The sequence below is a fragment of the Pseudomonas sp. NFACC05-1 genome (assembly GCF_900100135.1).
Lineage (GTDB): Bacteria > Pseudomonadota > Gammaproteobacteria > Pseudomonadales > Pseudomonadaceae > Aquipseudomonas > Aquipseudomonas fluorescens_Q.
The window spans coordinates 1-57,671 of record NZ_FMTR01000017.1 but is presented as its reverse complement, the minus strand read 5'-3'; the positions used below and the strand labels follow the sequence as shown (position 1 = coordinate 57,671).

The following is a 57,671-nucleotide window of genomic DNA, read 5'->3' as shown; positions in this document are numbered from 1 at the left end:
TCTCGCTGCTGACCCTGGCAAGCAGTACGACGTGGCAATCACGCTGACCGCTGCCGCAACCGGCGCCGGCACCGTTGTTCTGCGTTTGCAGTACATCGACGGCAACTAATCATCGAGGCGGCCAGGGAAGGCAATCAATTTACCGGGGCCTAGTGCCCCGGTCTTTTTATCTGGAGGTTGGAGATGAGCATGGCCACCGGTGTTTCGATTTGTTCCAACGCCCTGTTGATGTTGGGTGCGCAGACCATCAACGATTTCAACGACCAGTTGAACCTGGACCGGGCCAAGCTCTGCGCCAACCTGTATCCCACCGTGCGCGACGACATGCTGCGCCAGCACCCGTGGAACTGCTGCATCAAGCGGGCTGTTCTGGCGCCTGACGCTGCTGCGCCTGCGTTCGGTTATGAGCATGCCTTTGAGCTGCCTGCCGACTTCATGCGCGTTCTGGAGGTGGGCACCGCTGGCCAACAGATCGATTACCTGGTCGAGGGCCGTAGCATCCAGGCCAACACCACCGTGCTGGAGCTGCGCTACGTGTTCCGCAACGAGGTGGAAAGCACTTGGGATTCGAGCCTGGTCAAGCTTGTCACGCTGGCTATGGCCGCCGTGCTGGCTTATCCCGTGACCCAGTCCGCAGCCTTGCAGCAGTCGCTGGGGCAAGAACTCGAACAGGAGAAGCGCCGGGCCCGCGCCGTCGATGGCCAGGAAGATCCGCCGCAAATGCTGGGCGATGAGCGCCTGCTTGCCTCCCGCTTTGGGAGTTATTGGTAATGGCTCGCCTGACGCTCGTTCAAACCAACTTCACCGCCGGCGAGGTTTCCCCGCGCATGCTGGGCCGGGTAGACCTGGCCCGCTACCAGAACGGCGCCGAGATCATAGAGAACGCCTGGCCTGTCATTCACGGTGGCGCAATCCGCCGGGATGGCACTCTGTTCGTTGCGGCGGCAAAGTTCGCTGACAAGAAGTGCCGATTGATCCCCTACGTGTTCAACACCGAGCAGGCCTACATGTGCGAGTTCGGCGATTTCTACGTGAGGATCTACTACCCGAACGGCACCTACACCGGTGTTGAGCTGGCCAGCCCCTACAGCCACACCGTGCTTGATCGGGTGGACTATGTGCAGGGTGCGGACACCATGTTCATCTTCAACAATGGCGTCCCTGTGCATCGCCTGCGCCGGCTTGCGGATACCGAGTGGAGCCTTGCCCCTGCGCCATTCGTAACCAAGCCCTTCGATGAGAAGGGCATCGACTTCACCACCTCGCTCACGCTCAGCGATCCAACGGTCGGCACTGGACGCACGGCCACCTCGGCCGTTTCTGCATTCCTGGCATCCGACGTTGATCGCGAAATCTGGTCCGGTGGCGGTGTGGCGAAGATCACCGCCTTCACCAGCGCCACGGTGGTGACTGTTGAAGTCCTCAACGCCTTCACCGCAGCCGTGCGCCCTACCTGGTCGCTCAAGGGCTCGCCACAGACCACAAACACCCTAAGCGCTGCCACTCCCGTGGGCGGCGTTGTCACCATGACGCTGGGGGCTGCTGGCTGGCGTTCTAACGACGTGGGCAAGTTCGTCAAGATCAACAGCGGCCTTCTGGAGATCAGCGTTTACACCAGTCCCACAGTGGTTTCCGGGATCATTCGTTCAGCACCAACGTCTGCCGTTGCATCGCCGGCCAACGCCTGGTCGCTTGAGGCATCTGTCTGGAACGACATCGACGGCTACCCGGGCGCCGGCACGCTGTATGAACAGCGGCTTGCCCTGGGCGGCTCTGTGAACTACCCACAGACTATTTGGGAGTCGCGCACTGGCGAGTACCTGAACTTCGAACTGGGGACCAAGGACGATGACGCCTTGTCCTACAACCTGTCCTCTGACCAGATCAACCCGATTCTTCACATGGGACAGATCAATGCCCTGGTCCCGCTGACCTATGGCGGTGAGTTCACCGTCAGTGGTGGTGTGGAGAAGGCCATCACTCCAACCAACATCCGGGCAAAGAACCCTTCGGTCTATGGCTGCAACCGCGTGCGTCCGGTGCGGATTGGCAATGAGCTGTATTTTGTCCAGCGCGCCAACCGCAAGCTCCGGGCCATGGCCTACAAGTACGACTCCGACACGTTCGGTTCGCCTGACATGTCGATCCTGTCCGAGCACGCCACCAAGTCCGGCATCGTTGATATGGCCTACCAGCAGGAACCTGAATCGATCCTGTACCTGGTGCGTGCGGATGGCGTCATGGCGACCATGACCGTTGACCGCGACCAGGATGTCATCGGCTGGGCGCGCCAGATCACTGATGGCGCCTTTGAGTCCTGCGCATCCATCCCGATCCCTGACGGCGATCAGGTTTGGTGCATTGTGCGCCGCACGGTCAACGGCCAGAACGTTCGCTACATCGAGCGGTTCAACCAAGGCATACGGGTGGATAGCGGCGTATTCGCCATCGACGAGGCCAAGCCCGTGACCTGGGGCGGCCTGGCCCACCTTGAAGGCAAGACCGTGGACATCGTCGCTGACGGCATTGTCATGCAGCAGCAGACGGTGGTGGGCGGGCAGGTGACGCTGCCACGTCCCGCCAGGTACGTGCAGATCGGCCTCAACTTCGTTACGAAGATCAAGACATTGACGCCAGAAGTTCAGGGCAGCACCGGCAGCGTGCAGGGAAACAGCATGCGCATTGGGGAGATAACCCTGCGCTTCCTGGAGACCACCGGCTGCAAGGTCAACGGCCAGATCATTGCGTTCCGCTCGACCGGTGCCGGAACTCTGGACCAGCCCCCCGAACTGTTCACCGGCGTTCATCGCATGGAGAACCTGGGGTGGGAGCGAGGGCAGGCGTCGATAACCATCACCCAAGAGCAGCCTTTGCCCTTCCAGCTTCTGAGCGTCATCAAGAAAGCCACGTTCAACGATTGAGGTAACCCGCCATGATTCGGCCCGCCAAACACTCCGATGTACCTCGACTAGTTGAGCTTGCCACCCTGCTGCATGCGACAAGCGACTATTCGAAGATGTCCTTCTGCCCCAATAAAACCGGGGCTTTTCTGCATGAGCTGATCAACGGGGCGGGGGTTATTTTCGTTGCAGAGGTGGGCGGTGAGGTAGTTGGCGGCATGGCTGGCGGCATCATCGACCAGTGGTTCAGCCATGACCTTATCGCCTATGACTATTCGCTCTTCATAGAGCCTGCCAAGCGTAGCGGGATCACGGCCATCCGCTTGATCCAGACCTTCAAGGAGTGGGCCAAGATCAAGGGCGCCAAGCAAATCCACATGGGTATCGGCACCGGCGTAAACATTGAGGGAACAACCCGCCTTTATGAATCTCAGGGCCTGCGCAACATCGGCCCCCTCTTGATGATGGAGATCTAATCATGGCAGTTGGAGCAGCAGGATATGCGGCCTATTCGGCATACGCATACGCCGCAATAGCCGCAGCCACCGTGTATTCGGTGTACTCAACCCAGCAACAAGGCAAGCAGGCCCAGCTTAACGCTGATGCACAAAGCGATCAGGCCAAGGCTGATGCCGACACTGCAGCAAGTGCTGCCGTGGTGCAGGCCGACCGGATTCGGCGACTTGCACGCACTCAGGCAAGCGAGGCCAACGCCGCGCTAGCCGCCTCTGGCGTCGAGGTGGGTGCCGGCACTGCGATCAACATCAACGAAGAGATCATCGGCAATGCCGAGGAAGACGCGGCGCTGACGATCTTCAACGGTCGCAACCAGCAGACCAGGCTCTACAACGATGCAAGCAACTACTCGCTAGCCGGCAAGCAGGCCAGGTCAGCCGCCAACTCACAATCGATCGGCACCGTTCTTTCCGCCGGCGCCCAGACTGGCATGTCCTGGAAGGCATCGGCGGCAGGCCGCAACGGAACCGTCACGCAGGCCGGGGGGAACACCTGATGGCACAGATACCACTGGGCAACTTTGGGCAGGTCAACGTCCAACAGGAAACCCCACAGAACCGTGTCATTCAGGTTGATAGCCGAGCGCAGGGACAGGCAGCCCAGCAGGCTGCGTCAACTGTTCAGAACGTTGCGCTTGGCTACTTGGACCAGGTCAACAAGGAGAATCAAGCCCTGTCCCGGGTGAAGGCCAGCAACGCACTGATCGACCGGGAATCGCAGATCAAGACCATTGCCGCTGACCTCGACGAGCAGATGCGCACCGGCCAACTGAGCTATGAGAAATCGGAGGAGGCCTACCAGGCTGCCGTCGCGAAGCTGCCGGCACTCGAAACGCCAGGGCTTGACCAGGCTCAGCAAGGCGAAATAGGCAACTCCCTCAAGCGCTTACAGTTGGGCGGCCTGGATAAGGTCCGTGAAGCATCCGGCAAGGGTCGTATCCTGGCCGCGCAAAGCGACCTGACATCGCGCATGGACATGCTAGGCAAGGACGCTGCGCTGCCTGGTGCAAACGTTGACCAGATCAACGCCCGCATGGATGCCGAAGACATCGACGTGGCCGGGCGCCTGGCGTTCGGTGAGGCCTGGGCCAGCAAGAAGCAAGAGTTCAAGGATGACAACTGGACAACCCACGCAACTCAGCGGGTTATCGAGTCCAAGGAAAGCATCGGCAGCCTGCAAAAGCTTGAGCACGATCTCACCGCCGAGGATGGGTTCTACGCCAGGAAACTGGACCCTGAGAAGCGCAATCAGTTGCTCAACACCGTCAGTGGCCGCATCTTCCAGGTCAAAGAGCAGCAGCAGCGCCAGGCCGAAATGCGGGAAATGAAGGCTGAGCGGATCCTCAGTCAAATGGACCGCCAGGCCTCGACTGGCGTTCCGCCAACGCCAGCGGACCAGCAGCGGTGGAAGTCGGCCTTGTCCGGCACCTCCCTGGCTGGCGAGTTCAACGCCCGCATGGGTGAAATGGTCGAGTCGCAAAAGCTGCTGCGCCAGCCCATCGCCGTGCAACAGCAGTACGTGGACCAGATGCGCCTGGACATGGCAAAGAACGGCGCCAGCGTCACCCAGCAGGCCAACGTGGCCCGTCTGCAATCTGCCATCGACAACAACATCAAGCTCTTGCGCGACAATCCGCTGACCTTTAACGCCATGCGCACCGGCCAGGACGTGGCGCCCCTGGACGTCAGCGGCATCACCACGCCAGAGGGCCAGGCCAGGCTGGGAGAGCAGATCGCCGAGCGCTTCGACGTGGTGAAAGCCGTGCGCAAGGCATACGGCCCCGAGGTGGCCCGCGTCCCGTTTAAGCCGGAAGAGACCGCCATGTTGTCATCGGTGATGGCCCAGGCCGACGATGGAACCAAGCTGCAGTTGCTGGGGGCTATTGCCGCTTCTTCGCCATCCGGGGCCGATTATGCCGCTGCCATCAAGCCGCTGATAGCCGATCAGCCGATCACGGTGCTGGCCGGCATGGCCCAGTTCCGTGGGCTCAAGGGGCAGGACGGTACCGACGTTCCCAAGATGCTGCTCGCCGGCGGCAAGGTGCTGGCGGACAAGTCGGTGCCGCTGCCGAAAGACACCATCTTTCGCGAGGCCTTCGAAGAGCATGTGGGCACGTCGCTTGCCCCGGGCACGCCGCAACGGGAACAGGCCTATTTGGCCTTCAAATCCCTGTATGCAGGCACCGCAGCGGCAAAGGGGCTTGCTTATGGCGAAGGCGAGGATCTGGACGGCGATACCGCCCAAGCGGCCATCGACATGGCAACCGGCGGCGTAAGCGAGCGGGGCGGGGCAAAGGTCATCAAGCCCTATGGCATGGCCGATGATGATTTTGACAAGGTCGTGGACCTGGAGCTGCAAGGCATGGCCGAACGGACCAAGTTCCCGATCAGCCAGCTTGAGGACATGCCTCTGTCGCCAGTGCCGGGCCGTGAGGGTTCGTATTACCTGATGAATGCAGGCCGGGTGCAGATCGACCCGACGACCAAGCAACCTATGGTGGTGAAAGTCAAATGAGCTGGCTTGATGGATTGGTCGAAGAAAACGAGGCGTTAAGCCAGGATCAGCGCTTTGAGCGCACAGAGGAAAGACCTGAGCCGGGCGTCTTCACTGGCGCCCTGGATACGCTGGGCCCCAACTTGTTGCGCGGTGGGCTTGAGGCCGGCGGCGCCATTGAGTCCGGGTTCAGCTCGTTGTGGCAGGGCGGCCTCGATCTGGCCGCCAGCGCGTTGCTGCCCGAGCCGAAGTTTGGCGGATCTCCTGATGTGACCAGCGCCGAGCGGTCCAGCCAGGAAACCCTGGGGCAGGGCACGGCCCAAGCAGTGATGGACCTGCGCCCTGATCCTGCTGAGGTTGGCGTTGTCGGCCAGATCCTGGGCGAGGCTGCCGCTGTCTTGCCGCGCACTGTGGTCGGTGCCGCAATGGGTGGTCCCGTGGGAGCGGCGGTGGCCGCTGGCGCGCCTGCTGGCTACTCCGGCAAGCAGGTGGGAATGGCTGAAGGCCTGGACGAAGAGACGGCGACCTACAAGGGCGCCATTGATGCGGCAACCGTGGGCATCGGTGCTGCCTTGCCCGCCGCTCGTTTCGTCAAGCCACTGCTTGGAGACGCCGCGATTGCTGTGGGAGCGAACGTTGGGCTTGGCATGGCCGGGCGTGGCGCTACTGCCAAGCTGCTGGAGAGCAACGGCTACGCCGCTCAGGCTGCGCAGTACCAGGCCATGGACGGAACCGCCATCGCCACCGACGCCATCCTGGGCGCGGCATTCTTCGGCATCGGGCGCGCAGGTCTGCGCCGGCCCACCACCCGGCAGGTTGACGCAGCGCTCAGCGAACGCACATTCCAGCACGCCGACATCGACACCGCCCCAGGAGCCCCAATCAACCCACGGTCGGCGGTAGCGCATCAAGACGCCATTCGTACGGCCATCAGCCAGTTGAGCCGTGGTGAGCCTGTGGTGCTGCCTGAGAGTATTCATTCTGCTGAGTTCCTGAGAACCGCCGAGGATTCCTCGGTAGTTGCCCCAAGCCGTGACGTGGCGCTGGCCACCGCCCGCCAGGACTTGGAGCCCACCTTGCGCCTGGAACTGGAGCAGGAAGCCGCTGGGATTCTGCCCAACGTGCGCGACGTTAAGGCCGAGCTGTCCTCTGTAGCCCGCAGCCTGGAAGGGCTGGACGATACGTTCCGTGCTCGAGCAAAAGAGTTCCAGCAGCAGGGCCAGAGCCGAAAGGCTGCCGAGCGTTCTGCCCGGGAATCGATCGATGCCGAACGCCAAGCCTTGACCGACCGACAGGCAGCCCTGGGGGAAAGTCTCAACGGCAACCGATCTGCAGAGTTGGCCCGTGCCGACCTGAATGCCCTGGATCGCGGCGAGGTTCCGCAGCGCTTCCAGGATCGAATCAGCCAGCGCGCTGACGCCATCGTCCAGGGCTTTGAGAAGAAGCCGCTTGCCGCCGGCGTGGCCGAGGGAAACACCCGCTTGAGCATGGCCCAGGTGGCGCAACAGGAAATCCGTCGAATCCTGGACGATATCGAGCGCGCCGAGCCGACGTTGCAGGCCAAGCCGCTGGATATTGGCACCGCAAAGGAAGTGGAAAAACCGGAAGCTGCCAGCGTGGCCGCTGCATCAAAAGGGCAGAAAAGCGGATCAGAGCCCGCCAAACCTGCATCAGAACCTGCCGATGCTGCATCAATATCGGACAAACCTGCATCAGATCCTGAAGTTCAGGTTGCCGATGAGATCCTGGCCAGGGTCGAGGACATGCGTATTTCCACCGGGGCGATGGATGCAGACGGCAACCCTATCACCGTGTCTGCCCGAGAAATGATGGCCAGCGCTGACGCCGATATCGCCAAGGCTCAGGAGGAATCCCGAGGCTTCGCCGCCGCCGCCGCCTGCTTCCTGCAGCGCGGTTTCTAAATAGTCGGGAAACCGTCTATTCCCGACCCATAGGCTTGCTCCCATCCCAACAGGAGCAAGCCCATGCGCCCCGAATGCATCCAGGCCGTCACCCAGGCCATTGGCCGCCCCCTTACCCAACCAGAAATCCAGGGCATCGAGAACCGCGTGCGCCGCAACATGAAGCAATTGGCGCAGACCGACCCCGCCTGGCAGTCAAAGACCGCTGCCGACCGGCTCAATGAAGCCGCCACCAAGTCCGCCAAGGATCTGGTGGATGAGGCCAACCTCAAGAAAAAACGCGTGGCACTGACCATCCTGGCCCACGACCGCATCGCCAGCTATATGCAGCGGTTCCCGGATCAGCCGCTTGAAGGCCTCGACCGGCTGCTGGCGTTTTCCAGCGACGGCAAGAGCGGCATTCAGTCCATCGAGTCAGCCACTCGCGCCATCCGTGACGACGCGCTCAGCCGCATGCTGGAAGTCATCGACCAGACCAAGGGCAAGTTCCTTGGCCTGTTCCAGGACGAAGCCGGCAACCTGGCATTGGTGCGCGAGCTGCACGGCCAGGATTCTGGTAGCGCCGCAGCAAAGGCCGCAGCCAAGGCCTTCAAGGATACCGCCGAGCAGCTTCGCCAGCGCTTCAACCGCGCCGGCGGCGATGTCGGGTTCCTGGATGATTGGTCCATGCCACGCGATCACTCGCAAATCAAGGTCGCCAAGGACCAGGCCAAGTGGGTTGGCGACCATGTGCAGTGGGCCAACCGTGGCAAGTACCTCAAGGAAGACGGCACGCCAATGAATGATGCCGAGCTGACCGACTTCTTGAATCATGCGTGGCAGACCCTGGCCACCGGTGGCATCAACAAGCTTGAGCCCGGCCAGGCCGCCGGCAACGGCATGCGCGCCAATCGCGGGAGCGAGTCCCGCCAGATCCACTACAAGGACGCGGAAAGCTTCATCGCCGCACAGAAGGCCTACGGCGAGCGCAACCTGCTGGAACTGCTGATTGGTCACATTGACCGGGCGTCCCGCGACATTGCCCTGGTTGAGGCCCTGGGCCCGAACCCGTCCAACCAAATGCGGTACTTCCTGGATGAAGGCCAGAAGGTAACGGACATGGCCGACCCGAAGAAGGCCGACAAAACCGCCAAGCAGCGCCGCAAAATTGAGCACCTGTTCGAAGAAGTGGCCGGCACGCGCGAGCCACCAGCATCGGCGGCCATCGCCAACGGATTCGAGACATATCGTGCCTTGAACGTTGCTAGCCGGCTGGGCTCTGCCGTCCTGACGTCCGTTACCGACCAGGGAACCCTGGGCCTTACTGCATCCATGAACGGCATGCCGGTGATGAAGGTGTTCGCCAACGAGATACGCATGCTCAACCCGGCCAGTGCAGCGGATCGGCGCATGGCGCAGCGCGCAGGCCTGGGCCTGAATCAGTTGATCGGCAGCCTGAACCGATGGGGCGCCGATGGCCTGGGCACCACCGAACAGATATCCGGGCGAATCTCGAAGTTCAGCCAGACCGCTGCCAGCAAGGTCATGCAGGCATCGGGCCTGAACATGTTGACCGCCGGCACTCAGCGGGCTTTCGGCGCGACGATGATGGATACCCTGGGCGACATGTCCCGCCGGCACCAGACCATTGCCGCCATGGACCCAGCCGACAGCAAGCGTCTGCTCGGCCAGGGTGTCACCGAAACCGATTGGGCCGTGTGGCGCCTGGCGCAGCCGGAGGACTGGCGCGGCGTCGGCGATACGGTGCTCACCGCGAACAGCATCTACCGCATCAAGAATGCTGACCTGGTGCCGCTGGCGCGGCAGCTCAAGACCACCCCGCAGCGCCTCAAGGATCAGGCCGCAACCAAGCTGTTGGGCACCGTTCTCGATGAAACCAACATGGCGATCATCGAGCCGGGCGCCCGCGAGAAGGCAATGATGCACGGCGGCGTCGAGCGCGGTACCGTCAAGGGCGAGCTGCTGCGCTCGTTCTGGCAGTTCAAAAGCTTCTCCATTGGCATGGTGCTGCGCCACGTCAAGCGCGGTATGGCCCAGGAAGGTTGGGGCAAGGCCGGGTATCTGGGGGCTCTGGTCGCCAGCACCACCGTGTTGGGCGGAATGGCGATTCAGTTGGGCGAGATCGCGGCAGGGCGTGACCCGAAAGACATCACTGATGACGGCACCCTTGGCGTGCCTGGCCTGCGCTATGGCCTGGCCTCGATGCTGAAGGGTGGCGCCCTCGGCCTATACGGGGACTTCTTGTTTTCGGACACTTCCCAAGGCGGACAGTCGTTCATCGGCGCAATCGGTGGGCCCATTGCCGGCGACATCGAGGCGCTTTCCAAGCTGAAGGGCAACGCTGCTGAAGGCAAGGGCCCGCAGGTTGGCGGCAACCTGGTGAAGTTCGCCAAGTCCCACACCCCTGCCGCAAACCTCTGGTACACGAAGGCGGCAACAGACCACCTGATTTTCAACCAACTCCAAGAGTATTTCAGCCCCGGCTACCTGCGCCGCATGAAGAAGCGAGCCAAGAAGGAATTCAATCAATCGTATTGGTGGGAGCCGGGCGACACCGCGCCAGATCGCGCTCCGAACCTTGGCGCAGCAGTGGGAGCGAGACCATGAGAGACGATCAGATCACGCGCCTACAGGCGCTCAGTGAGCGCCTGGGCGAAGTTGTTATCACCGAGGTTGACCCGCACAACTGGCCGGGCGCCGAGAAAGTTCCGGCGGAGTTGACCCAGCAGGAACGCGGCGACCGCTACTGGTGCAAGAAGAACGCCGCCGCCACCATGACCCTGCTGCTCAAAGTTGTGAACATTGCCGGCATTATGAATCGCCAGAAGCCCGCGCCGGATGCTGGGCACGCTGTTGATGAGTTGGATGGAGAGCTAGCTGCCGCCGAACGAGAGGCACAGGCCATCATCGAACGGATGCAGAAGGCCGGGAATGTCCACTGACCCGGAGAAGAAAGTCAGCCTGCTGGTTTTCTTCATGCTGTGGGCACGGCGCATGCGTTGGGATGTGCCGTTTATCCACGTCCAAGCACTGATATGGCTGGAGGCTAAAGGGCCTCTGGCCGTTTTGCGTTGCTTCCGGGGCTTCGGCAAATCGACCTTGCTGGCGATCTATAACGCCTGGCTGTATTACAAGGACCCGACGTTCCGCATTCTTCACCAATCCGAATCAGACCCCACGGCCTACAAGACCAGTCGCGACACGCAGAACGTAATCCGCAATCACCCGCTTACTCGGCATCTGCTCCCGCCCAACCAGGGCACCGTCGAGCAGTGGTGGGTTGAGGGGGCGGCAGACTTTCGTAACGCGAGCATGTTCGCCAAGGGCATCCTGTCTAACGTCACCTCGGCCCGTGCTGACGAATGCCAGAACGATGACGTAGAGGTGCCGCGCAACATCCAAACACCTGAGGCACGGGAGAAACTTCGGTATCGCCTGGGCGAGCAGACGCACATTCTCGTGCCTGGCGGGAGCAAGCTTTACATCGGCACACCGCACACCCATGACAGCCTGTACGACGAACTGGAGAGCATGGGGGCCGACTGCCTGATCATCCGCATGTTTGCCCATGAGTTTCGGATCGAGGACGCCAAGCGCCACGCCTATGACGTGCCGTTCGTGCCCGACGTCGTGTTCTCCGGAATCGGCAAACACGCCCGTGTCCTGGTGCTGGGCACTGACTACCAGTTGACCAAAACCGGCATCGCGTTCTTTGAGCCGCCCGGCACGCTGATCGACTGCTATGCCGGCAGCGCCTGGCCTGAGCGCTTCGACCTCGCAACGCTGGAGATCCGCCGGCGTGAAACCCGCACAATCAACGAATGGGACTCGCAGTACCAGCTCCATTCGAAGCCGGTAACAGAGGTTCGCCTCGATCCTGCTCGGATCGTCCCCTACGACGTCCAGCCGACCATGCGCTACGCCAACAACGCGGCGGCCATGTACCTGGGATCGACGCAGATTGTCGGCGCCATCGCTTACTGGGACTGTTCCCTGGGCAAGATCAAATCGGATGCTTCGGCCTTTTCGCTGATCCTCACCGACGCCAGGGGGCAGCTGTATTGGCATCTGGCGAAAGGGCTTACCGGCGAAATTGCCGAGTTCGACGAGCGCGACCGCATCATTGGCGGTCAGGTGCACCAGATACGCGAGCTGGTCATTCAGTACCAGATTCCCCGCGTCATCATCGAAACAAACGGGCCTGGCGGGTTCGCTCCCGCGATATTGAAACAGGCCCTCAAGGGTACGGGGTGCGGTGTAGGAGAAGAGCACAGCAGCGCCAACAAGCAGAAACGTATCCTCGATGCCTTCGAGTCGCCTTTGTCGGCTCGTTTCCTTTGGGCCCACATCGAAGTGCTCAAGATCATCTGGGACCAGATGCGCGACTTCAATCCACTACTGACCACCCAGGACGACGACTACATCGATTCCGGCGCCGGCGCGATCAGCCAAACCCCTGTGCGCATTGGCCGAATAGTCGGGAAACCGACAGAGACCCGGCGGGACGATTGGCGTCCAGATGCGGGCGTGCACGACGTGCAGGTTGAATACTAGAGCCCGCCGCCACCAAGGGGCCTACACATGTCTGTCCAACCAGGACCTACCGAAAAGCGCTATGCCGCCAACGGCGTTACCACCATCTATGCCGTTCCGTTCCTGGTCATCGAAGCCGGCGACCTCAAGGTCTACCTCAACGGCGTGTTGCAGACGTCCGGCTACACCCAAACAGGCGTCGGCCTGCCGACCAGCTCTGTCACCTTCACCATTGCACCTTCGGGGGATCTCTACTTTGTCCTTGAGGTTCCGTTTCAACGGCTGGTGGATTATCAGGAGAACGGCGACTTTCTGTCCTCGACCGTAAACCGTGACTTCGACCGCATCTGGCAGGCGCTTAAGCAGTTACTTCGAGCAAGTGCGCGGGCGTTGACGCTTGGCTACCTCGATGTTGATGGGAGCGGTTTCTACCGAGCCAAAGGTAATGGAATTGTTGATCTTGCATCTGCAAACGGAGAGGACAGCGCGGCTCCAAATTGGAAGGACGTTAAAAATCTTGTACAGCAGGTACTTGAGACCGGACAAGGACCAATTAACAACGCAGCGAATATCGTGTTTGTTGATACGGAAGGAAATATAAGGACCGTCCAAGACCTATCCAACAGCCTAGATCCTGCTTTGGGCGGGGCGATGATCGGCCTGACGCTCTATGCAAATTCCGAGAAATCCAATGTTGGAAGAATTCTCAAAAGAAATAATCGTCCTAGCGTGTTTGATTACATGACGGAGATTGAAATTGCCGATGTTCTTACACTTTCGCCAGTTCTTGACCATACAGCGGCTATTCAAAAGGCCCTAGACAATCATCTGACGGTTTCTGTTCCGCCATATGCTTTCAATGTAACTACATTGCAGCTCAATAAGTTTGGTCACTCCCTAATAGGGATTGATAATACTGGCGCCCAAATTTACGGCGGCGGCACAGTCCTCAAGAGTTCTGATGGTGCATTGGATATTGTCACAATTTCCAAACCTACGTGCTATCTCAAAAGCATTGCGTTCTTCGGTAAGTCTAACGACATAGAGAAAGGTGAGGACGTAGCCCAAGCTGGCGTTAGGGCTATAGGGAGCGACCAAAAGGACCTTGACGCGAAAATTCATGATTGCAGCTTCATTTACGTCAGGAGCGGAATCGTTGCGAACGGCACCAACGTTGAAATAGTGAATCCTGCGTTCTCAAATCTTAAGTTTGGTTTCGAAACCGTCACAACTGGAGGATGGGAAAACAGAGGATTTGTGTTTGCTGGCGCAGCAAGGTTTCACTCCATCGGGAAAACCGGTGTTTTCTCGGCAGGGATCATGCTGTGGCCCGCGCATAACATCCGTGACGTACAAGTTGGATCGTGCCTGGCCGATGATACTACTACGCTCATCAGTGGGTTTGCTTCTGGTCTCCAGGTTGCTCCAGTCCAATCTGTTCGTGCGCGCGGAACAGGTATAAGTATCGACTCTACTGGACACAGCCAGCCCTCTCAATTTCGCGATGTAAATATCGCCGGCTTGCAGTATTACGCCACAGACACTATCAACCAAACAACGTCGAATAGTGCGTTCAAGGCAACGGGGCTTATGAGGCTTGTCGTTGACGGAGTTATTTCTCACGGATCTGGAGGTCATGGTATTGACTGCGCTGTTGACGGCGCAATCATAACTAATAGCCACTCGTCTGACGCCGGCCAATCAAGCACAAACACCTATGACGGCGTCATTGTCTCGGGAGTCGGTGCGTTCCTAAAATCGGTTAGCTCCTCGCAGGATGCTCAAGGAAGCTCACCAGCGAACAAGTCGCGCTATGGCATAAACCTGCTGTCCAGCACATATGTATCAGGGATACTTCCTGGTACCGGCCCGCTTAGTGGGCCTCTCAATGTCGCCGCCACTGCACAGATATTTGGTGATCTACCTCGTACAAATGCGCCAGCCAACAGCATCACTTGGGGCATTGCGATGCCCACGTCCGGCACCCGCAGACAGGGGGATTTTCACTGGAATACCAATAAGCTGGTGGCTGGAACAGCTGGAAGTCAGTACGTGGTGATCGGATGGGGAAGGCTTACTACAGGTTCTGGACACGTTTTGGGTACTGATTGGGTGGCGTTACGTGCGCTGACAGGGACGTAATCGATACGCAAGTATTTTAATTTTCTCTCAGTAAGGCATGATTACGGTACGGACTAACAAGGATGCAACCTTCCATGACACAAAAAATACAGCTTCGCAGGGCAACCATGGATGATGGAGTCATACTCCATCGATGGAGGAATGATGAAGCGACCAGGGCCGCAAGCCATTCAACCTCACCGGTGAATCTAGAAGACCACCTTCGCTGGCTTGCCGCCACACTCGAAAATCCGTCACGAACGCTATTCATTGCCGAGAACGGTTCAGGGCCAATTGGTACTGTGCGTGCAGACCTAGGGGCTGGAGCGACCGAGCTTTCATGGACTGTCGCTCCAGAGGCCAGGGGAATGGGGTTTGCGAAGGCGATGGTGAAGGCTGCGGCCTTGACGATCACTGGCCCAATAAGGGCAGAAGTTAAGAGTGGTAACGCAGCTTCAATGGCTGTAGCAGTCTTCGCAGGAATGACCGCTGTAAAGGAGGTTGATGGTGTGATCCACTTTTCTGGAGCCGGCGGATCACCAGCGGCATGCTGAAAGTACATTATTTAGTACATCTGATTGTTATGATTTTGAGGGTTGGCAATATTTTCTGGCTTAAAAGACTCTAATTAGGTTCCGGCTTCGGGCACCATCTAAAATCAAGGGTTTGCGAGCGAAAGCTAATGCAAACCCTTGTTCGTTTCTGCTTCTGGAAATTGCTGCAGAAACGGAGTCCAAGCCTGCGGGTGTTTTCAAGCACAAGCCCTTACACTCGGCGTCGAGATTAGCAAGGGGGTCATATCCTCCAGGCCTTGCCCATTACGCTAATCCTTTACCATGGAGAGGTAACGAGTGAAAACAATCGCAACGATGAGTCTGTTGGCCTTGATGAGCAGCAGCGCTGTATACGCTGGGGAGACAACCTCCGTTGATGGGAAATCGCTGGCTGTGGACTTTGGCGAGCCGACCGTCAAGCAGGTTCTGCACTATCGGAAAATGTACGATAAGAAGCCTTTTCCCGATGCGGAAATTTATTACTACAGCAACGGTTTGTACAAGATCATCTCTCAGGGAGAAAATCATTACGGTGTCTACGTCTTGCAGGGCCAACACACTGATGAGACATACACCGTGAAGTTCATTTCCCTGCCTTCCCCGGATTGGGGAAATAAAACGGCGTATCACCAACTCACCTTTATTCGAGGTGATGAACAAAACGTATTTATCCAGAACGCAATTGTCGACACTGGCGAGGCGATAGCCCAGCAGAATGGGACCTATACGCAGGAAAAAAATACCGTGGTCAATCCGATCAGCACCGCCTGGCAGAAAAAGTGAGCCCATTGCCCCCAGTGGCTTGATGGCAGGTTTTCAGGCATTTTCTGATCATCTAATACTTATAAAACAATAGGTTGCATGATTTATCTCATGCAACCTATTCGGCGTTGATCATCAGTGCCGGCGCCTCACAACCGCCGCCGAAAAGCTTCGAGAATGTCCCGCGTTCCCTTTTTCATTTGCAGTTGGGCAATGGCGTCCAGCGGGTGCCAAAGGCAATCGCTGATTTCATTCTGTGGCTTGGCCGCCGTCGAGTCGCTGACCGATGCTTCGAACACATGATGTTCGGTCTGCCCGTCACTGATTCGCATCAAGTAGAGCAGGTTCTCGACGTCCAAGCCGGTTTCCTCTGCCAACTCCCGTATGGCTGCCCCGGCATGGGATTCCCCGCGCTCGACGGTACCGCCCGGCAACGCCCAGCGGCTATTGGCTTTACGAACCAGGAGGACATGGCGATTTTCCTCGCAGATGACGGTCGCTCGAATTTTCATGGCCGTGCTCGATCTGTGACTGTCATTAAAGTGAAATATATCTGCAATATTTGAGCCTGGCATTAGCTGCTTCGTTCAAATATCGAGTTTTTCAAGGTCTTATCCAATACGACCGCGACGGAGCGGAGAAGACTGAGCTTATTCGTGCCTGCCATCGCTCCAATCCATCTCTCCGACCACTAGCACTAGGTTTTCGACCGGTTATCGCCTCAAATGAATCAGCTTCAAAAAAATGAATCCATGTTGGGTGCATTGGCCGGCCCCGATAGGGGAAGGAAGCGAGAAATGACCACCGTTGAAGACTTCAAGATCAAATCCCATGAGCTCCTGGTGGAGCTCGATACGGCGACATCGGAAATGATGAAACTCATATGTGTTCATCAAATGAGTGGATCGACTTGGGATGAGGCGGTCCAGCGTCAACATGAGGCCTATGAGCAGTGGGTCGCTTATCTGAACGAGCGGGGATAGCCGCCAATGCGCATCTTGAGGGTGCAAATTCTTTGAACGGCGCCTCAACGGCTCTGCCTAATCCTTGAACCGACAAGAGGATTAGGCCATGTCTGAATTAGCCAGTTATTTCTGGATCGCTGTTGCGGTGCTTTTGCTGCTCGTCGATTTGTGGGCGATCGTCAGTGTCTTTCGAAGCGACAAGTCGGCCGGCACCAAGGCTGGCTGGGCCCTGCTGCTGATCATCTTGCCAGTGCTAGGCCTGGTCATTTGGGGCGTAGCCGGGCCTCGCGGGGTCAAGGAAGGTCCTTCATCGCCGGAGCACAGCAAGGGCTAGCCAGGAAGAGGCTGTGGGAGCCACCTCAATGGTTTATCCAATTGCCGCCGGTGGTTTCGCAGTCTTCCTGGGCCTGCTGCAACTGCTCGATACCGTAGTAGTACCACGTCAATTTTGCATTATCGGGAAGAGTGGCCGACCCACCGCGCTTGTCCTTGCTGGTTGAGTGCGGGTTGGCCAACGCTTCCTGGGTCGGCTTCGCCTGGCATGTCGCCACGTATCCCTCGGCACAACGCTCGACTTTACGCTTTTGGGTCGTGAGCGTTCCTTTGCTTTCATTGCTGCAAGACCAATCGAGGGTTTCCGCGGGCATGCCTTTGTATTCGTAGCAACTGTGGCTTTCGATTACTGGGACGGCCTGGCTCTGGGATCGAGTGATGACATCGCAGCCTTGGGCGAAGACGGCGACGGGGCTCGCACAAACGATCAATAGCAGGATTCTGGCATTCATGAGTTTCTCCCTTTGCGGTTTCTGCACCGGTGCCTATCAATTTCGAGGTGCAAAAAAAGCCCGCGTTCCATCAGTTTTCCAGCCGGTAGAACTCAGGGAGAAACAGGTCTGGCGCAGCGCGTCAGCGAAACTTGGGCAGAGGGGGTTCAGCAGGCTTGAGCGACATTAGCGCGCTTTGGATCGACGGGGCATCTTTGTCGATGTCGTTGAGCCGGTCCCGGATGCGCACTGCGGTGGGATGCCCGCCCTGGTGGTCGACCCAGTCGGCGATTTCCTTGCAGGCTGCCGTGAGCCGGGCCTGACGCGATTCGAGCAAGGTGAGCAGGGTGGTGATGGACTCTTTTTCGGACATGTCACACCTCCATTCAGGGGTTGATGAGGCAGCACAAAACCCGCCAGGGGCGGGCTGTGCCGTGGTTTAAGCGTAGTTGAGTTATTTCAGGTCTGTCGAAGAATCCGGCGTCCGGCTAGACAGCCGGTGCGTCGCAAACAATGCCAATGATGTCAGCTGGACTCCTTGACCCAGGACGGCGTGACGCTCGCCCGCCAGCGCACGTCGGTAATACCGTATTTTTCAGCCAGGGGCTTGGAGACCCGCTTGACCTTCTCTCTCCCGAATTTCGGTATGCGCCCGACCCCCGCGTCGCAACTGGCCCAATGCCAAGCCTCGGAGTTATTCATCGCTTCTGCGCGAATAATGAATGACTTGGGTTCGCCATGGAGCATGTAGTCGATGATGTAAAGCGATGGCCCGCCCATAAATCCTCCCTAATTAGTCCTATACGGATGGATACAAAGGCATGCGGAAAATTCCATCGAATTTCCAGACGGTCAAATTAATACCGCCCAGGCTCGAGCACGGAGCAATACCAGAGCGGTCGGAATTCGCGGCAAGGAACCAAACCCGGTTACCCTTCTCCAAGGTGAGCTTCAACACCGTAGGCCAGGGATCAAAGGCGACGCAGCGCGGCATCAACAAAAGGCAAGACATGAAAAACATCGCCAGGGTGCTGTTCGTCGCAGCCCTCACCATCGGTTTGTCGGGTTGCATTGGCGCCCCCATCGAACTGACGCCGCAAACCGAGCAACGTTTGCGCGAACACCCCCCGATCCGTTTCCTGCTGACATTCGATGATGGTCCCAGTGCCTCGTCTTTCTGGAACCCTAGCCTGGAGGTGCTCGACGCACTCGCAGACAATCCGGTACAGCCCGGCATCAAGGCGGTATTTTTCCTGCAGACTCGCGCACCACGTGCTGGTGGCAGTGATATTGGCCGCTCGGTCATGCGCCGTGAACAGCAGGAAGGCCATGTGCTGGCCTTTCATACGGCGACCCACTGGCACACCAATCACCGGTCGCTGAGCCCTGATGAGCTGGAGCAATCGCTCAACAATGGTGGGAGCGACATCGCTGCCATTAGCGGTGCGGCACCGATTTTGGTGAGGCCGCCATTCTGGAGCTTCGACAAGCGCACTGCGGCCGCCTACCGACAGCATGGCCTGCACATTCTGTTGACCGACCTGAGTGCTAATGACGGCAAAGTCTGGGGCATCACGATGAGCCCGCGGCGGCGGATCAACCTGACCCGGCAACTTTCCGAAGTGCGCGAGCGCATCGCCGCCGGGCAACTGCCAGCGGTGGATGGGGTTATTCCAGTGGTGGTGACGTTTCACGACATCAATCGTTATACCGCCCGGCATGCTCGCGAATACCTGCAAATCCTGCTCGAGAGTGCCAAGGCTACCGGCGTGAGGACCGACGCCAAGCCGTTCTATGATGACCACCAGGCGCTGGAGCGAGCGGCCTTGGCTCGGACGGTCGATCACAGCGCTGGGCCCGTGCATTTGCCGGGGCTGTGGGACTGGTTGTGGGATTCGGATTCCCACTGAGAGCGCCACGAATGCGGCGGGTGTCGCGACGTTCGGTTGGCCGCCCAGCGCAATCCGCGTGTATGGTAGGCCGTGCACCCTTGGTTAAAGTCGGAGGTGACCAATGAGTACTGCAATGCTGACGAAAATGCACATCAACGGTTATGACGTGCTTAGCGTAAACAGCGGCCCGTGGAGGGTCTGCACCCAGGCTGACCGGTTGGGTTCCTTTGCTTCCCGTGAGGAAGCGCTGGCCTACGCCGCCGCGTTGCCGACCCGAAGAGCCCGTAGTGGCCGGCCTGTAAACACGAAATAGAGGGGGCCGGTACATCCACTCTCTCGGTGACAGGTACACCGCTATCGCGAGCAAGCTCGCTCCCACAGTTTTTCCGGCTGTTCACCAAAAATCCCCTGTGGGAGCAGCTTGCTCGCGATGCCGGCGGGCCAGCCCGCGCCCGTCACGATGATCAGGCGCGGGCCAATTCCAACGGGACTTCCAGGGTAAACAGAGCACCTTGCCCCGGTCCGTCGCTATGGACATAAAGGCGGCCATTCATTTCAACCGCCGCCAGGGCGCAGCTGTGCAAGCCAAATCCATGGCCGTCCTTGCGGGTCGTGAAACCGTGATTGAAGATGCGGGCCAGGTTCTCCGGGGAAATGCCTTCGCCTCGGTCCTTGACGCTGAGGCATAGTGTCGTTTCGTCGAGGATGCGGATCCCCAGGGTCATCTCCCGTGGGTGCTCGCTGATGTGCGACATCGCGAATTTGGCGTTGCTGATCAGGTTGATCAGGATCAGCAGCAACCTATGCTTGTCGCCCATGATCGCAGGAACGTCCTGATACTCCTTGATGACGGTGACGTGATGCCGACTGAGCGCGCCCGAGTTCATGCGTAGCGCATCTTCGAACAGATCGCTGACATTGAGCGGTTCGATCAGCCTGGCTGCCCCTGCATAGGTTTGTTGAGTGGTGACGATTTCCTTGATGTGATCGATGCTCTTGGTCAACTGCGCCAGCTCATCGATAAGCACGGCTTGTTCTGCGGCGATGGAGTCGACCAGTTCGTTGAAATAACGCGGCAACAACCGACCTTTTTCATCATGGGTGATGAACTGGCCAAGATCTTCGGCATGCTCATTCATCATTTTGACCGCCTTGGTGAGCCCGATCGTCTTGCTGTTCCTCAACTTGCGGGTGACGAGTTCGGCTGAAATGTTCACGCTGTTCAGCACATTCCCGACGTTGTGCAACACATTCGTGGCGATTTCGGCCATGCCCGCCATTCGGGCCGCATCTACCAGTTCGCGTTCTGCCTCCATCAGTTCTCGGGTGCGCTCCTGCACGCGCTCTTCGAGCCGTTCATTGGACGTTTGCAGTTGCTGGTTGATCTGGTTGATGACGGCGTAGCTGCGAACCAGTCGCACCGCCAGGTAGATCATCAACAGCGCCATGAGGCTGGCACACGCGCCCAGGTAGATATGGTATTGACGGTCCGCAGCGGCGGTCCTGCGCTGGGTCTCGTTCAATAGCTCGGTGATGCTGTCCAGTTCCTGGGCCACCGGAATCACGCTGATGCGATCCAGCAGATCATTGACGATCGGTTGTTCCTGGATAATGGATTTGACGTGCTGGGTCAGGGCAATGAAAAGGGGCTGGCTGGTCGCAGGCAGTTGATCGACGTATTTTTCCAGATCACTCAATTGGCGCTGCACTTCCTCGGCTTTGTCCGAGGTGACATAAAGTGCGTACTCCAGCGTCGTCAGCGTCAGCTCACGAACATTGGAAGCTGTTGCCAGATGTTCCGTCGGGCTTTCGGCGCTCATCCCGTCGAGCAAGGTTTGAATACCGTCCTCGACCATCGGCAACGCATCCAGGGCGGTGCGTAGATTGGCGTTGTGTTGCTGGAATTGATCGACCAGCACCGTTTTGTTCTTGACCGCGTCCACGTAGCCGTTGCGTCTGGATGCCCAAAGAACGGCCAGTGGGCCAGCGTTATTGAGCTGCTCCAACTGCTCCCATCGACTGCCGGCCTCGAGTGGCGGTGTCAACGACAGGTTGTTGTTCATGCCGATCTTTTTCCTGAGGATCTTGACGTTCCAGTTTGCGTCGGCTTGCTTGAGCTGGCGAATGAAGTCGCGGGATTCGAAGTAGGTCGATGAGTCGTACGTGTATGACTTGATCAAAAAGAATATCAGAGCCGAAAAAACAACAAGCGCGATGGCCAATAGGGCGGGCCATTTATATTTTTTGATAATAGTGGTCACGCTATTCTCCTGTTCAGGGCGCTTATCGAAGGAGTCGGTGAATGCTCGAGGGCGGAGAGAGGCTCGAGGGGGAGCCGGAAGGGGGAAAAGTAAACGTCGTGCGGGGGTGGCGTGCCGGTTTGCTTTGGCCTGGGTACACGTTGAGCTCCCTGCTAACGATGAACGTCGGTTTCATGGCTGAGTGTAGCGCTAACGAGAGGGGCGATGCTTGCTGCGCAGCGCGCCGCAGTGAAGCAGGCGCGGCCGGATAGCCGCGCCGGTGGCATTACTTGATGTCGATGAAGGGCAGGGCGCCGTTTGGCAGCACGGTGGTTGGCAAGACACCATTCCAGCGTTCGGCCTTGGTCAGTTCCACCAGGTTCTGGTTGCTGGCCAGGGCCTGGGCCCGTGCCTTGATGGCTTCGGCCTCGGCTTTGCCGCGCAACTCGGTCGCCAGTGCGTCTGCCTTGGCCTGCGCAACTTGCGAATCGGCCTCCGCCTGGGCCTGGGTCACGCGAATCTGTGCTTGTACCTGCTCGGTGGCGAGCTGTTGTTCGCGGGTCTTGACCTGGACTTCCGCAGCCATGCGCGCTTCGATGGCTTTTTCGTAGGCGTCACTGAAGTCAATGTTCTCGACCTGGACGCTGTCGATGATCACGGGGCCGGTAATGGTCGCCTTGATGGCCGTGGAAATATCGTTGACCAGTTGGACGCGGTTCTGCACGGCAGCCACGGCGTTGAACTTGCCGAATACGTTTTCCACCTGGGTTGGCACCTGGCGGCTGATCATCCGGTCGCGGATACCTTCCAGGTCCTTGAACTGGGTATAGACCTTCGCGACATCGGAAGGCGCGATGTGCCAGGACACGGACACCTTGAGCTGGGCGGACTGTTGGTCCTTGCTGTAGGCCTGGAGGTCTTCATAAGCCGTCACTTGGCTCTGGACGCTGATCAGGCGTACCGACTCGATAAAGGGCGTCTTGAAGGACAGTCCCGGTTCAATCACCCCGACCAGCGCCCCGTTGCGCAGCAGAACGCCACGCTCGGTTTCGTCGACCGTGTACCAACTGCCAAAGAACACGCACAACAGGACGATGCCCGCGATTGCAGCAACGATGGAGCCGATGGTTTTACTGGTCACTTTTCTTTCCTTGATTGGCTTGGGAGCGTTTGCCATAGCGGTGTCCAATGTTGAAGCTGCAATTGGCGTTCTGAATGCCAGACACGAAAAAGCCCTGAATAATCAGGGCTTTAACGTTAAAAAATGGCGGAGGCGATGGGATTCGAACTCATGGACCTGTTACAGTCGACGGTTTTCAAGACCGTTGCCTTAAACCACTCGGCCACACCTCCGTACTGCGTTGCGGGCGCCATAATACCCGAATGAAACACACTGTCAAACTCTCTACGTAGCTTGTTACAGAGCGTCTGTTATGATCCTTGCCACTGAATGTTTCAAAACCGGAGGAGTGTCGCCATGCGCGAACAGGATTACGCAGTGAACAACAGCGTGCAGGCTGAGCAGCTAGAGGTTAGCCGCGTCCTGCGCAACACTTATGGCTTGCTGGCACTCACGCTCGCTTTCAGCGGTGTGATGGCTTATGTCGCACAACAGATGCGGGTGGGTTACCCGAACATCTTCGTCGTGCTGATCGGTTTCTACGGCCTTTTCTTCCTCACCAACAAACTCCGTGATTCGGCCTGGGGCCTGGTGTCGGCTTTCGCCCTGACCGGCTTCATGGGCTTTTTGCTCGGCCCGATCCTCAATCGCTACCTGCAAATGCAGGGCGGCGCCGAAGTGGTCAGCTCGGCCTTCGCAATGACCGCACTGGTATTTGGTGGCCTGTCGGCCTACGTGCTGATTTCCCGCAAGGACATGAGTTTCCTGGGTGGCTTTATCACCGCAGGTTTCTTCGTGTTGCTGGGGGCGACGCTGGCCAGCTTCTTCTTCCAGATCAGCGGCCTGCAACTGGCGATCAGCGCCGGCTTCGTGCTGTTCTCCTCGGTCTGCATCCTGTACCAGACCAGCGCCATCATTCACGGCGGCGAGCGTAACTACATCATGGCCACCATCAGCCTGTATGTATCGATCTACAACCTGTTCGTCAGCCTGCTGCAGCTGTTCGGCCTGATGGGTCGCGACGACTGATTGCATGGATGATGAGGTGAGAAGCCCGCTTTGGCGTGATGCTGTTCACCTAGAAACAACGGCGTTTTTCAGAGATGAAAAGCGCCGTTTTTTTTGGTTTTCCGTTTTTAGGTGCATTTTTGGGGGAGGGGATATCCATTTCTGCGGCAACGGATATACACACCAAAGCAAGTAAATCCCGAACCCTCTCAAAAAAAACGGCACCACCCTTGGAAAAAGGGAAGTGCCGCTTTTGGAGCCCAGGTAAACGGTATTGCCACATGCAGTGGACTTAAGAGGCAAACCGCCGCAACCCCACCGGTGGTACAAAGGCTTCCAGCTCGGCCTCCACGGCCTCGATTATTCGTTCAACATCCGGGGCATTCATCACCGTCGCGCAGGGGATACCCGCAATGGCGATCATGGTCTCGCCGCTGGCACGGTCAAACAGCCGGGCAACCATGCTGCCAGGCGCATCCATGCTTGCTTCGAATCCCATGGGATGGAAGTGCCAGCGCATCAACTGGCAAGCATTGGGGAACGTAACCTTGCTGAAGGATCCTTTATTCATGTGTTGCCCGCCTTCTTCAATCGAGCGCTTCCTTTTGCTCATGTCAGGAAGGAAGAGCCATCATGGCTCTACCAGTGAGAACTAAAAATAGCACCTGAAAATGAAGCTCATGTGGATTTTTTCAGTCCGTTTTGCGATTGGTTCACTTTTTTTGATCTGGATCACGACTTAAACGGCAATGTCCAGAATGCCATCACGCTTGGCTGGGCTTGTCCCGAGGCTTGGACAATGGCTCTGGCACGCGGCTTTTCCAGGCGATGAGCAGGGCCAGGATCATCATCGCCAGGGCGACGGCGAAGGTCATGTGCAGACCGTTCGTCACAGCCGCGGGGCTGGCGCCGGTAATGTCATTCGTCGCCGCCGCGGCTGCAAACACCGCGCCGAGCACGGAGGCTCCGGTGAAAAAACCCAGGTTGCGCGACAAGTTGAGCAGCCCGGCGATGACGCCTCGCCTCTGGGCTGCTACATCGGCCATGACTGCCGTGTTGTTGGCCGTCTGGAAGAACGCATAGCCAAGGGTCGTCACCACGATAGCCGCGAGGTAGCCGACGGTGCCAAGGGTAGGGGGGACCAGTGATAACATCAGGCAGCCGAGCACCATGTTCGCCAGGCCGGCGAGTCGCATGGGGGGCACGCCGAAGCGATCCACCAGGCGCCCGGCAGGTACTCCGGCCAGCGCCGCAACAGATGGGCCTACGGCCAGCGCCAGTCCCACAAAGGCCGCCGGCAGTGCGAGGGTGATGGACAAGTAAAAAGGCCCGACCAGCAGCGTCGCCATCATGACTGTTGCAACCAGGGCGCTCGTCACCAGGCCTGATACCAATGATCTGTCGCGGAACACTTTCAAGGGTATCAACGGCGATACGGCCCGGGACTGGGCCCGAATGAATAGCCCGCCGCCCACGAGGGCGATCAGCAGCAGCGCAAGATTCAATCCGCCAAAGCTCCCGCGTCCGGAAGTCATGGACAAGGCATAGGTGGCGAGCGTCACTGCCAACAGCAAGGTACCGGTTACATCGAAGCGGGTTCCTTCGGGCTTCGGCGGCACTTCACGCACCGGTAGCGAATACCACGCCAGCCCTAGCGTCAGCAGGCCCAGTGGGATGTTGACCAGGAACAAGGCCGGCCAACCGAACCCGCTGATCAGCATGCCGCCAAAGGACGGTCCGAGGGCTGTGCCCACTGCCGACAGCGTTGCCAGTAGCCCCATGGCGCTGCCGGTTTTTTCCTGGTCGACCGTTTCGCCCACGAGCGCCAGGGTCAGCGCCATCATAATGGCGGCCCCCAGGCCTTGCAGTGCCCGACCGGCGACCAGCAGCCAAAGCGAGGGCGCCAAGCCGCATACCGCTGATGCCAAGGTGAACAGGGCGATACCGGCCAATAGCAGCTTGCGCCGGCCCATCAGGTCTCCCAAGCGGCCGACACTGACAATCAGCGTGGTGATTGCCAGCAGATAGGCCAGCACCACCCATTGGACCTGCTGGAAAGAGGCTCCGAGCACCTCGGCCAGCGTCGGCAGTGCCACCGCAGCCACACTGGCGCCAAGGGAGGCCAGCAGCGTCGAGAGCGCAAGGCTGGCCAGGGCCCAGCGAGGTGAAAAGAGCCGGTGTGCGGGCGCGGTTGCCGGCCGGTTTTGTTGCGTGTTGACGGGTTTCATCGTGTCACCTGTATCCGTGGCGCTCGAAACGGAGCTGTCAGAACGTTACGCCTGGGCATAACATGGCGGAAGACGCAGCATTTGCACGTTATAGCTGCAACAAACGCCATCTGTTCAAATCGAGATACCGCCATGTCCTCGCCTGATCTCAATCTGCTCGTCACCCTTGATGTGCTGCTCTCGGAAGGCAGCGTGGCCCGGGCCGCCCGGCGCTTGCAGCTCAGCCCGTCGGCCATGAGCCGGGCACTGGCGCGGTTGCGTGAAACCACCGGTGACCCGCTGTTGGTTCGGGCTGGGCGAGGGTTGGTGCCGACCCCTCGTGCGCTGGAGTTGCGCGAACAGGTCAGCCATCTGGTGCAGCAGGCCCAGGCGGTGCTGCGGCCAGTGACGACCCCGGATCTTGGGCGCTTGAGCCGAACCTTCACGTTGCGCACCCGTGAAGGGTTCGTGGAAAACTTTGCCATCGACCTCATCACTCGCATCCACGAGCAAGCGCCCGGCGTGCGCCTGCGCTTTGTGGAAAAGACCGACCGGGACAGCACGACACTTCGCGAAGGCACCGTGGACCTGGAGACCGCCGTCGTGGACAAGGACACCAGCCCGGAACTACGAACCCAGGCGTTGTTCAGCGACCGCTTGATTGGCGTTGTGCGCGCGGGACACCCCCTGAGCCAGGCAACGGTGAGCGCTGCCGGTTATGCCGCAGGCGGGCATGTCGGTGTGTCGATGCGCGGCCTGGATCATGGCCTTATCGACCAGGCCCTTGCGGCTCTGAATCTGTCCCGCGAAATCGTCACCACGGTGCCAGGCTTTTCCTCGGCGCTGGGACTGGCCCGCTCCAGTGACCTGATCGCCAGCGTGCCCGAACGCTACACCGCGAGCCTGCGGGTCGGCCTGCACAGTTTTACGCTGCCGTTTTCCGTACCTGGGTTCACGATCGCCATGCTCTGGCATCCGCGGATGGACGCCGATCCTGTGCATCGTTGGCTTCGAAGTTGTCTGCGGGAAGTGTGTGCACGTAAACCGTAGAGATTTAGTAGATATTCGTTAATAGCATTTCGCTGGCACTTAGTTGGCGAAAGTGCGACGCCGTACGCAAATTGCTAGTTATCGATATTTAATATTTAAATAGTTTTTTGTCCGACAATCCGCAACTCGGGCGGTTTAGCTGGGGCACTAACGAGGCAGAACCCTATTGTTTATGGGCGTTACGGGCAGGGCGTGAAATTGAACGAAAAAAATTGCTAGACGTTTGATTTCCAATTGTGTCAGGTTTCTTACGTCCTCATTGGGCGAGTGATAGGACGATCTCGCCAGAGATTGTCTGTCTGACTAAAACTGTTCCATTTGCAAACAAGGAAGTGTGTTTATGTCGAAAGTCAAAAGCAGCGCTATTGATTCTGCCGAACAACTCCTCTGGGCGCCGCAATCATTGGCGGCTGCCAGTAATGCGTTCAACCAGATCAATAGTTTCAGCCACCAATACGACCGGGGCGGTAACCTGACCGTCAACGGCAAACCGTCGTACTCTGTCGACGAGGCGGCCACTCAGTTGCTGCGCGACGGTGCGGCTTACCAGGACCGGGACGGCAGCGGCAAGATTGAGCTGACCTACACTTTCCTGACTTCCGCCTCTTTCAGCACCATGAACAAGCATGGGATCAGCGGCTTCAGCCAGTTCAGTGCGCAGCAGAAAGGCCAGGCCGCCCTGGCCATGCAATCCTGGGCGGACGTGGCCAATGTCACCTTCACCGAAAAAGCCAGCGGCGGCGACGGTCACATGACCTTCGGCAACTACAGCGGCGGCCAGGATGGCGCGGCTGCGTTTGCTTATCTGCCAGGGACGGGTGCCGGCTATGACGGGACCTCCTGGTACCTGATCAACAGCAGCTACACCCAGAACAAGAACCCGGACCTGAACAACTATGGCCGCCAGACCCTGACCCACGAGATCGGTCACACCCTCGGCCTGGCCCACCCGGGTGACTACAACGCTGGCGAAGGCAGCCCGACCTACGATGACGCCACTTATGGCCAGGACACCCGTGGCTACAGCGTCATGAGCTACTGGAGCGAAAGCAATACCGACCAGAACTTCAGCAAGGGCGGCGTCGAAGCCTACGCCTCCGGTCCGCTGATGGATGACATCGCGGCCATCCAGAAGCTCTACGGTGCCAACACCACGACCCGTACCGGCGATTCGACCTACGGTTTCAACTCCAATACCGGTCGCGATTTTCTCAGTGCGTCATCATCGTCGGACAAAGTGGTGTTTTCGGTATGGGACGCAGGTGGCCGCGATACCCTGGATTTCTCCGGTTTCACCCAGAACCAGAAAATCAACCTCAATGACGCCTCGTTCTCCGATGTTGGCGGCATGGTAGGCAACGTCTCCATCGCCAAGGGTGCCGTCATCGAAAACGCCATCGGCGGCTCCGGCAGCGACTTGCTGATCGGCAACACGGTAGCCAACGAGCTCAAGGGTGGAGCGGGCAACGATATCCTTTGGGGGGCCGGTGGTGCAGACAAACTCTGGGGCGGCTCGGGGTCGGACACGTTCGTGTTCGCCGCCAGTTCCGATTCGCGGCCTGGAGCGACGGACCAGATCCTTGATTTCGTCAGCGGCCTGGACAAGATCGACCTGACCGGTATCACCAAGGGCGCGGGCCTGCACTTCGTGAGCGCGTTCACCGGTGCGGCGGGCGATGCGGTGTTGTCGACATCGGGTGGCAACAGCCTGCTGTCGGTGGACTTCTCCGGGCACGGCGTGGCTGACTTCCTGGTCAGCACCGTTGGCCAGGCTGCGGTCTCGGATATCGTGGCCTGATGTCCCTGTCCCGTGGGGGCGGCTGCTCCTGCGGGACCTCGGCCAGGATGAAAAAAATGCGTAGAAAATTCATGCCCAGTAGCGTTCGAGCAACCGCCGGGTTGCTCGCTACGCTGATGATGTTTTGTGGAGAAGCCGCCATGGCGCGCAGCCTGTTGTTAGCAGAACCCTCGCAGTTGGCCGGTCAGTGGCAGGCTGTTTTGTCGAGCCCGCAGGACAACGCGCAAACCCAGGCGCTGCAGGACAAACCGTCCAACAGTTGCCTCGTCGAACTCAAGGCGGATCAGACCCTGGGCGGGCAAACCGATTGCCTGGGCCAATGGCTGGGGGATGAGCCGGTTCGTTGGTTCACTGAACCCGACGGACTTTCCCTGATTGGCAAGCAAGACTCCAGGACACACTTGGGCCTGCGTCAGGGAGACCATTATCAAATGACGTTGAAGTCCGGTTTGATACTCAGGCTTGAACGAAATAAGTCCCAGAGTGCTCATTAACGAATGAGTACAGTTGAGTCTTGAGCGAAGTGCGCTTGTTTGAACAGGCGTGCTTTTCGGTGTCGGCCGAATCGAAAAACAAAGATTGGCAAGTTGAATAACGGCCAGTTCGCTGGCGAAGCCAACAACAAGGAAGATCATGAATAGGGTAAGGAGCGCTGCTGCGGCGCCGCTGTTTAAAGCGCTGGGCGATTATAAAAATATTTTGATCAGTGTTGGATGTTTTACCGCGCTGATCAATGTCCTGATGCTCGCGCCTTCGATTTATATGCTCCAAGTGTATGACCGCGGGTTGTCATCACAGAACGAGACCACGCTGGCGATGTTGTCATTGATGGTCGTCGGCTTCTTCGTATTCATCGGGCTGCTGGAAATGGTCCGCAGCTTCGTGGTCATCCGCATCGGCAGCCAGTTGGAGCGACGCTTCAATCTCCAGGTGTACAAGGCTGCGTTCGAGCGCAATCTGCGCCAGGGTGAAGGCAACGCCGGGCAATCCCTGGGCGACCTCACGCATATTCGCCAATTCCTCACCGGGCCGGCGCTGTTCGCGTTCTTCGACGCACCGTGGTTTCCCATCTATCTGCTGGTGATCTACCTGTTCAACGTGTGGCTCGGCGTGTTTGCCTCCGTCGGCACGCTGCTGCTGATCGGTTTGGCCTGCCTGAACGAGGCCATGACCAAAAAGGCCTTGGGGCAGGCCAGCGTCTACTCGCAACAATCCAGTCAACTGGCCACCAGCCATTTGCACAACGCCGAGACGATCCAGGCCATGGGCATGCTCGGCGCGCTGCGCAGCCGCTGGTTCGCCGTGCACTCACGGTTTCTGGGCCTGCAGAACCAGGCCAGCGACACCGGCGCGGTCATCAGCTCCTTGAGCAAGACCCTGCGCCTGTGCCTGCAGTCGCTGGTGCTGGGTTTGGGCGCGTTGCTAGTGATCAAGGGCGACATGACCGCCGGGATGATGATTGCCGGCTCGATCCTGATGGGCCGGGTGTTGAGCCCTATCGACCAGTTGATCGCCGTGTGGAAGCAGTGGAGCGGCGCCAAGTTGGCTTACCGGCGTCTCGACGCGCTGTTGCAAGCATTTGCGCCCCAGGACGACGGCATGACGCTGCCTGCGCCTAAGGGCCAGGTGAGTTTCGAACACGTCAGCGCCGGGCCGCCAGGGCAACGCAACGCGACGCTGCAGCAGGTCAGCTTCAGCCTGGCCGCGGGGGAAGTGCTGGGTGTGCTGGGGGCGTCCGGTTCCGGCAAGTCCACCCTGGCCCGGGTGCTGGTGGGCGTGTGGCCGACCCTGGCGGGTACGGTGCGCCTCGACGGGGCCGATATTCATCGCTGGAATCGCGAGCAACTCGGCCCGCACATCGGCTATCTGCCACAAGACATCGAGCTGTTTTGCGGCAGCATCGCCGAGAACATCGCCCGGTTTCGCCAAGCCGATCCGCAAAAGGTCGTCGCCGCCGCGCAGCAGGCCGGGGTCCATGAGCTGATCCTGCGCCTGCCCCAAGGCTATGACACGGTGCTGGGGGAGGACGGCGGTGGTTTGTCCGGCGGGCAGAAACAACGGGTTGCGCTGGCCCGGGCGATGTACGACCGGCCGAGCCTGGTGGTGCTCGATGAACCCAACTCCAACCTCGACACGGTTGGCGAAGCGGCGCTCGCCAGTGCCATCGCGCAGATGAAGGCCCAGGGCACCAGTGTCGTGCTGGTCACTCATCGTTCCTCGGCACTGGCCCAGGCCGACAAGTTGCTGGTGCTCGACGAAGGCCGGCTACAAGCCTTCGGCCCAAGCCAGCAAGTGTTGCGCGCGCTTTCCGGCCAGTCGAGTTCACAGGACAACGCGCCACGCAGCTCACCGCCGAACAGTCCCCAGGTGGCCCCCACCGGACTGAGCATGAGTCGCCAGTACCAAGCCGCCAGCAAACCCGGTGGCGCATGAGCAAGGAGCTCGACATGAATCTCGAACATACGCAGGACGTTGAGCGCCCGGAGCGCGACGCCCACTTCTTCACGCGCGTGGGCTGGGCACTGGCGCTGGTTGGCGCGGGCAGTTTTTTCACCTGGGCCAGCCTGGCGCCGTTGGACCAGGGCATCCCCGTGCAGGGCACCGTGGTGGTTTCAGGCAAGCGCAAGGCGGTGCAGTCGATGAGCAGCGGTGTGGTCAGCCGGATCCTGGTACGCGAAGGCGAAGCGGTGAAGCAGGGCCAGCCGCTGTTCCGCCTGGACCAGACCCAGGCCGCCGCCGATGTGCAATCGCTGCAGGCGCAATACCGGATGACCTGGGCGAGCCTGGCGCGCTGGCAAAGCGAGCGGGACAACCTGTTACAGGTAAGTTTCCCGGCTGAGCTGAGTCGCGATCCCGATCCACGCTTGGCCCTGGTGCTTGAAGGCCAGCGGCAACTGTTCAGCAGCCGCCGCGAAGCCTTCGCCCGGGAGCAGGCGGCGTTGCGCGCCAACATCGAGGGTGCGGCGGCGCAATTGGCGGGTATGCGTCGGGCCCGCAGCGACCTGACCGCCCAGGCCGAATCCCTGCGTCTGCAACTGGGCAACCTGCAACCCTTGGCCGACAACGGCTATATCCCGCGCAACCGCCTGCTGGACTATCAACGCCAACTGTCGCAAGTGCAGCAGGAACTGGCGCAGAACAGCGGCGAAAGCGGGCGGGTGGAGCAGGGGATCGTCGAGTCGCGATTGAAGCTGCAGCAGCACAACGAGGAATACCAGAAAGAGGTGCGCAGCCAGTTGGCCGACGCCCAGCTCAAGAGCGAAACCCTGCAAGAGCAACTGAAATCCGCCGGCTTCGAGCTGCAACACAGCGAAATCCTTGCCACCGCCGATGGCATCGCCGTCAACCTGGGGGTGCACACCGAGGGCGCCGTGGTGCGCCAGGGCGACACCTTGCTGGAAATCGTCCCCCAGGGCACGCGGTTGGAAGTGGAAGGGCATCTGCCGGTGCACCTGATCGATAAGGTCGGCACGCATTTGCCGGTGGACATCCTGTTTACCGCCTTCAACCAGAACCGCACGCCAAGGGTGCCTGGGGAAGTCAGCTTGATTTCTGCCGATCAAATGCTCGATGAGAAGACCGGCGCGCCGTATTACGTCCTGCGCAGCAGCGTCAGCGACGTGGCGATGGACAAGCTCAACGGCCTGGTGATCAAGCCCGGCATGCCGGCCGAGATGTTCGTGCGCACCGGCGAGCGCTCATTGCTCAACTACCTGTTCAAACCGCTGCTCGACCGAGCCGGCTCTGCGTTGACCGAAGAATAAGGATGTCCGGCGGTATGAAGCGTTTCTATTGGGTAGCCGTGCTGGCCGCTTCCGTGTGCAACAACGCCTGGGCCATGGGGCCTTTCGAGTTCTACGAGCGGGCCCTGCGCAATGACCCGGTCTACCTGGGCGCGATCAAGGAGCGCGATGCGGGCCTGGAAAATCGCGCCATTGGCCGCGCCGGGCTGCTGCCGCACCTGGGCTACAGCTACAACAAGGGTCGCAACCAGTCCAAGGTCACGTACCTCAACGATCGCGGCGCCAGCCAGCATGATGATCGCAACTACAGCAGCTACGGTTCCAGCCTGACGCTGCAACAACCGCTGCTGGACTACGAGGCGTACGCGGCCTATCGCAAGGGCGTGGCCCAGGCGTTGTTCGCTGATGAAAGTTTTCGTGGCAAGAGTCAGGAGTTGTTGGTGCGGGTGCTGAGTCATTACACCCAGGCGCTGTTCGCCCAGGACCAGATCGACATTGCCCAGGCCAAGAAAAAGGCGTTCGAGCAGCAATTTCGCCAGAACGAGCATCTGTTTCGCCAGGGCGAAGGTACGCGCACCGACATCCTTGAGGCGCAGGCGCGCTATGAATTGGCAATCGCCGAAGAGATCGAGGCGCGAGATGAGCAGGATGCCGCCTTGCGCGAGCTGGGCTCGCTGGTTGGCGTCCCGGCCCTGGATATCGGCGACCTGGCGCCGCTGCATGACACCTTCCAGACCTTTGCCTTGCAACCGGCCAGTTTCGACACATGGCACGCGCTGGCGGTGAGCAACAACCCCAGCCTGGCGTCCCAGCGCCAAGCCGTCGACGTGGCGCGTTTCGAGGTGGAGCGCAACCGCGCCGGGCATCTGCCCAAGGTCAGCGCCTACGCGACGATGCGCCAGAACGAATCGGAAAGTGGCAATACCTACAACCAACGCTACGACACCAACACCATCGGCCTGGAAGTCAGCGTGCCGCTGTACGCCGGTGGCGGGGTCTCGGCGTCGACCCGCCAGGCCAGCCGCACTATGGAACAGGCCGAATACGAGCTGGAGGCCAAGACCCGCGAGACGCTGATCGAATTGCGCCGCCAGTTCAGCGCCTGTGTGTCCGGGGTGAACAAGCTGCGCGCTTATCAGAAGGCCCTGAGTTCCGCTGAAGCGCTGGTGGTCTCGACCCGGCAAAGCATCCTTGGCGGCGAGCGGGTCAACCTCGATGCACTCAATGCCGAGCAACAGCTCTACAGCACCCGCCGCGACCTGGCCCAGGCCCGTTACGACTACCTCATGGCCTGGACCAAGCTGCATTACTACGCCGGCACCCTCGGCCCGCAGGACCTGGCGAAGGTAGACGAGGCGTTTGTGTCCCGGGCGCCCCTTCAATGACCTGTGGCGAGGGAGCTTGCTCCCGCTCGAGTGCGAAGCGCTCGCAGGCTTTTTTTGGGGCCGCTACGCAGCCCAGCGGGAGCAAGCTCCCTCGCCACAAAGACAAAAGCAAAGACAAAAGCAAAGACAAAAGCAAAGGCAAAGCAAACCACTAGGCCAGGACAGGCTCCATCAGGCCGCGCAACTCCAGGATTCTTGCAACAACTAAGGATGGTTCGTGATGAAAATCGATAACAACAAACAGCCCGGACAGACAGGGCGCCTGTTCCTGCCCAAGGCCCTCAACCGCGCCGTGCTCTGTGCACTGGCGACCTTGGGCACGGCCCAGGCGGCGCCTTATGTCGAGAGCGGCAGGGCGGGTAATCCAGACAGTTGGCGCAGCAGTGAATTCAACGCCGAATGGGGGTTGGGGGCAATCAACGCGCAACAGGCCTACGCCGCCGGGTATACCGGCAAGGGCGTCAAGCTGGGGATCTTCGACCAGCCGGTCTACGCGGCGCACCCGGAGTTCTCCGGCACTGGCAAAGTCGTGACCTTGGTCACCAGTGGTATCCGCGAGTACACCGATCCCTACATCCCGGTGAAAGCCGGTGATCCGTTCCGCTACGACGGCTCGCCCACCGTTGGCTCCGATGGCAAGCTGGGTTCCCACGGCACCCATGTCGGCGGGATCGCTGCCGGCAGTCGCGATGGCAGCCCGATGCACGGCGTGGCGTACGATGCGCAGATCATCAGCGCCGACAACGGCGACCCGGGCCCCGAAGACGGCATCATCCTGGGCAACGATGGCGCAGTGTACAAGGCGGGTTGGGACGCGTTGATCGCCAGCGGCGCACGCATCATCAACAACAGCTGGGGCATTGGCATCACCGATCGCTTCGACCAGGGCGGCCGCGATCCGGCGTTCCCGCACTTCACCGTGCAGGACGCGCAACTGCAATTCGATCAGATCAAGCCGCTGCTGGGCACCAAGCCTGGCGGCGCCTACGAGGGCGCCATCGCCGCAGCCCGCAGCGGTATCGTCACAATTTTCGCCGCCGGCAACGACTACAACCTCAATAACCCTGATGCCATCGCGGGCCTGGCGTATTTTGTGCCGGACATCGCGCCGAACTGGCTCACCGTGGCGGCGCTGCAAGTCAATCCGGACACCGCCAGCGCCGATCCTTACACCATCAGCACCTTCTCGTCGCGCTGTGGCTACACCGCCAGTTTCTGCGTGTCGGCCCCCGGCACCCGGGTCTACAGCGCCGTGATCGGCGGCACCAGTGCCGACGACCTGACTGTCGGCTACGCCAACAAGAGCGGCACCTCCATGGCCGCGCCCCATGTTGCCGGCAGTGTGGCGGTGTTGATGGAGCGTTTCCCCTACATGACCGGCGCCCAGGTCGCCAGCGTGCTGCGCACCACCGCCACCGACATGGGCGCGCCGGGCGTCGATTCGTTATACGGCTGGGGCATGATCAACCTGGGCAAGGCCATCGACGGTCCATCGATGCTGGTGACCGAGCAGGACATCCCCGCAGAGTTTCGTATCGATGGCGCCTATGGTTCCGGTCAGTTCGTGGTGGACCTGCCGGGCATTGGCGCGATCATCGATGCCGGCAAACCCACGGAACGGGTGTGCAGCGGCATCCAATGTGGCCTGGACGTTTGGCGCAACGACATCGCCGGCCACGGCGGCCTGACCAAGGAGGGCATCGGCACCCTGGTGCTCACCGGCGCAAACACCTACAGCGGGCCGACCCTGGTCAATCAAGGGCGACTGGCGATCAATGGCTCGCTGGCCTCGGCCGTTACGGTCAACGACGGCGGCATCCTCGGTGGCAACGGGCGCATCGCCAGCCTGACCGCCAACCGCGGCGCCAGCGTGGCGCCGGGCAACTCCATCGGCACCTTGCAGGTGGCCGGCGACGTGACCTTTCAACCCGGTTCGAACTACGCAGTGGAAGTCTCGCCCACCGCCAGCGACCTGATCGTGGCGGGCGGCAAGGCGTCCGTTGACGGAGCGACGGTGTCGTTGTCCCTGGAAAACAGCCCGACACTGCTGACGGCTGGCGAGGTGAAAAGCCTGTTGGGCAGGCAGTTCAATATCCTGCAGGCCGCCGATGGTATTGACGGGCGCTTCGCTGGCGTCTTGCCCAACTATGCGTTTCTGGGGGGCGACCTGGCGTACAGCACCAGTGGCATTCAGCTGGCGGTCGAGCGTAACGACGCGTCATTTGCCAGCCTCGGCCTGACACCAAACCAGCGCTCCGTCGCCTCGGCCGCCGAACGACTGGGCGCGGGCAACGGACTCTACGAGGCCTTGCTGCTTTCGCCCAGCACCGCCGTGGCGCAACAGGCATTCCAGCAACTGTCCGGTGAAATCCATCCGGCCATTGGCACACTGTTGATCAACGACAGTCGTCAGTTGCGCGACGCCGTCGGTGATCGCCTGCGCCAGGACGCCCTGTACGACGCCGGTACGCCGACCGATGCCAGCAGCAATGCCTGGTTCAAGGTGCTGGGCGCTTGGGGCAAAAACGATGGTGGAAATGATCACGCCAGTACGACCAGTTCCATCGGCGGGCTGCTGGCCGGTGTCGACGGACTGATCAGCGACCAGACGCGACTGGGCTTCGTCACCGGCTACAGCGACAGTTCGTTGAGCATGGGTGAAGGCACCCATTCCTCGGCCAAGGCCGACAGCTATCACCTGGGGGCCTACCTGGGACATGAAATCGACGCGCTACGCCTGACCGTTGGCGCTGCCCACAGTTGGCATCGCATCGACGTCAAGCGGGACCTGCAATGGGGCGACGTCAGTGGCCGGGAGAAAACCAAGCGCGATGCCCGGACCACCCAGCTCTTCACCGAAGCGGCGTATCGCCTCAACTTGCAACCGGTAGCCCTGGAGCCGTTCGCCAACCTGGCCTATGTGCACCTGGACAGCGACAGCTTCCATGAGAAAGGCGATAACGCGGCCCTGCACGGTGGCGACGATCGCCGCGATGCCGTGCTCTCGACCCTGGGCGTGCGGGCCAGCCATACCCTGGCCCTGTCGGATCGACAGCAACTGCAACTGTCCGGCTCCCTCGGCTGGCAGCACAACCTGAGCAGCACCTCGTCCGAACAGGACCTGGCCTTCGCCGGCAGCAGCAACACCTTCGCGGTGCAGAGTGTGTCCATGGACCGCAACGCCGCCGTGATCGGTGCCCGTGCCGGGCTTGCGGTCGCCAAGGATGTGCGGGTCAACCTCGACTACAACGGCCTGATCGGCTCCCGGGATAAAACCCACGGCGTGGGCCTGACCCTGGATTGGCAGTTCTGACCAAGAAGAAGGGCTGGATATACCCCCGTGGCGAGGGAGCTTGCTCCCGCTCGGGTGCGTAGCAGCCGCCCCGGGGGAGCGCTTCGCACTCCAGCGGGAGCAAGCTCCCTCGCCACAACAGCTGTACCTCCCGGTTCCCGTATTCCAACAACAAAAGAGAGCAACAACCATGGGCATCTACGACTACAAGAACCTCGGCACTGCCGAATCCAAGGCACTGGTCAGCGACGCGATGGCGATCATGCTGTATTCCTACCATAACCTCGACAATGGCTTTGCCTCCGGTTACCAGCACAACGGCTTCGGTGCCGGCCTGCCGGCCACCCTGGTGACCGCGCTGCTGGGGGGCACCGATTCCCAAGGGGTGATTCCCGGCGTGCCGTGGAACCCCGATTCGGAAAAACTGGCCCTGGAGGCGGTACAGAAGGCCGGTTGGACGCCCATCAGCGCCGCGCAACTGGGTTACGCCGGCAAGGTGGATGGCCGCGGGACGTTTTTCGGTGAAAAGGCCGGCTACACCACTGCGCAGGTAGAGATCCTCGGCAAATACGACAGCGCGGGACACCTGCAGGAAATCGGCGTGTCATTTCGCGGCACCAGCGGCCCTCGGGAAAATCTGATCGGCGATTCCATCGGTGACGCGGTCAACGACCTGATGGCCGCGCTGGGACCCAAGGACTATGCGAAAAACTACGTCGGCGAAGCCTTTGGCAACCTGCTGGGCGACGTCGCGAAATTTGCCCAGGCCCATGGCCTGACGGGCAACGACGTGCTGGTCAGCGGCCACAGCCTGGGTGGGCTGGCGGTCAACAGCCTGGCGGACTTGAGCACCAGCCAATGGTCGGGGTTCTACTCCAGTGCCAACTACATCGCCTACGCCTCGCCAACCCAGAGCAGTACCGACAAGGTCTTGAACATCGGTTACGAGAACGATCCGGTGTTTCGCGCGCTGGATGGCTCGACGTTCAACCTCGCCTCGGTGGGTGTGCACGATGGGCAACAGGAATCGGCCACCAACAACATCGTCAGCTTCAACGACCACTACGCTTCGGCGACGTGGAACGTGTTGCCGTTTTCCATTCTCAACATTCCCACCTGGATTTCCCACCTGCCTACCGGCTACGGCGATGGCATGGGCCGGATCATGGGGTCGGTGTTCTACGACCTCACCGAAAAAGACTCCACCATCATCGTCGCCAACCTGTCGGACCCCGCGCGGGCCAATACCTGGGTGCAGGACCTCAATCGCAACGCCGAACCCCATACCGGCAGCACGTTCATCATCGGCAGCGACAGCGACGACCTGATCCAGGGCGGCCAGGGTAACGACTACCTGGAAGGCCGCGCCGGCAATGACACTTTTCGTGATGGCGGTGGCTACAACGTGATCCTGGGCGGGCAGGGCAGCAACAGCCTGCAACTGCAGCAGTCAGTGAAGGATTTCAGTTTTGCCCATGACGGGGCCGGGACGCTGTATATGCGCGACGCCCATGGCGCGATCAGCATCACCCGCGACATCGGCACGCTGGTCAGCAAGGAGTCCGGATTGTTCTGGGGGCTGCTCAAGGATGAGGTGAGCCACAGCGTCACCGCCAATGGCCTGGTGGCCGGCGCCAACCTGACGGCATATGCCTCGTCGATCAAGGGCAGTGTGGCCAATGACACCCTGGTGGCGGGAGCGAAGGGCGACTGGCTGTTCGGCCAGGACGGCAACGATGTGCTGATAGGCGGCGCGGGTAACGACACCTTCGTCGGTGGTGCGGGCAATGACCAGATGCAAGCGGGGGCCGGCAGTGACACCTTCCTCTTCAACGGCGCTTTCGGCCAGGACCGGATCAGCGGCTACGACGCGGGGGACAAGCTGGTGTTCCTCGGCGTGCCGGGCGCCGGGGCTGGTCATGACTACAGCCAGTACCTGTCACAGGTGGGCAATGACACGCTGTTCAAGGTCGGCGACAGTTCCGTGACCCTGGTGGGCGTTGGTCTGGGTCAGGTGGGGGGCGAAGGGATCGTGTTCGCCTGATATCGCCTTTGCGAGCAAGCCCGCTCCCACAGAGATGGATGGTGAATACAGGATTCTGCGAGCACCGGAAAACAAGTGTGGGAGCGAGCTTGCTCGCGATGGCGGCATTCCAGGCAAGTCACTGGAATTCAGTCAGTCTTCCTTGCGAATGGTTGCCACATCATCGGCGCGGACCCGAACTTTCCTGCCGGAAATATCCTCGAACTCGTAGAAACCGTCAGCGGTGCGGGTATTGGGGGTGTCCTTGGTCAAATACTGGGTACCGTTCTGCAAGGTCACCACGGTTGGCGACGCGCAGCCAGCCAGAGCCAGAAATGCCACGGCGACCATGGGCAGGCCCAGAAACCTGATGTTCATAACCATAACCTCTCAATTAAAAGGACACGGAGCAACTGATTCGACCGCGCCATCACGTTAGTCAACCGCCATTGGTCTCGCTTGCCGTAGGAAAGTTCATCGCTGACTGAAGGATTTCACCTTAAATATAGGAGACCGTTCATCTTTTGCTGTTGCCTGGCCGGTTTACAGCTGTTATCTGTATGCATAACCAGTGCTTAATATCCTTGGCGTTCTTTCCGTGGCAGTCCGTTCCCTCGACGATCCGTTTTACTACCTGAACAACTTCCAGCAGGTGCTCGCTTGGTTGACGCAGCGTTATGCCGATGTGCTCAGCACCGACGAGCAGCGCTTCATCGAGCACTTCGCAGCGCTGCCGCGTGGCGCCCAGGGCTTGCTGGTGCGGATGGTGATGCGCAAGGGGCTACGGTTTCGCCATAGCAAGCTGCATTACCCGGAAATTGGCGACATTGGTGCCGCCGTCGCGCCACTGTTGGCGCTGGGTTGGGTCGAGGAACAGGCCCCCATCGGGCTCGTCGAGCTGTTCGAGGTGCTGCTCAAGCCGGAAATCCTCCTGTGCCTGGGCCACCTGATCGAACACCCCAAGGCGAAAAAGACCGAATGGCTCCACGCCTTGGACGAACGCGTCAACCAGCCCCAGCCGTTCGATGCCTGGTGCCCGCAGTTGGATGACCGGCTGTACAGCCTGACGATCATGAGTCTGTGTGACCGGCTGCGGTTGATGTTTTTCGGCAACCTTTACCAGGACTGGTCGGAATTCGTCCTGGCGGACCTGGGCATCTTCACCTACGAAACCGTCGAGTTCAGCGCCGAGTCACGGGGCTTGCGCAGCCGCGAGGACGTCGATGCCTGCCTGTTCTTGCACGACTGCCAGCAGCGCTTCGAAGCTGGCGAGCCCCTGGATGAGATCGTCGCCCAGGTCAACGAACTGTCCCTGGACAATCCGTGGCTGGAGCGGCGCCGGGGCAAGTTGTTGTTCCAGATTGGCCAGCACGGCGAGCGCATCGGCGACTTCGCCTTGGCCTTGGGCATCTATCGCGATTGCACCTACCCGGGCGCGCGGTTGCGGATGGTCCGGGTACTGGAGCGCATCGGCGAATACGGCTTGGCCCTTGAACTCGGCGAGGTGGCGATGCAGGCACCGCAAAGTGCCGCCGAAACCCAGGCCTTGCTGCGGATCGTGCCCCGTCTTCGGCGCAAGTTGGGCGGCCCGCCGGTGCCACGGGGCCTGGTCCGGGAAGTGGAGCGCCTGGAGCTGCAACTGCCTCGCGTCGATCCGACCTTGTCGGTGGAGTACCACGTCCAGGCCCACCTGCACGACGACACCGCGCCAGTGCATTACGTCGAGAACAGCCTGATCAATTCGCTGTTCGGCCTGCTGTGCTGGCCGGCGATCTTCGCGCCGTTGCCGGGTGCATTTTTCCACCCGTTCCAGCGGGGGCCGGTGGACCTGCTCAACGAAGATTTTCATGCCCGTCGCGCCGAGCTGTTCGCAGCTTGCCTGGCAGAGCTGGACGATGGCCGCTATCGGCAGACCATCAGCCGTCGCTATGCCGAAAAGTGGGGCGTGCAGTCGCCTTTCGTATTCTGGGGCGCGCTGTCCGAGCCCTTGCTGGAGCAAGCCCTCGATTGCTTGCCGGCCGCGCATCTCAAGCACTGGTTTGACCGTTTGCTGCTGGACATCAAGGCCAACCGCGCCGGCATGCCGGATCTGATCCAGTTCTGGCCGCAGCACAAGACCTACCGCATGATCGAAGTCAAAGGCCCTGGCGATCGGCTGCAAGACAACCAGCTGCGTTGGCTGGAGTTCTGCCATGAGCACCAGATGCCCGTTGCCGTTTGTTATGTGCAATGGGCAGAGTCGGCTATCGTGAGCGAGCTTGCTCGCGATGGGGCCGCATGACCCCGGCATCCAGCTACAGCATCGCCGTGCGGGCGTTGTGTGAGTTCACCGCCAAGGTGGGTGATCTTGACCTGCGCTTCACGCCGTCGCCCACGGCCTTGGAAGGCATCGCTGGCCATCGCACCGTGGCGGCGCGGCGCAGCGATGGCTACCTGGCTGAGGTGGCCCTTGAAGGTCTCTACCAGACACTGAAAGTCAAAGGCCGGGCCGACGGCTACGACCCGACCCGCAACTGCCTCGAAGAAGTGAAGACTTTCCGGGGCGACCTGAGCAAGCAACCGGCCAATCACCGCCAACTGCATTGGGCCCAGGCGAAAATCTACGGCTGGCTGATGTGCCAGAAGCTACAGTTGCCGCATATCGACGTCGCCTTGGTGTATTTCGACATCGTCAGCGAAAAGGAAACCTGCTTTACGCAAAGCTTCGAGGCGGCGCAACTCCAGGCGTTTTTTGAAGCACAGTGCGCGCTATTCCTCGCCTGGGCCGAACAGGAAATGGCCCACCGCCAGGCCCGCAATCTCGGCGCACACACATTGGCTTTTCCTCACGCCAGCTTCAGGCCAGGACAGCGGCACTTGGCTGAGTCGGTGTTCAAGGCGGTCAGTACCGGCCGTTGCCTGATGGCCCAGGCGCCCACCGGCATCGGCAAGACCGTCGGCACGCTGTTCCCGATGCTCAAGGCCCTGGCGCCGCAGCGGTTGGATAAAGTGTTCTTTCTCACCGCCAAAACCCCGGGACGCAAGCTGGCGTTGGACGCCGCTCAAGTAATCACCCGCAGCGCGCCGTCGATGCCGTTGCGCGTGCTGGAAATGATCGCCCGGGACAAGGCTTGCGAGTACCCGGAGAACGCCTGCCATGGCGAATCCTGCCCGCTGGCCCGTGGTTTCTACGACCGCTTACCGGGCGCCCGGGCAGCGGCGAGCCAGGTCACGTTGCTCGACCAGGCGGCGTTGCGCGAGATTGCGCTGGCCCATGAGGTCTGCCCGTATTACCTCAGCCAGGAAATGGCCCGCTGGGCCGACGTAGTGGTGGCCGACTACAACTATTACTTCGACTTCAGCGCGTTGCTCTTCGGCCTGGCCCAGGCCAACGGCTGGACTGTCGCGACCTTGGTGGATGAAGCCCATAACCTGGTGGAGCGCGGGCGGCAGATGTACAGCGCGACCCTCGACCAGGCCACGCTGACCAGCGTGCGCAAAACCGCCCCTGAACCGCTGAAGAAATCCCTTGATAGGGTCAATCGCCAGTGGAACGCCTTGCATGCGCCCCAGGTGGCGGCCTATCGGGCCTATGAAAAGTTGCCGGACAAATTGCTCCAGGCCCTGGCTACCTGCACTACGGCTATTGGCGATTATCTAAACGATCATCCCCAAGGCCTGGACAGCGGATTGCAGGCGTTCTACTTCGACGCGTTGCAGTTTGGCCGGGTGGCGGAAACCTTCGACGAGCACTTTCTGTTTGACATCCACAAGCGCGAACTCGGCCGCCAGCGCAGCCTATCTACGCTGTGCCTGCGCAACGTGGTGCCGGCCGCATTCCTGCGACCCAGGCTGACGGCGGCCCGCAGCACGGTGCTGTTTTCCGCGACCCTGGGCCCCCGGCATTACTACGCAGACTTGTTGGGGACGCCGGGCGACACGGTATGGATCGACGTGGAATCGCCGTTCAAGGCCGAACAACTGGACGTACAGGTCGTCAGCCGCATTTCCACCCGTTTTGCCCATCGCCAGGCGTCCCTGGAGCCCATTGCCGCGTTGATGGCCCGCCAGTTCAACGAGCGCCCAGGCAACTACCTGGCTTTTTTCAGCAGCTTCGATTACTTGCAGCAAGTGGCTGGGCTGTTTGCCGAGCGGTACCCGCAAATTGCGCTCTGGACGCAATCGCGCGGCATGGGCGAAGCCCCCCGGCAGGCGTTTCTCGAACGGTTCATGGAGCACAGCCAAGGCATTGGCTTTGCGGTGCTGGGCGGCGCGTTCGGCGAGGGCATCGATTTGCCGGGTTCACGCCTGATCGGCGCATTCATCGCCACCTTGGGGCTGGCGCAGTTCAACCCGGTCAATGAGCAGATGAAACAACGCATGGCCGCAATCTTCGGCGATGGCTACGACTACACGTACCTGTACCCTGGCCTGCAAAAAGTCGTGCAGGCGGCCGGTCGCGTTATCCGCACCCAGCAGGATCGCGGGGTGGTGATGCTGATCGATGACCGGTTTGGCGAGGCGAGGGTGCAGCACTTGTTGCCGCGCTGGTGGTCAGTTACCCAAGAGGCCCACAAATCCCCTTGTGGGAGCGAGCTTGCTCGCGATGGCAGACTGTCAGCCAGTATTGATGCAAACTGACCCACCGCTATCGCGAGCGAGCTCGCTCCCACAGGTTGGAAGGCTTGAGGATTTTTCCTGGCGCCTGACTTGCTCCATACTTCGCGAAAAAAGAATCCACACGGATGCCCCGGCCAGATGCTTGAGAACGCCCCCAAGTCCCCACTCATGAACGAGGAGCAGCGCTTTCGCCTGCTCATCGACGCGGTGGTCGACTACGCCATCTACATGACCGACCCATCGGGCCTCATCACCAGTTGGAACTCCGGCGCCAGGCGCTTCAAGGGCTACGAGGAATCCGAGATCCTGGGCCAGCATTTCTCCCGTTTCTACACCGATCAGGATCGCGCCGCCGGCCTGCCGCAACGGGCGCTGGACACGGCCGTGCAGGAGGGGCGCTTTGAAGGCGAGGGTTGGCGGGTGCGCAAGGACGGCACGTTGTTCTGGTCCCATGTGGTGATCGATCCGATCATCGACAGCCAGAGCGGCACCTTGCTTGGTTTCGCCAAGATCACCCGCGACCTGACCGATCGTAAAATGGCCGAGGAAACCCTCAAGCAAAGCGAGCAGCAGTTCCGCCTGCTGGTGCAAAGCGTCACCGATTACGCCATCTACATGCTCGACCCGCAAGGCCAGGTCACCAACTGGAACCTGGGGGCGCAGCGGATCAAGGGTTATCTTCCGGCCGAGGCTATCGGCCGGCATTTCTCGATGTTCTACACCCCCGAGGATCGCGATAGCGGCGAACCACAACGGGCGTTGAGCATCGCCGCCAGCGAAGGGCGCTTCGAGAAAAAAGGCTGGCGCATGCGCAAGGATGGCACGCGCTTCATGGCCCACGTGGTCATCGATGCGATCCGCAGCGACACCGGCACGCTGTTGGGATTTGCCAAGATCACCCGTGACATTACCGATGCCACCCAGGCCCAGCAGGCCCTTGAGCAAGCCCGCGAGGCGCTGTTCCAATCCCAGAAACTGCAAGCCATCGGTCAGCTCACCGGCGGTATTGCCCATGATTTCAATAACCTGTTGACGGTCATCCTTGGCAACCTGGAAATCGTACGCAAGCGCATGGCCAACGAACCGAAACTCACTCAATTGCTGGACAACGCGACCCAGGGCGCGCTGCGCGGGGTTTCGCTGACCCAGCGCATGCTGGCGTTTGCCCGCCGGCAAAAACTGACCTACGAATCGGTCGAGCTGGCGGCCCTGGTGCAGGGTATCAGCGGCCTGCTGCAAAGCTCCCTGGGCCCATCGATACACATCCAGACCCGCTTCGCCGAGGCGCTGTCGCCGGTGCTGGCCGATGTCAACCAACTGGAACTGGCGATTCTCAATCTGGCGACCAACGCCCGGGACGCCATGCCCCATGGTGGCAAGCTCATGATTAGCGCCGATGAGCGGCAAGGGTGTGATGCGGCCCACGACAAGCCGATGGCCCCCGGGCGCTACATTTGCCTGGCGATTACCGATGAAAGCGAGGGCATGGATGAAGCCACGCTGGCCTCGGCCGTGGACCCATTTTTCACCACCAAGGGGGTTGGCAAAGGTACGGGCCTGGGGTTGTCCATGGTGCATGGCCTGGCGGAACAGCTCGGGGGGCGTCTGACGCTCAGGAGCGAGAAAGGTGTCGGTACCACCGCGCAGTTGTGGTTGCCGGTGGCAAACAACCCGGCACCGGGCAAAGCGTCGATCCAGGAAACAACGCAGCCAGTCGATGAGTTGAAAGTGCTGGTAGTCGATGATGACAGCCTGGTGCTGACCAGCACGCGCCTGTTGATCGAAGACCTCGGGCACCGGGTCCTTTGCGCGCCATCGGGCGCCCAGGCACTGGAGCTGTATGAGCGCAACCCGGACATCGACCTGGTCATCACCGACATGGCCATGCCGCAGATGGACGGTGCGCAGTTGGCGAAACTGTTGCGTGACCGCCAACCGGACCTGCCCATCATCCTGGCCACCGGTTATGCCGAACGCCTGGAAGGTTTCGCCACCCAATTGCCTCGGTTGATCAAGCCGTTCAAGCAGATTGACCTGGTGCAGATCATTGGGCAGACGATGAAATAGTCAGCCTCCTGTGGCGAGGGAGCTTGCTCCCGCTGGGTCGCGAAGCGGCCCCCATGTGGCGAGCGCTTCGCACTCGAGCGGGAGCAAGCTCCCTCGCCACACAAGAGCAGGCGCTTATTCAGTGTTCTTCTTGAACCCCCGCAAATTCATCGCACACAGGCAAAACTGCAACACGATCAACGCATACGCGTGGGTATGAAGGCCCCAGATCACCCACAGAATATTGCTTGCAATAAAACAACTGAATCCCGCCATCCGGCGTCGCGGTTGGCGTGAGCCGATCAACCAGGCGGCCAGCACCGTGACGAGCATCGCTGGCCATTGCACCCATCCAAGATAGTCCACACAAGCGTCCTCTTGCCCTTACGAACTAGAGACCCTGGCGGTTGGAGAGCGTTTCCCCGGATGTTGGATGCACCTGCGGTCCATTGGCTTGAACTTGCCGTGCGTCAGGTTCTTCTAATGAATCCGAATCATCAGAGAGGCTCGTCCTTCGCAATGCCCAGAATACTCACCGGGCCAACCCCGGAAGAAGAACTGACGGAACACAACGCCACACTGTTCGGTTCACCCAAGGAACGACTGGATTTCTATCGCCGGGAAATCCAGTACGAAACCAGTATCCTGGCCAACCGAACCGATGCTTACCTGGCCGCCCAATCTTTCCTGGTGATCGCCTTTGCTTCGTGCATGGCCAACCTGAACCCGGAGTGGGGCAAGTTGTTCACGTTGATCGTGCCGCCATTTCTGGCCTTGCTGGGATTCTTGAGCTCGCTCAATGCCTGGCCGGGCATTAAGGCGGCCTACGAAATCATCGATCATTGGCATTTCAAACAGAGCGAGTTATTGCGCGCCGAACCCTTGATGGGCCTGGCCTACGACGAGTCGCCGCTGTTCAGCGAGCGGGAGTCGACGCACAAAGGCTACCGCAAGTCGCTGCTGTTCTCGGTGCGTACGCCATGGATCTTTGCCACCTTCTGGGTATTGCTGGGGGTGTATTCGGTCTATATCCAGATGGGCGATCCTGGCGGTTGAGCCGCGCGATCTTGCGGACGAACATCATTGTGGCGAGGGAGCTTGCTCCCGCTGGGCTGCGAAGCGGCCCCAAGCTTTGCGGTTGCTGCGCAACCGAGCGGGAGCAAGCTCCCTCGCCACAACAGCGTTCATTTCCTGCCGCAGTGCCTCACCTCGGCTGCTTGCGGCGCTCATACCATGCCAGGGTCGGTTGGGTCGTGACGCCATGAACCAGAATGCTCAACGCCACCACCGACAGGGTGAGGTTGATGCACAGCTGCGCCACCTCCGGCTGCAGGTCATTGTTCAAGGCGAAAAACAAATAAAACAGGCTGCCGATCCCGCGGATGCCGAACCAACCGATCAGCAGCCGTTGCGGTCCGTCGAGCAATCGCCCCCAGGGTAACGCCAGCACACTCAACGGGCGGATGACGGCAAACAGCAGGGCACCGATCGCCAAGGCGCGCCAGTCCCAATGGTTGGCCAGCACGACCCCAAGCAGGGTGACCAGAAACACTTCCATCGATCGCTCCACCAGGCTGCCGAATGCGAGCATGTCGCTCATCATGACCCCTGCGGCCAATTGACCATCGTCCAGCGACTCGGTATCACCCGCGACGGCCTGTTGGGGATCGACGGTTTCGTGGCCTACCACCGGTTGCACCAGGTGTTCTGCCGGTGGCGCCGCTTCATCGGTGGATTTGACCTCAGCCTGGCGCAGCCCCAGGCCGGCGGCGAACACTGAGAGAAAACCATAGCCCTGGATCCACTCGGCCACGACATAAGCCAGGGCAATCAGTGCCAGGGCCAGGTAGTCGTTGGGCGACAGCGTGCTGTCGGCATTCCGGATGCGCATCGACAAGGTCAGCTTGCCAATGCCGCGGCCCATCCAGTAGCCGACCAGCAAACCGGCCGGCACCGCCCAGAGGACGTTACGCAGCAGCCATTCACCGAGAAAACCGCTGCCGTCTTCACGCAGCATCAACAGGCCGAGGATCACAAAAGGAAATGCCGTCCCGTCGTTCAGTCCCGCTTCGCCCGACAGGCCGAAACGTACCCGGTCGTCATCCCGCGCGTCATTGACCTGCACCAGCGCCGCCAGCACCGGGTCGGTAGGTGCCAACATCGCGCCGATCAGCATCGACACACCCCAACCCAGGCCCAACAGATAATGCAATGCCAGGCACAGGCCGGCGATGCACAGGATCATTACCGGCCCGGCCAGCCCATAGGCGACACGCCAGGTACGGTTCTTGAGGGGCAAACGCAACTTGAGGCCGCTGACGAACAATGAAAACACCACCGCGACCTCCGTGAGGTGTTCCATCCAGACCGCCGAGTCGCTGATGTCCAGCTTCAGCACGTCCAATCCCATCGGCCCGATGGCAACGCCCAGTACCAGGCACATCGCCGAGGTGGTGACCGGCATCCAGCGCAGATAGGAGGAGGTCAAGGCCAGGGTCAGCAACACCGCACCGAGCACCGCTACCCATACCGTGAAAGTCATCGTTGCTCCTTGGATAGCGCTTGGTACAGCCGGCGAGTGAACCCCGTGGCGAGGGAGCTTGCTCCCGCTCGGCTGCGAAGCAGTCGTAAAAACCTTTTGACCGCGCCCCCTTGCATGGGCCGCTTCGCGTCCAGCGGGAGCAAGCTCCCTCGCCCCAACAGCGCCGTTGCCACATTCAACAGCTGGGGTGGTTCTCAGTATTTGAGGGCTGGAGCGAAACGAGGGTTCCCCTCGTGAATGGACAACCCGTTTATCCGCCTGCCCTTCAACCCAACGGAATTTTTCGTCGTTGCCGGTGCTCTGCAACAGAAGAGACGTGCTGATTCAGCGTCCGCCGAAACCCAAGAGGCCCTTATGACTGCGCTGACACCCCTCCAATCCCCGCCGGGAACCGTGCACCCTGTGACGCCTGACGGGCACGTGCGCCAATACTATGAACGACTGTTCCAGGGCCCCGACGACGCTGACAAGCAAGCCGTCGCCCAGGCGTTCCTCCAGGAATGCATCGCAAAGGCCGCGACGCTTCCCCAGGAGATGCCCGATGACCCCATGGCGCTGCTGGCCTGGGTCGAGCAGCACAGCGCCGGTGTGGCCCGGCAATACGCTGACTACCTGGAGCGGCGCAAAAATGGCGGCGCGCGGGAGTTCTTCAGCAGCAAGGCCCACGCCTTGTACTTCCTGCAGGCTGTGGCGCCGACCAAACGGGTGGACGGCGCCTGGCTGTATGGCGTGGTCAAGCACTGGCATGACCACCGTTTCGAAGGGTTGCTGTGCACCTACCTGGAAGAACTGGGGGACGGTCATCCCGCGCAAAACCATGTGGTGCTCTATCGAAAATTGCTCGCCGAACACGATCTGTCGGATGCCCCGGACATCGACGACGACCTTTATCTGCAAGGCGCCGTGCAACTGGCCTTGGGGTACGCCGGCGACGAATACCTGCCAGAAGTCATCGGCTACAACTTGGGCTATGAGCAATTGCCCCTGCATCTGCTGATCAGCGCCTATGAGCTGAGCGAACTGGACATCGATCCGTACTATTTCACCCTTCATGTCACCATCGACAACGCCAGCACCGGCCACGCCCATAAGGCCGTACAAGGGCTGCTGCAGCTGATGCCGATGGAAGCCGACCGGGAAGCCTTCTGGCACCGGGTCACGTTGGGCTATCGCCTCAATGACCTGGGGCAGGGCAGCCGGGACATCATCGGCGCGTTCGACCTGACCCGCGAAGTGCTGGACATGCTTGAACGCAAACGCCCGTTCGGCCAGCACATGCATTCCGATTACTGCAAGTTCGAAGGCAAGACCGTCAACCAGTGGCTTTCGGCGCCAGGCCAGTTGGAAGGATTCTTGGCGGCAATGCAGAACAAAGGCTGGATCAAACGCCATGAAGACCCGCAGAACAGCCGCTTCTGGACGCTGATCAACGGGGCTGGAGCGGCCATGTTCGGGGTATTCAGCCCCTACGAAAAACAGCTGCTGCACGATTGGATAGCCGGTGACTGGCTGGACGAGGGCACAAGATCCGGCGTCCGGCGCGCTCCGGTTGCTGCTTGCGAGCCGACGACGCCGATGGACGATCCCGATGTACAAAGCTTGCTACAGGCACTGAAAGGGCGGACGCCCAACGAGCAGATGCAGGTTCTGATGCCCTGGCTCTGTGCTCGGCGTCATAGCCATCCGGCCGGCCTGTTGGCGACTCGTCGGTTCATCGAACTCAAGTCCGCACTTCGTTAGGGAGCCCTGCATGAATGAAGAACGCCTGTCCGAGCGGGACCTTGCGCTGTTGCAACTGGGCCGGCGCCTGCAAGCCGACGGCTACCGTTTCATTACCCCAACGCCGTTGACCCACGAGCGAGTCAACCAGCGACCCGGCAATGAACGCTCCAAGACCTTGCGGGACGTGTTCGGTTGGTCGCGGCCATTTGCGCCGGGACTGATCAGTGCCGATGAACAGCGGCAACTGCAAGAAGCCCAAGTGCTGGAGGAGCGCGACGGCCTGCTGCGCAGCCGGGTGCGCTGGTCGAGCCTGGATGGCTTGCTGTTCGCTCATTCGCCGTTCCCCACCCAGGCCACCGATGCGGTGTTTTTCGGCCCTGACAGCTACCGTTTCGCCCAACTGATCCATACTCATCTGCAGCAGAACTTCACGGCGGTACATCGCGCCGTGGACATCGGTTGTGGCGCCGGCGTCGGTGCGATCGTGATTGCCCGCGCCCGGCGTGAAGCGCAAGTAATGGCGGTAGACATCAACCCGCAAGCCTTGCGCCTGAGCGCCGTGAACGCCGCGCTGGCCGAGGTGGGCAATGTCGAGGTCGCTCGCAGCGACGTGCTGCAGGACGTGCCAGGCAGCTTCGACCTGATCGTCGCCAACCCGCCGTACATGGCTGATCCATCCGAGCGCGCCTATCGCCATGGCGGCGGCGCCCTGGGCGCCGGGTTGTCGTTGCGTATCGTCGAACAGGCCTTGCCCCGGCTGACACCGGGTGGCTCGCTGGTGCTCTACACCGGCGTGGCGATGGTGGATGGGCGCGACCCGTTCCTGGAAGCGCTGGGTCAATGGCGTGACTCGGCGGATTTCGGCTGGACCTACAAGGAATTGGACCCGGACGTGTTTGGTGAGGAATTGCTGACGCCGGGTTATCAGGATGTGGAACGGATCGCCGTGGTGGCGTTGGTTGTAACCCGCATTGGCGCAGGTATCGGCGGGGTTATCGGAGGGATTATCGATGAACAGGCGCATGAAATTCGGCATTGAAGAGGAGTATTTCATCACCGATCTGCAAACCCGTTGCATGCCAGGCGAGCCACCCGCACAAGCGATCGCAGCTTGCCAGGCCGAGCTGGGCAAGCATTTCGCCCATGAAATGTTCCTGTGCCAGGTCGAGATGGCATCGCCCATCTTTCGCAGCCTGTCAGAGGCGGCCGATTACCTGAGCCAGGTGCGTACGGGCTTGAACCAGCGGTTGGCACCCTATGGCCTGGGTCTGCTCAGCGCCGGTTCACATCCGATGACGACCCAAGTACTGCAGCCGACCGACGAGCTGCATTTCCAGCAACTGTTCGATGATTACCAACGGGTGGCGAGGCGCAGCGTGCTGTCGGGCCTGCATATCCATGTGGAAGTTCCGGCCATTCAGGATCGAGTGCGGGTCATGAATGAGATCCTGCCCTGGTTGCCGATGTTCCTGGCCCTGAGCGCTTCATCACCGTTCTGGAACGGTGGCTACAGTGGCTTCAGCAGCTATCGACAAGTGGCCTGCGATGAATGGCCACGCATGGGCGTGCCGGAGTTTTTCGAAGATGAGTCGGCGTTCGCCAGCTACGTCGACATGCTCATGCGTACCGGGTCCATTCGCCAACCCAGCGATTGCTGGTGGGTGATACGGCCTTCCTCACGTTACCCCACGCTGGAACTGCGCATTTGTGATGCCTGTCCTCGGGTCGACGACGTCCTGTGCCTCGCTTCGCTGTTTCGCCTGATGGTGGCCCATGCCGTGGCGCAGCGCCGGCCTGGCGCCAACTACAGCCAGATGTCCCAGTGGGTCCTCAAGGAAAATCGCTGGCGGGCCAAACGTCATGGGATTCTCGCGGAGTTCATCGTCGAGGGGCAGGAGCAGCCGATGCTGATCGGTGAATGGCTGACCCTGGCCGAGCAAACCTTCGGTGAGACCGCAGCAGAGCTGGGTGTCCAGGACGTATTCGGGCAGGTGCGCCGCATGGTGCAGGAAGGCACCAGCGCCGACCGGCAAATCGTCCTTTTCGAACAGGGGCTGTTGCTGGGCGATTCCGTCGAACAGGCCCTGGGCCGCGTGGTCGATCAACTGCTCGCGGAAACCGTCGGGCTGCCGGTTGCCGATCCGGCGTTGCAACAGGTGGCAGGTGGTCCATGAGCAGCAAGACCCTGGATGACTACAACCGTATGCGTGACTTCGCCGCCACTCCGGAGCCAGCGGCGAAGCGCTCGCGCAAATCGGCGAAGACGGCCCATGCCTTGCAGTTCTGTATTCAAAAACACGACGCCTCGCGGCTGCATTACGATTTTCGGCTGGAACTGGACGGTGCACTCAAGAGCTGGGCGGTGCCCAAAGGCCCCTCCCTGGACCCGAAAGCCAAGCGCCTGGCGGTGCATGTCGAAGACCATCCGCTGGATTACGCCACGTTCGAAGGCAATATCCCCGAGGGCCATTACGGCGCCGGTGACGTGATCGTCTGGGACCGAGGCGTCTGGATTCCCCAGGGCGATCCCCACGAGGCCTATGAAAAAGGCCGGCTCAAGTTCGAGCTGCAAGGGGAAAAGCTCAGCGGCCTGTGGAACCTGGTGCGCACCCACATGCCCGGCAAGCAGGAGCAGTGGTTCCTGATCAAGCACCAGGACCAGGCCGCCCGCCCCGAAAGCGAATACGACGTGGTCCAGGCCGAGCCGGACAGCGTGCTCAGCGATCGCACCCTCGTGCCCAAGCGTCGAGCCAAGGCTGGCGCCAAAGCGGTGAAACAACCGGAAAAAGCCGCGCAGCCGAAATCGCCGAAGCGCACCTCGAAAACCTCCCTCAGCGGTGCGGTCGCCGGGCCGCTGCCAGACACCCTCAAGCCGGAACTGGCGACCCTGGTGGAAAGCGCGCCCGACGGCGAATGGCTCTATGAAATCAAGTTCGACGGTTACCGGGTCATGGCGCGGATCGAAAACGGTGACGTCAGGCTCCTCACCCGCAACGGCCATGACTGGACCCACAAATTGCCAAGACAGGCCGAGGCCTTGGCCGCACTGGGCTTGGAATCGGCCTGGCTCGACGGCGAGATGGTGGTTGCCAACGACCAAGGCGTGCCGGACTTCCAGGCCTTGCAGAATGCCTTCGAGGGCGGCAGCAGCGGCAAGATCGCCTATTACCTGTTCGACATGCCTTACCTCAACGGCATGGATTTGCGCAAAGTGCCGGTGCAAGAGCGCCGGGCCGCCTTGGCGGCCGTGCTGGAGCCCAACGAAAGCCCTTTGCTGCGGTTTTCCGATGCCTTCGAAGAAACCCCAGAAGCGCTGCTCAATAGCGCCTGCCAAATGCAGATGGAGGGGCTGATCGGCAAGCGCGTCGGCAGCACCTATGTGTCCCGGCGCAGCAACGACTGGATCAAGCTCAAGTGCAAGAATCGCCAGGAGTTCGTGGTGGTGGGCTTCAGCGAGCCCAAGGGCGCTCGCAGCGCCTTTGGTGCCTTGCTGCTGGGGCTGCATGATGCCGACAGCGGCCAGTTGCGCTACGCCGGTAAGGTCGGCACCGGGTTCAACGAAACCACCCTCAAAAGCATCTACCAGCAATTGCTGCCCCTGGAGACGAAAAAGGCCGCCGTGGTGAACCCGCCCACCGGCTACGAAGCCAAGGGCGTGCATTGGCTGGAACCGAAGCTGCTGGCCGAAGTGGCCTTTGCCGAAATGACCAAGGACGGCTCGGTGCGCCATGCGGTTTTCCATGGCTTGCGCGACGACAAGCCGGCCAAGGACATTACCCAGGAGCTGGCCAAGCCCGTGAAAAAAAACGCTATGGCAAAAAAAACCAAAGCCAAGGATGAGCCTGGCGCGACACCGGCCAGGACCAAGAGCAAGGCCAAGGCAGCGGCCTTGGACGGCAAGGTCCGCATCACCCATCCGGAGCGGGTCATTGACGCCAGCAGCGGCACCACCAAGCTGCAACTGGCCGAGTACTACGCCAGCGTGGCCGAATTCATCCTGCCGGAACTGGAAGACCGCCCGGTCGCCTTGGTCCGGGCGCCGGATGGCATCGCCGGTGAGCTGTTCTTCCAGAAGAACCCCGAGCGCCTGGCGATTCCCGGTATCACCAGCCTGGACAAGGAACTGACCGGGCAGCCGGTGATGATCATCAACAACGCCGAGGCGCTGATCGGTGCGGTGCAGATGAGCACGGTGGAACTGCACACTTGGAATGCCACGTCTGTCGATCTGGACAAGCCCGACCGCTTCGTCCTCGACCTTGACCCGGACCCGGCGCTGCCCTGGAAAAGCATGGTCGAGGCGACGCAGCTCACCTTGTCGGTGCTCGATGAACTAGGCCTCAAGGCGTTCCTCAAGACCAGCGGCGGCAAGGGAATCCATGTGGTGGTGCCGCTGACGCGCAAACTGGGTTGGGACGAGGTCAAGGGGTTCAGTCATGCGATTGTCAGTCACATGGCCAAGCTGCTGCCAGACCGTTTTTCGGCGGTGTCCGGGCCGAAGAATCGGGTAGGGCGGATTTTCATCGATTACCTGCGCAATGGGTTGGGCGCTACCACCATTTGCGCTTATGCCGCCCGGACTCGGGAAGGGTTGCCGGTGTCGGTGCCGATCTTTCGCGAGGAGGTGGCCGAGCTCAAGGGGGCGAATTTGTGGAACGTGCACAATGTTCATGAGCGTCTGGCGGAGGTTGGGCATGAGCCTTGGGCTGGGCTCAAGCGAACTCGGCAGAGTATTACGGCTGAGATGCGCAGGCGTATCGGTATGAAGAAAGCTTAACCGGATCACCTCAAGCCGCTGTCATCGGCATTGTGCACCCCGAAAACGCATTCAGCCCACCGGGACACGCATATATTCCGGCTGCAGGTAGTTGAACCAGAGCAGGATCATTTCCACCAGGATCGTCACCAGGACCAGCAGGCCGACGCCCCAGACACTTGCCGAATACAGCAGGCCCTGTTCCTTCTTGAGGCCCATGAACTTGGGCAGCCCGACGAACAGCAGGAACGTCGAGTAGGCCGACGCCAGTAAAAGCACTGCCACGGCCAGCCAGCGGCTCGGGTAAAGCCCGAAGATTCCGGCCAGGAAGTACGGCGTTGCGGTATAGGCGGCGAAGCCGATGCATTGGTTGACCGTCGGGCGGACGTCGAAGGTGCGGGACATCCAGCGAATGAACAGGCCCATCAACGTGACGCCGACGACGATGGTCACGTACAGCAGCACGCACAATTGAAGCGCGCTGGCACTGCTGAGTCGTACCGTTTCGTTTTCGGCCAGGCTCCATCCGGTCCAAGTGGTGCCGATGAACAGGCACACCGCGGGGATCAGCGCGAGCAGCAGCAAATGAGCCAGGTAATGGCGTGGATGTGCCTGTTCTTGCTCGCGTATGTCGGCCCAGGCGAATTCGGGCTGCGTGAACAGTTTGACGAAAGGTGCGGACATGACGACCTCCTGATCAGGACGGCCTCTGCATGAGGCCCTTATGGAGTTTGAGGTACAGAAAAAGACTCGGGTTTCATTTATTTGCTGGTCCTGGCCGACGGGGCGATAAAGGGAATGAAACACAACGGTAGAGGTCAACCCATCAGCATCCCCGAAGGACCGTCTGCCATGACTGTTGCCCAAATCCTGGTTGATTATTTGCGCGATCATGACCTGCGCCTGACCACAGCCGAATCCTGCACCGCCGGACAGATCGTCACATTGCTGGCCGAGGTGCCCGGCAGTGGTTCACTGATCGAAAGCGGTTATGTGGTGTACTCCCCTGAGGCCAAGCAGCGCTTGCTCGGTGTCAGCCCGCGCACCATCGAGACCTTCAATCTCACCAGCCGTGAAGTCGCCGAGGAAATGGCCCTCGGCGCCTTGCACGATGCCAATGCCAATGCGGCGGTGGCCACCACCGGTCTGCTCGGGCCAGACGACAAGGACGGAATACCCGCCGGCACCGTCTGCTTTGCCTGGGCGTTCGATGTGGACGGTCAGCGAGCACTGTTCAGCCGTTGCGTGCGCTTCTTCGGCAGTCGCGGTCAGGTGCAATTGTGGGCCGCCGAATACGTGCTGCAACAACTGCCCGGCTTTCACCAGCGCGCCATGGCCGGCGAGCGGCGATAGGAGGGCGGGCCATGAGCGATCCATACGAGCAGGACGACCACCGCAGCCGCCAGTTTCCGGTATGCGAAGACATGGCGTTCCAGCACAAGGTCTGGCGTTTCGAGCGAGTTGGCTGGTACGTGTTGGTGCTGTTGGTGATCCTGGCCTTGCTGGGGCTGTTCTCCCGTGGCCCGCTGAGCAACCGGGAGCTGTACAGCGACGACCGCAGCCTTGGCGTCGAGTATCAGGCCTTCCACCGCAACGGCTCCAGCAACGTCCTGGTCATCCGTCTCAAGGGCCAGCCCAACGCCGTGTTGGAAGTCGAGTTGGGTGGCGATTGGCTGGAAGGTTTCGAGGTGCAAGCGTTGCAACCTGCACCGCTGCGCTCGGCGGGCGCGGGGCAGGGCATGACCCTCTGGGTACAGGCCGATGAACGAGGGCAGGCCAGCCTGCACCTGTCATTGCTCGGCGACGGTTTCGGGACCTATCACAGCCGCATCGCAACCCCTGGCGGTGCCTCGGTGAGTTTCAATCAGTTCATTTTTCCTTAGGTGACCTATGGATTCGGTGCTGCGAGCGGCCGTGATGTACGCGGCGTTGATGGTGTTGTTCAAGATCGCCGGGCGACGTTCGCTGGCAGAAATCACCACCTTTGATTTCGTGTTGTTGATGATCATCGGCGAGGCCACTCAACAGGCGCTGTTGGGGGATGATTTCTCGATGACCAACGCGCTGATGGTGATCGTGACGCTGATTGCCATCGATGTCGGCTTCTCATTGCTCAAACTGCGCTCTCAATGGGTTTCGCGCCTGATCGACGGTGGCCCGACCATCATCGTCGAGGACGGACGAATTCTGCATGGGCGGATGCGTCATGCGCGGTTGGCGGAGGCGGACATCATGGAGGCAGCACGCTCCAGCCAGGGCATCGAGGCCCTGGAACAGATCAAGTTTGCGATCATCGAGCGCAATGGGAAGATTTCGGTGATTGCCAAGGAGTAACCCCGAGTGCTGGCGAACTTCATTGTGGCGAGGGGATTTATCCCCGTTGGGCTGCGATATAGGTAGTCCGTTCCTTGCTCCCCCATACTGATACTCGCTGGAGTCCGGTTGTTGCGAGGAAGGAACATGCACCTGCGAGCTACGAATAGGGCTGCAACGCATCTCGATGATTACTGCTTCACCTTCGAGCCCAGCAGGTGCGCTTGCGCCCTCTAACGAACACTCAGGGAAAGCCGGGCACGGCTCTCTATATCGCCTTCGCTGGACGCAAGCATGCATGTTCCTGCATGTACTTTAGCGTCTGTGGAGGTGTGCAATGCAAACGCTCTTGTCTCAGAAATTCACTGCTTATATCGGAATTGATTGGGCCGATACCAAACATGA

General features: G+C 60.4%; 49 protein-coding genes and 1 tRNA gene (1 of these 50 running past the window's edge). 37 read left to right on the top strand and 13 right to left on the bottom strand.

Annotated elements, in window-relative coordinates; all coding sequences use genetic code 11:
• From BLO97_RS21820 to BLO97_RS21760, 13 genes are all read left to right on the top strand, one after another.
• A protein-coding gene (locus tag BLO97_RS21820; protein ID WP_092348025.1) for a hypothetical protein crosses the window boundary here: on the top strand, window positions 1-109 show its 3' end. The gene continues 416 nt to the left of window position 1, outside the view; only the last 109 of its 525 coding nucleotides appear in the window; its start codon lies off the left edge, out of view; the stop codon is at window positions 107-109.
• A 74-nt stretch (window positions 110-183) separates the two neighbouring features.
• Window positions 184-771, top strand: coding sequence for a phage connector family protein (locus BLO97_RS21815; RefSeq protein WP_218189621.1), 588 nt, complete (start codon window positions 184-186; stop codon window positions 769-771).
• A complete protein-coding gene (locus tag BLO97_RS21810; protein WP_092348021.1) occupies window positions 771-2,921 on the top strand; it encodes a phage tail protein in 2,151 nt (716 codons plus the stop codon). Before BLO97_RS21815 ends, BLO97_RS21810 begins: the two co-directional genes overlap by 1 nt.
• Window positions 2,922-2,932: 11 nt before the next feature.
• The gene (locus tag BLO97_RS21805; protein WP_092348018.1) at window positions 2,933-3,376 is read left to right on the top strand and encodes a GNAT family N-acetyltransferase; all 444 of its coding nucleotides are present in this window, start codon (window positions 2,933-2,935) and stop codon (window positions 3,374-3,376) included.
• A gap of 2 nt (window positions 3,377-3,378) precedes the next feature.
• Window positions 3,379-3,912: a hypothetical protein gene (locus BLO97_RS21800; RefSeq protein ID WP_092348015.1), complete on the top strand. Its 534-nt coding sequence runs from the start codon at window positions 3,379-3,381 to the stop codon at window positions 3,910-3,912.
• Complete coding sequence (locus tag BLO97_RS21795; RefSeq protein WP_092348012.1) at window positions 3,912-5,930, top strand: hypothetical protein; 2,019 nt, start codon at window positions 3,912-3,914, stop codon at window positions 5,928-5,930. The genes BLO97_RS21800 and BLO97_RS21795 overlap by 1 nt, the downstream gene beginning before the upstream one ends.
• The gene (locus BLO97_RS21790) at window positions 5,927-7,831 is read left to right on the top strand and encodes a hypothetical protein (protein WP_092348009.1); all 1,905 of its coding nucleotides are present in this window, start codon (window positions 5,927-5,929) and stop codon (window positions 7,829-7,831) included. The genes BLO97_RS21795 and BLO97_RS21790 overlap by 4 nt, the downstream gene beginning before the upstream one ends.
• Before the next feature lie 63 nt (window positions 7,832-7,894).
• Window positions 7,895-10,438 carry a hypothetical protein gene (locus BLO97_RS21785; protein WP_092348007.1) on the top strand — a complete coding sequence of 848 codons (2,544 nt, stop codon included), beginning with the start codon at window positions 7,895-7,897 and terminating at the stop codon, window positions 10,436-10,438.
• Window positions 10,435-10,773, top strand: a complete 339-nt coding sequence (locus tag BLO97_RS21780; RefSeq protein WP_092348004.1) for a hypothetical protein — start codon at window positions 10,435-10,437, stop codon at window positions 10,771-10,773. Before BLO97_RS21785 ends, BLO97_RS21780 begins: the two co-directional genes overlap by 4 nt.
• On the top strand, window positions 10,763-12,385 hold the full coding sequence (terL, locus tag BLO97_RS21775; protein WP_092348001.1) for a phage terminase large subunit: 1,623 nt from the start codon (window positions 10,763-10,765) through the stop codon (window positions 12,383-12,385). The genes BLO97_RS21780 and terL overlap by 11 nt, the downstream gene beginning before the upstream one ends.
• A gap of 27 nt (window positions 12,386-12,412) precedes the next feature.
• On the top strand, window positions 12,413-14,506 hold the full coding sequence (locus tag BLO97_RS21770; protein WP_092347998.1) for a hypothetical protein: 2,094 nt from the start codon (window positions 12,413-12,415) through the stop codon (window positions 14,504-14,506).
• Window positions 14,507-14,568: 62 nt separating this feature from the next.
• The gene (locus BLO97_RS21765) at window positions 14,569-15,039 is read left to right on the top strand and encodes a GNAT family N-acetyltransferase (protein ID WP_371914904.1); all 471 of its coding nucleotides are present in this window, start codon (window positions 14,569-14,571) and stop codon (window positions 15,037-15,039) included.
• A 315-nt stretch (window positions 15,040-15,354) separates the two neighbouring features.
• Window positions 15,355-15,822 (top strand): hypothetical protein, encoded by a 468-nt coding sequence (locus tag BLO97_RS21760; protein ID WP_092143638.1) that lies wholly within the window; start codon window positions 15,355-15,357, stop codon window positions 15,820-15,822.
• 128 nt (window positions 15,823-15,950) lie between these two features.
• Here BLO97_RS21760 and BLO97_RS21755 read toward each other — a convergent pair whose 3' ends face one another.
• Window positions 15,951-16,313, bottom strand: a complete 363-nt coding sequence (locus tag BLO97_RS21755) for an NUDIX hydrolase (RefSeq protein ID WP_092347992.1) — start codon at window positions 16,311-16,313, stop codon at window positions 15,951-15,953.
• A 285-nt stretch (window positions 16,314-16,598) separates the two neighbouring features.
• Between BLO97_RS21755 and BLO97_RS21750 the strand changes: the two genes are divergently transcribed.
• Both BLO97_RS21750 and BLO97_RS21745 read left to right on the top strand, forming a co-directional pair.
• Complete coding sequence (locus tag BLO97_RS21750) at window positions 16,599-16,784, top strand: hypothetical protein (RefSeq protein ID WP_003201747.1); 186 nt, start codon at window positions 16,599-16,601, stop codon at window positions 16,782-16,784.
• Between the two features lie 88 nt (window positions 16,785-16,872).
• The gene (locus tag BLO97_RS21745) at window positions 16,873-17,100 is read left to right on the top strand and encodes a PLD nuclease N-terminal domain-containing protein (RefSeq protein ID WP_014338117.1); all 228 of its coding nucleotides are present in this window, start codon (window positions 16,873-16,875) and stop codon (window positions 17,098-17,100) included.
• Window positions 17,101-17,125: 25 nt separating this feature from the next.
• Here the strand turns inward: BLO97_RS21745 and BLO97_RS21740 are convergent, their stop codons facing one another.
• The 3 genes from BLO97_RS21740 to BLO97_RS21730 form a co-directional block, all read right to left on the bottom strand.
• Window positions 17,126-17,551, bottom strand: coding sequence for a hypothetical protein (locus tag BLO97_RS21740; RefSeq protein WP_092224602.1), 426 nt, complete (start codon window positions 17,549-17,551; stop codon window positions 17,126-17,128).
• A 121-nt stretch (window positions 17,552-17,672) separates the two neighbouring features.
• The gene (locus tag BLO97_RS21735) at window positions 17,673-17,903 is read right to left on the bottom strand and encodes a hypothetical protein (RefSeq protein WP_063321315.1); all 231 of its coding nucleotides are present in this window, start codon (window positions 17,901-17,903) and stop codon (window positions 17,673-17,675) included.
• A 152-nt stretch (window positions 17,904-18,055) separates the two neighbouring features.
• The gene (locus BLO97_RS21730) at window positions 18,056-18,310 is read right to left on the bottom strand and encodes a DUF6555 family protein (RefSeq protein ID WP_063321314.1); all 255 of its coding nucleotides are present in this window, start codon (window positions 18,308-18,310) and stop codon (window positions 18,056-18,058) included.
• Window positions 18,311-18,540: 230 nt separating this feature from the next.
• Between BLO97_RS21730 and BLO97_RS21725 the strand changes: the two genes are divergently transcribed.
• Window positions 18,541-19,440, top strand: coding sequence for a polysaccharide deacetylase family protein (locus tag BLO97_RS21725; RefSeq protein WP_063325087.1), 900 nt, complete (start codon window positions 18,541-18,543; stop codon window positions 19,438-19,440).
• A 103-nt stretch (window positions 19,441-19,543) separates the two neighbouring features.
• Entirely contained in the window at window positions 19,544-19,735 is a 192-nt protein-coding gene (locus tag BLO97_RS32010) for a hypothetical protein (protein WP_013693334.1), read from the top strand.
• A gap of 151 nt (window positions 19,736-19,886) precedes the next feature.
• On the opposite strand, the gene BLO97_RS21715 is transcribed toward BLO97_RS32010, so the two are convergent.
• From BLO97_RS21715 to BLO97_RS21700, 3 genes are all read right to left on the bottom strand, one after another.
• Window positions 19,887-21,683: a DAHL domain-containing protein gene (locus BLO97_RS21715; RefSeq protein WP_092143629.1), complete on the bottom strand. Its 1,797-nt coding sequence runs from the start codon at window positions 21,681-21,683 to the stop codon at window positions 19,887-19,889.
• 265 nt (window positions 21,684-21,948) lie between these two features.
• Window positions 21,949-22,803 carry a prohibitin family protein gene (locus BLO97_RS21705; protein WP_083569183.1) on the bottom strand — a complete coding sequence of 285 codons (855 nt, stop codon included), beginning with the start codon at window positions 22,801-22,803 and terminating at the stop codon, window positions 21,949-21,951.
• Between the two features lie 124 nt (window positions 22,804-22,927).
• A tRNA-Ser gene (locus tag BLO97_RS21700) sits at window positions 22,928-23,015 on the bottom strand.
• Window positions 23,016-23,139: 124 nt separating this feature from the next.
• Here BLO97_RS21700 and BLO97_RS21695 point away from each other — a divergent pair.
• A complete protein-coding gene (locus BLO97_RS21695; protein ID WP_003201763.1) occupies window positions 23,140-23,811 on the top strand; it encodes a Bax inhibitor-1/YccA family protein in 672 nt (223 codons plus the stop codon).
• A gap of 271 nt (window positions 23,812-24,082) precedes the next feature.
• On the opposite strand, the gene BLO97_RS21690 is transcribed toward BLO97_RS21695, so the two are convergent.
• Together BLO97_RS21690 and BLO97_RS21685 are read right to left on the bottom strand one after the other, a co-directional pair.
• Window positions 24,083-24,361, bottom strand: coding sequence for a DUF1652 domain-containing protein (locus BLO97_RS21690; RefSeq protein ID WP_003201764.1), 279 nt, complete (start codon window positions 24,359-24,361; stop codon window positions 24,083-24,085).
• A gap of 193 nt (window positions 24,362-24,554) precedes the next feature.
• Window positions 24,555-26,018 (bottom strand): MFS transporter, encoded by a 1,464-nt coding sequence (locus BLO97_RS21685; protein ID WP_092347988.1) that lies wholly within the window; start codon window positions 26,016-26,018, stop codon window positions 24,555-24,557.
• 132 nt (window positions 26,019-26,150) lie between these two features.
• Here BLO97_RS21685 and BLO97_RS21680 point away from each other — a divergent pair, with 132 nt between their 5' ends.
• The 8 genes from BLO97_RS21680 to BLO97_RS21645 all read left to right on the top strand — a co-directional run bounded on the left by BLO97_RS21680 (window position 26,151) and on the right by BLO97_RS21645 (window position 39,309).
• On the top strand, window positions 26,151-27,047 hold the full coding sequence (locus BLO97_RS21680) for a LysR family transcriptional regulator (protein ID WP_063321308.1): 897 nt from the start codon (window positions 26,151-26,153) through the stop codon (window positions 27,045-27,047).
• Between the two features lie 340 nt (window positions 27,048-27,387).
• Window positions 27,388-28,845, top strand: coding sequence for a serralysin family metalloprotease (locus BLO97_RS21675; protein WP_092347985.1), 1,458 nt, complete (start codon window positions 27,388-27,390; stop codon window positions 28,843-28,845).
• A 71-nt stretch (window positions 28,846-28,916) separates the two neighbouring features.
• Window positions 28,917-29,339: an AprI/Inh family metalloprotease inhibitor gene (locus BLO97_RS21670; RefSeq protein ID WP_092143753.1), complete on the top strand. Its 423-nt coding sequence runs from the start codon at window positions 28,917-28,919 to the stop codon at window positions 29,337-29,339.
• Between the two features lie 139 nt (window positions 29,340-29,478).
• Window positions 29,479-31,278, top strand: coding sequence for a type I secretion system permease/ATPase (locus tag BLO97_RS21665; protein ID WP_092347981.1), 1,800 nt, complete (start codon window positions 29,479-29,481; stop codon window positions 31,276-31,278).
• Window positions 31,275-32,609 carry an HlyD family type I secretion periplasmic adaptor subunit gene (locus BLO97_RS21660; protein WP_092224594.1) on the top strand — a complete coding sequence of 445 codons (1,335 nt, stop codon included), beginning with the start codon at window positions 31,275-31,277 and terminating at the stop codon, window positions 32,607-32,609. Before BLO97_RS21665 ends, BLO97_RS21660 begins: the two co-directional genes overlap by 4 nt.
• 14 nt (window positions 32,610-32,623) lie before the next feature.
• Window positions 32,624-33,973: a TolC family outer membrane protein gene (locus BLO97_RS21655; RefSeq protein WP_092347978.1), complete on the top strand. Its 1,350-nt coding sequence runs from the start codon at window positions 32,624-32,626 to the stop codon at window positions 33,971-33,973.
• 220 nt (window positions 33,974-34,193) lie between these two features.
• The gene (locus tag BLO97_RS21650) at window positions 34,194-37,286 is read left to right on the top strand and encodes an autotransporter serine protease (RefSeq protein WP_092347975.1); all 3,093 of its coding nucleotides are present in this window, start codon (window positions 34,194-34,196) and stop codon (window positions 37,284-37,286) included.
• Between the two features lie 169 nt (window positions 37,287-37,455).
• Window positions 37,456-39,309: a polyurethane esterase gene (locus BLO97_RS21645; protein WP_092347972.1), complete on the top strand. Its 1,854-nt coding sequence runs from the start codon at window positions 37,456-37,458 to the stop codon at window positions 39,307-39,309.
• A 132-nt stretch (window positions 39,310-39,441) separates the two neighbouring features.
• Here BLO97_RS21645 and BLO97_RS21640 read toward each other — a convergent pair whose 3' ends face one another.
• On the bottom strand, window positions 39,442-39,666 hold the full coding sequence (locus BLO97_RS21640; protein ID WP_003201785.1) for a YgdI/YgdR family lipoprotein: 225 nt from the start codon (window positions 39,664-39,666) through the stop codon (window positions 39,442-39,444).
• A 220-nt stretch (window positions 39,667-39,886) separates the two neighbouring features.
• Between BLO97_RS21640 and BLO97_RS21635 the strand changes: the two genes are divergently transcribed.
• From BLO97_RS21635 to BLO97_RS21625, 3 genes are all read left to right on the top strand, one after another.
• Window positions 39,887-41,569, top strand: coding sequence for a VRR-NUC domain-containing protein (locus BLO97_RS21635; RefSeq protein WP_092347969.1), 1,683 nt, complete (start codon window positions 39,887-39,889; stop codon window positions 41,567-41,569).
• Entirely contained in the window at window positions 41,566-43,908 is a 2,343-nt protein-coding gene (locus BLO97_RS21630) for an ATP-dependent DNA helicase (protein ID WP_092347967.1), read from the top strand. The genes BLO97_RS21635 and BLO97_RS21630 overlap by 4 nt, the downstream gene beginning before the upstream one ends.
• A gap of 117 nt (window positions 43,909-44,025) precedes the next feature.
• Complete coding sequence (locus BLO97_RS21625) at window positions 44,026-45,954, top strand: hybrid sensor histidine kinase/response regulator (RefSeq protein ID WP_092347964.1); 1,929 nt, start codon at window positions 44,026-44,028, stop codon at window positions 45,952-45,954.
• 114 nt (window positions 45,955-46,068) lie between these two features.
• Here BLO97_RS21625 and BLO97_RS21620 read toward each other — a convergent pair whose 3' ends face one another.
• Window positions 46,069-46,299, bottom strand: coding sequence for a hypothetical protein (locus tag BLO97_RS21620; RefSeq protein WP_063321299.1), 231 nt, complete (start codon window positions 46,297-46,299; stop codon window positions 46,069-46,071).
• Between the two features lie 153 nt (window positions 46,300-46,452).
• On the opposite strand from BLO97_RS21620, the gene BLO97_RS21615 reads away from it, so the two are divergent.
• Complete coding sequence (locus tag BLO97_RS21615) at window positions 46,453-46,989, top strand: hypothetical protein (protein ID WP_092143592.1); 537 nt, start codon at window positions 46,453-46,455, stop codon at window positions 46,987-46,989.
• Window positions 46,990-47,137: 148 nt separating this feature from the next.
• Here BLO97_RS21615 and BLO97_RS21610 read toward each other — a convergent pair whose 3' ends face one another.
• Window positions 47,138-48,475, bottom strand: a complete 1,338-nt coding sequence (locus tag BLO97_RS21610; protein WP_092347961.1) for a cation:proton antiporter — start codon at window positions 48,473-48,475, stop codon at window positions 47,138-47,140.
• Between the two features lie 354 nt (window positions 48,476-48,829).
• On the opposite strand from BLO97_RS21610, the gene BLO97_RS21605 reads away from it, so the two are divergent.
• The 4 genes from BLO97_RS21605 to ligD are packed head-to-tail and all read left to right on the top strand — an operon-like array spanning window position 48,830 to window position 54,974.
• A complete protein-coding gene (locus BLO97_RS21605; RefSeq protein WP_092348181.1) occupies window positions 48,830-50,215 on the top strand; it encodes an iron-containing redox enzyme family protein in 1,386 nt (461 codons plus the stop codon).
• A gap of 10 nt (window positions 50,216-50,225) precedes the next feature.
• Complete coding sequence (locus BLO97_RS21600; RefSeq protein ID WP_092347958.1) at window positions 50,226-51,236, top strand: methyltransferase; 1,011 nt, start codon at window positions 50,226-50,228, stop codon at window positions 51,234-51,236.
• On the top strand, window positions 51,208-52,371 hold the full coding sequence (locus BLO97_RS21595) for a carboxylate-amine ligase (protein WP_092143583.1): 1,164 nt from the start codon (window positions 51,208-51,210) through the stop codon (window positions 52,369-52,371). Before BLO97_RS21600 ends, BLO97_RS21595 begins: the two co-directional genes overlap by 29 nt.
• Window positions 52,368-54,974 carry a DNA ligase D gene (ligD, locus tag BLO97_RS21590; protein ID WP_092347955.1) on the top strand — a complete coding sequence of 869 codons (2,607 nt, stop codon included), beginning with the start codon at window positions 52,368-52,370 and terminating at the stop codon, window positions 54,972-54,974. Before BLO97_RS21595 ends, ligD begins: the two co-directional genes overlap by 4 nt.
• A gap of 51 nt (window positions 54,975-55,025) precedes the next feature.
• Here ligD and BLO97_RS21585 read toward each other — a convergent pair whose 3' ends face one another.
• A complete protein-coding gene (locus tag BLO97_RS21585) occupies window positions 55,026-55,637 on the bottom strand; it encodes a Yip1 family protein (RefSeq protein ID WP_092347952.1) in 612 nt (203 codons plus the stop codon).
• A 168-nt stretch (window positions 55,638-55,805) separates the two neighbouring features.
• Here BLO97_RS21585 and BLO97_RS21580 point away from each other — a divergent pair, with 168 nt between their 5' ends.
• Genes BLO97_RS21580 through BLO97_RS21570 form a run of 3 tightly spaced genes read left to right on the top strand, consistent with a single transcriptional unit; the run spans window position 55,806 to window position 57,287 of the window.
• A complete protein-coding gene (locus BLO97_RS21580) occupies window positions 55,806-56,306 on the top strand; it encodes a CinA family protein (protein WP_092224576.1) in 501 nt (166 codons plus the stop codon).
• Window positions 56,307-56,317: 11 nt separating this feature from the next.
• Window positions 56,318-56,836: a hypothetical protein gene (locus BLO97_RS21575; protein WP_092224574.1), complete on the top strand. Its 519-nt coding sequence runs from the start codon at window positions 56,318-56,320 to the stop codon at window positions 56,834-56,836.
• Between the two features lie 7 nt (window positions 56,837-56,843).
• A complete protein-coding gene (locus BLO97_RS21570; RefSeq protein ID WP_092347949.1) occupies window positions 56,844-57,287 on the top strand; it encodes a DUF421 domain-containing protein in 444 nt (147 codons plus the stop codon).
• The last annotated feature ends 384 nt before the right edge of the window (window positions 57,288-57,671 follow it).

Excerpts from the sequence above, each read along its gene's own strand:
- BLO97_RS21815 (WP_218189621.1), top strand. The coding sequence starts at position 184 with ATGAGCATGGCCACCGGTGTTTCGATTTGTTCCAACGCCCTGTTGATG.
- BLO97_RS21810 (WP_092348021.1), top strand. The coding sequence starts at position 771 with ATGGCTCGCCTGACGCTCGTTCAAACCAACTTCACCGCCGGCGAGGTT.
- BLO97_RS21805 (WP_092348018.1), top strand. The coding sequence starts at position 2,933 with ATGATTCGGCCCGCCAAACACTCCGATGTACCTCGACTAGTTGAGCTT.
- BLO97_RS21800 (WP_092348015.1), top strand. The coding sequence starts at position 3,379 with ATGGCAGTTGGAGCAGCAGGATATGCGGCCTATTCGGCATACGCATAC.
- BLO97_RS21795 (WP_092348012.1), top strand. The coding sequence starts at position 3,912 with ATGGCACAGATACCACTGGGCAACTTTGGGCAGGTCAACGTCCAACAG.
- BLO97_RS21790 (WP_092348009.1), top strand. The coding sequence starts at position 5,927 with ATGAGCTGGCTTGATGGATTGGTCGAAGAAAACGAGGCGTTAAGCCAG.
- BLO97_RS21785 (WP_092348007.1), top strand. The coding sequence starts at position 7,895 with ATGCGCCCCGAATGCATCCAGGCCGTCACCCAGGCCATTGGCCGCCCC.
- BLO97_RS21780 (WP_092348004.1), top strand. The coding sequence starts at position 10,435 with ATGAGAGACGATCAGATCACGCGCCTACAGGCGCTCAGTGAGCGCCTG.
- terL (WP_092348001.1), top strand. The coding sequence starts at position 10,763 with ATGTCCACTGACCCGGAGAAGAAAGTCAGCCTGCTGGTTTTCTTCATG.
- BLO97_RS21770 (WP_092347998.1), top strand. The coding sequence starts at position 12,413 with ATGTCTGTCCAACCAGGACCTACCGAAAAGCGCTATGCCGCCAACGGC.
- BLO97_RS21765 (WP_371914904.1), top strand. The coding sequence starts at position 14,569 with ATGCAACCTTCCATGACACAAAAAATACAGCTTCGCAGGGCAACCATG.
- BLO97_RS21760 (WP_092143638.1), top strand. The coding sequence starts at position 15,355 with ATGAGTCTGTTGGCCTTGATGAGCAGCAGCGCTGTATACGCTGGGGAG.
- BLO97_RS21755 (WP_092347992.1), bottom strand. The coding sequence starts at position 16,313 with ATGAAAATTCGAGCGACCGTCATCTGCGAGGAAAATCGCCATGTCCTC.
- BLO97_RS21750 (WP_003201747.1), top strand. The coding sequence starts at position 16,599 with ATGACCACCGTTGAAGACTTCAAGATCAAATCCCATGAGCTCCTGGTG.
- BLO97_RS21745 (WP_014338117.1), top strand. The coding sequence starts at position 16,873 with ATGTCTGAATTAGCCAGTTATTTCTGGATCGCTGTTGCGGTGCTTTTG.
- BLO97_RS21740 (WP_092224602.1), bottom strand. The coding sequence starts at position 17,551 with ATGAATGCCAGAATCCTGCTATTGATCGTTTGTGCGAGCCCCGTCGCC.
- BLO97_RS21735 (WP_063321315.1), bottom strand. The coding sequence starts at position 17,903 with ATGTCCGAAAAAGAGTCCATCACCACCCTGCTCACCTTGCTCGAATCG.
- BLO97_RS21730 (WP_063321314.1), bottom strand. The coding sequence starts at position 18,310 with ATGGGCGGGCCATCGCTTTACATCATCGACTACATGCTCCATGGCGAA.
- BLO97_RS21725 (WP_063325087.1), top strand. The coding sequence starts at position 18,541 with ATGAAAAACATCGCCAGGGTGCTGTTCGTCGCAGCCCTCACCATCGGT.
- BLO97_RS32010 (WP_013693334.1), top strand. The coding sequence starts at position 19,544 with ATGAGTACTGCAATGCTGACGAAAATGCACATCAACGGTTATGACGTG.
- BLO97_RS21695 (WP_003201763.1), top strand. The coding sequence starts at position 23,140 with ATGCGCGAACAGGATTACGCAGTGAACAACAGCGTGCAGGCTGAGCAG.
- BLO97_RS21690 (WP_003201764.1), bottom strand. The coding sequence starts at position 24,361 with ATGAATAAAGGATCCTTCAGCAAGGTTACGTTCCCCAATGCTTGCCAG.
- BLO97_RS21685 (WP_092347988.1), bottom strand. The coding sequence starts at position 26,018 with ATGAAACCCGTCAACACGCAACAAAACCGGCCGGCAACCGCGCCCGCA.
- BLO97_RS21680 (WP_063321308.1), top strand. The coding sequence starts at position 26,151 with ATGTCCTCGCCTGATCTCAATCTGCTCGTCACCCTTGATGTGCTGCTC.
- BLO97_RS21675 (WP_092347985.1), top strand. The coding sequence starts at position 27,388 with ATGTCGAAAGTCAAAAGCAGCGCTATTGATTCTGCCGAACAACTCCTC.
- BLO97_RS21670 (WP_092143753.1), top strand. The coding sequence starts at position 28,917 with ATGCCCAGTAGCGTTCGAGCAACCGCCGGGTTGCTCGCTACGCTGATG.
- BLO97_RS21665 (WP_092347981.1), top strand. The coding sequence starts at position 29,479 with ATGAATAGGGTAAGGAGCGCTGCTGCGGCGCCGCTGTTTAAAGCGCTG.
- BLO97_RS21660 (WP_092224594.1), top strand. The coding sequence starts at position 31,275 with ATGAGCAAGGAGCTCGACATGAATCTCGAACATACGCAGGACGTTGAG.
- BLO97_RS21655 (WP_092347978.1), top strand. The coding sequence starts at position 32,624 with ATGAAGCGTTTCTATTGGGTAGCCGTGCTGGCCGCTTCCGTGTGCAAC.
- BLO97_RS21650 (WP_092347975.1), top strand. The coding sequence starts at position 34,194 with ATGAAAATCGATAACAACAAACAGCCCGGACAGACAGGGCGCCTGTTC.
- BLO97_RS21645 (WP_092347972.1), top strand. The coding sequence starts at position 37,456 with ATGGGCATCTACGACTACAAGAACCTCGGCACTGCCGAATCCAAGGCA.
- BLO97_RS21640 (WP_003201785.1), bottom strand. The coding sequence starts at position 39,666 with ATGAACATCAGGTTTCTGGGCCTGCCCATGGTCGCCGTGGCATTTCTG.
- BLO97_RS21630 (WP_092347967.1), top strand. The coding sequence starts at position 41,566 with ATGACCCCGGCATCCAGCTACAGCATCGCCGTGCGGGCGTTGTGTGAG.
- BLO97_RS21625 (WP_092347964.1), top strand. The coding sequence starts at position 44,026 with ATGCTTGAGAACGCCCCCAAGTCCCCACTCATGAACGAGGAGCAGCGC.
- BLO97_RS21615 (WP_092143592.1), top strand. The coding sequence starts at position 46,453 with ATGCCCAGAATACTCACCGGGCCAACCCCGGAAGAAGAACTGACGGAA.
- BLO97_RS21610 (WP_092347961.1), bottom strand. The coding sequence starts at position 48,475 with ATGACTTTCACGGTATGGGTAGCGGTGCTCGGTGCGGTGTTGCTGACC.
- BLO97_RS21605 (WP_092348181.1), top strand. The coding sequence starts at position 48,830 with ATGACTGCGCTGACACCCCTCCAATCCCCGCCGGGAACCGTGCACCCT.
- BLO97_RS21600 (WP_092347958.1), top strand. The coding sequence starts at position 50,226 with ATGAATGAAGAACGCCTGTCCGAGCGGGACCTTGCGCTGTTGCAACTG.
- BLO97_RS21595 (WP_092143583.1), top strand. The coding sequence starts at position 51,208 with ATGAACAGGCGCATGAAATTCGGCATTGAAGAGGAGTATTTCATCACC.
- ligD (WP_092347955.1), top strand. The coding sequence starts at position 52,368 with ATGAGCAGCAAGACCCTGGATGACTACAACCGTATGCGTGACTTCGCC.
- BLO97_RS21585 (WP_092347952.1), bottom strand. The coding sequence starts at position 55,637 with ATGTCCGCACCTTTCGTCAAACTGTTCACGCAGCCCGAATTCGCCTGG.
- BLO97_RS21580 (WP_092224576.1), top strand. The coding sequence starts at position 55,806 with ATGACTGTTGCCCAAATCCTGGTTGATTATTTGCGCGATCATGACCTG.
- BLO97_RS21575 (WP_092224574.1), top strand. The coding sequence starts at position 56,318 with ATGAGCGATCCATACGAGCAGGACGACCACCGCAGCCGCCAGTTTCCG.
- BLO97_RS21570 (WP_092347949.1), top strand. The coding sequence starts at position 56,844 with ATGGATTCGGTGCTGCGAGCGGCCGTGATGTACGCGGCGTTGATGGTG.